At 50.8% G+C, this 52,244-nt stretch carries 45 protein-coding genes and 3 tRNA genes; 24 read left to right on the forward strand and 24 right to left on the reverse strand.

All coding sequences use genetic code 11. The features are described 5' to 3' along the window. Positions 1-73 precede the first annotated feature (73 nt). The 11 genes from JW984_07185 to mltG all read left to right on the forward strand — a co-directional run bounded on the left by JW984_07185 (position 74) and on the right by mltG (position 12,768). Positions 74-1,084, forward strand: a complete 1,011-nt coding sequence (locus JW984_07185; GenBank protein ID MBN1572962.1) for a MoxR family ATPase — start codon at positions 74-76, stop codon at positions 1,082-1,084. 175 nt (positions 1,085-1,259) lie between these two features. Continuing rightward, positions 1,260-2,264, forward strand: a complete 1,005-nt coding sequence (locus tag JW984_07190; GenBank protein MBN1572963.1) for a DUF58 domain-containing protein — start codon at positions 1,260-1,262, stop codon at positions 2,262-2,264. Between the two features lie 48 nt (positions 2,265-2,312). Continuing rightward, entirely contained in the window at positions 2,313-4,415 is a 2,103-nt protein-coding gene (locus tag JW984_07195) for a DUF3488 domain-containing protein (GenBank protein ID MBN1572964.1), read from the forward strand. A 178-nt stretch (positions 4,416-4,593) separates the two neighbouring features. Continuing rightward, positions 4,594-5,364 carry a glucose 1-dehydrogenase gene (locus JW984_07200; GenBank protein ID MBN1572965.1) on the forward strand — a complete coding sequence of 257 codons (771 nt, stop codon included), beginning with the start codon at positions 4,594-4,596 and terminating at the stop codon, positions 5,362-5,364. Positions 5,365-5,542: 178 nt separating this feature from the next. Further along, positions 5,543-6,253, forward strand: coding sequence for a creatininase family protein (locus JW984_07205; GenBank protein MBN1572966.1), 711 nt, complete (start codon positions 5,543-5,545; stop codon positions 6,251-6,253). A 299-nt stretch (positions 6,254-6,552) separates the two neighbouring features. Then, entirely contained in the window at positions 6,553-7,353 is an 801-nt protein-coding gene (locus tag JW984_07210; GenBank protein MBN1572967.1) for a basic amino acid ABC transporter substrate-binding protein, read from the forward strand. A gap of 1,167 nt (positions 7,354-8,520) precedes the next feature. Next, positions 8,521-9,288 (forward strand): amino acid ABC transporter permease, encoded by a 768-nt coding sequence (locus JW984_07215; GenBank protein ID MBN1572968.1) that lies wholly within the window; start codon positions 8,521-8,523, stop codon positions 9,286-9,288. A 76-nt stretch (positions 9,289-9,364) separates the two neighbouring features. After that, positions 9,365-10,087: an amino acid ABC transporter ATP-binding protein gene (locus JW984_07220; protein MBN1572969.1), complete on the forward strand. Its 723-nt coding sequence runs from the start codon at positions 9,365-9,367 to the stop codon at positions 10,085-10,087. A 51-nt stretch (positions 10,088-10,138) separates the two neighbouring features. Continuing rightward, complete coding sequence (locus JW984_07225) at positions 10,139-10,990, forward strand: transporter substrate-binding domain-containing protein (protein MBN1572970.1); 852 nt, start codon at positions 10,139-10,141, stop codon at positions 10,988-10,990. A 169-nt stretch (positions 10,991-11,159) separates the two neighbouring features. Beyond that, a complete protein-coding gene (gene ruvX, locus JW984_07230) occupies positions 11,160-11,561 on the forward strand; it encodes a Holliday junction resolvase RuvX (GenBank protein MBN1572971.1) in 402 nt (133 codons plus the stop codon). Between the two features lie 187 nt (positions 11,562-11,748). Further along, positions 11,749-12,768, forward strand: coding sequence for an endolytic transglycosylase MltG (gene mltG, locus JW984_07235; GenBank protein ID MBN1572972.1), 1,020 nt, complete (start codon positions 11,749-11,751; stop codon positions 12,766-12,768). Between the two features lie 31 nt (positions 12,769-12,799). Here the strand turns inward: mltG and JW984_07240 are convergent, their stop codons facing one another. The 3 genes from JW984_07240 to JW984_07250 form a co-directional block, all read right to left on the reverse strand. Then, positions 12,800-13,309: a hypothetical protein gene (locus tag JW984_07240; protein MBN1572973.1), complete on the reverse strand. Its 510-nt coding sequence runs from the start codon at positions 13,307-13,309 to the stop codon at positions 12,800-12,802. Between the two features lie 22 nt (positions 13,310-13,331). Next, positions 13,332-13,949 (reverse strand): zf-HC2 domain-containing protein, encoded by a 618-nt coding sequence (locus JW984_07245; GenBank protein ID MBN1572974.1) that lies wholly within the window; start codon positions 13,947-13,949, stop codon positions 13,332-13,334. A 407-nt stretch (positions 13,950-14,356) separates the two neighbouring features. Beyond that, positions 14,357-14,917: an RNA polymerase sigma factor gene (locus JW984_07250; protein MBN1572975.1), complete on the reverse strand. Its 561-nt coding sequence runs from the start codon at positions 14,915-14,917 to the stop codon at positions 14,357-14,359. A 219-nt stretch (positions 14,918-15,136) separates the two neighbouring features. Between JW984_07250 and serS the strand changes: the two genes are divergently transcribed. The 6 genes from serS (at position 15,137) to JW984_07280 (ending at position 20,082) form a co-directional block, all read left to right on the forward strand. Then, on the forward strand, positions 15,137-16,408 hold the full coding sequence (gene serS / locus JW984_07255) for a serine--tRNA ligase (GenBank protein ID MBN1572976.1): 1,272 nt from the start codon (positions 15,137-15,139) through the stop codon (positions 16,406-16,408). Between the two features lie 373 nt (positions 16,409-16,781). After that, positions 16,782-16,867 (forward strand) — tRNA-Ser (locus JW984_07260). Between the two features lie 106 nt (positions 16,868-16,973). Then, positions 16,974-17,067, forward strand: a tRNA-Ser gene (locus JW984_07265). A gap of 46 nt (positions 17,068-17,113) precedes the next feature. After that, on the forward strand, positions 17,114-18,394 hold the full coding sequence (locus JW984_07270; GenBank protein MBN1572977.1) for a tetratricopeptide repeat protein: 1,281 nt from the start codon (positions 17,114-17,116) through the stop codon (positions 18,392-18,394). Between the two features lie 21 nt (positions 18,395-18,415). Beyond that, on the forward strand, positions 18,416-19,387 hold the full coding sequence (locus JW984_07275; GenBank protein ID MBN1572978.1) for a response regulator: 972 nt from the start codon (positions 18,416-18,418) through the stop codon (positions 19,385-19,387). Between the two features lie 167 nt (positions 19,388-19,554). Next, positions 19,555-20,082: a QueT transporter family protein gene (locus JW984_07280; protein ID MBN1572979.1), complete on the forward strand. Its 528-nt coding sequence runs from the start codon at positions 19,555-19,557 to the stop codon at positions 20,080-20,082. A gap of 797 nt (positions 20,083-20,879) precedes the next feature. Here JW984_07280 and JW984_07285 read toward each other — a convergent pair. Next, positions 20,880-21,767: a phosphoribosylaminoimidazolesuccinocarboxamide synthase gene (locus JW984_07285; protein ID MBN1572980.1), complete on the reverse strand. Its 888-nt coding sequence runs from the start codon at positions 21,765-21,767 to the stop codon at positions 20,880-20,882. A gap of 314 nt (positions 21,768-22,081) precedes the next feature. On the opposite strand from JW984_07285, the gene JW984_07290 reads away from it, so the two are divergent. Beyond that, positions 22,082-22,741, forward strand: coding sequence for a lytic transglycosylase domain-containing protein (locus JW984_07290; protein MBN1572981.1), 660 nt, complete (start codon positions 22,082-22,084; stop codon positions 22,739-22,741). A gap of 96 nt (positions 22,742-22,837) precedes the next feature. Here the strand turns inward: JW984_07290 and JW984_07295 are convergent, their stop codons facing one another. The 3 genes from JW984_07295 to JW984_07305 are packed head-to-tail and all read right to left on the reverse strand — an operon-like array spanning position 22,838 to position 25,701. Beyond that, a complete protein-coding gene (locus JW984_07295; GenBank protein MBN1572982.1) occupies positions 22,838-23,875 on the reverse strand; it encodes an AIR synthase family protein in 1,038 nt (345 codons plus the stop codon). Between the two features lie 28 nt (positions 23,876-23,903). Continuing rightward, positions 23,904-24,563, reverse strand: coding sequence for an HAD family phosphatase (locus JW984_07300; GenBank protein MBN1572983.1), 660 nt, complete (start codon positions 24,561-24,563; stop codon positions 23,904-23,906). Then, positions 24,535-25,701 carry a DUF763 domain-containing protein gene (locus tag JW984_07305; protein MBN1572984.1) on the reverse strand — a complete coding sequence of 389 codons (1,167 nt, stop codon included), beginning with the start codon at positions 25,699-25,701 and terminating at the stop codon, positions 24,535-24,537. Before JW984_07305 ends, JW984_07300 begins: the two co-directional genes overlap by 29 nt. A 151-nt stretch (positions 25,702-25,852) precedes the next feature. Here JW984_07305 and hflX point away from each other — a divergent pair, with 151 nt between their 5' ends. The 4 genes from hflX (at position 25,853) to JW984_07325 (ending at position 29,753) form a co-directional block, all read left to right on the forward strand. Then, positions 25,853-27,562, forward strand: a complete 1,710-nt coding sequence (gene hflX / locus JW984_07310) for a GTPase HflX (GenBank protein ID MBN1572985.1) — start codon at positions 25,853-25,855, stop codon at positions 27,560-27,562. Beyond that, on the forward strand, positions 27,563-28,519 hold the full coding sequence (locus JW984_07315) for an ATP-binding cassette domain-containing protein (GenBank protein MBN1572986.1): 957 nt from the start codon (positions 27,563-27,565) through the stop codon (positions 28,517-28,519). Continuing rightward, a complete protein-coding gene (locus JW984_07320) occupies positions 28,516-29,322 on the forward strand; it encodes an ABC transporter permease (protein MBN1572987.1) in 807 nt (268 codons plus the stop codon). Before JW984_07315 ends, JW984_07320 begins: the two co-directional genes overlap by 4 nt. 155 nt (positions 29,323-29,477) lie before the next feature. Continuing rightward, the gene (locus tag JW984_07325) at positions 29,478-29,753 is read left to right on the forward strand and encodes a hypothetical protein (GenBank protein MBN1572988.1); all 276 of its coding nucleotides are present in this window, start codon (positions 29,478-29,480) and stop codon (positions 29,751-29,753) included. Here the strand turns inward: JW984_07325 and JW984_07330 are convergent. From JW984_07330 to JW984_07370, 9 genes are all read right to left on the reverse strand, one after another. Next, positions 29,733-31,241, reverse strand: coding sequence for an AsmA family protein (locus JW984_07330; protein MBN1572989.1), 1,509 nt, complete (start codon positions 31,239-31,241; stop codon positions 29,733-29,735). The two genes, JW984_07325 and JW984_07330, sit on opposite strands and share 21 nt — an antisense overlap. 236 nt (positions 31,242-31,477) lie before the next feature. Then, a complete protein-coding gene (locus JW984_07335) occupies positions 31,478-32,050 on the reverse strand; it encodes a flavodoxin family protein (protein MBN1572990.1) in 573 nt (190 codons plus the stop codon). 64 nt (positions 32,051-32,114) lie between these two features. After that, positions 32,115-33,219 (reverse strand): peptide chain release factor 2 gene (gene prfB, locus JW984_07340; GenBank protein MBN1572991.1). Its coding sequence is split into 2 segments (ribosomal slippage): positions 32,115-33,149 and positions 33,151-33,219, totalling 1,104 coding nucleotides; the frame shifts between segments, so codons are not numbered across the junction. Between the two features lie 45 nt (positions 33,220-33,264). Continuing rightward, the gene (gene lnt, locus JW984_07345) at positions 33,265-34,878 is read right to left on the reverse strand and encodes an apolipoprotein N-acyltransferase (protein ID MBN1572992.1); all 1,614 of its coding nucleotides are present in this window, start codon (positions 34,876-34,878) and stop codon (positions 33,265-33,267) included. 208 nt (positions 34,879-35,086) lie between these two features. Next, positions 35,087-35,494: an rRNA maturation RNase YbeY gene (ybeY, locus tag JW984_07350; protein ID MBN1572993.1), complete on the reverse strand. Its 408-nt coding sequence runs from the start codon at positions 35,492-35,494 to the stop codon at positions 35,087-35,089. Then, positions 35,454-37,934 carry an HDIG domain-containing protein gene (locus JW984_07355; protein MBN1572994.1) on the reverse strand — a complete coding sequence of 827 codons (2,481 nt, stop codon included), beginning with the start codon at positions 37,932-37,934 and terminating at the stop codon, positions 35,454-35,456. Before JW984_07355 ends, ybeY begins: the two co-directional genes overlap by 41 nt. Beyond that, on the reverse strand, positions 37,918-38,904 hold the full coding sequence (locus JW984_07360) for a PhoH family protein (protein ID MBN1572995.1): 987 nt from the start codon (positions 38,902-38,904) through the stop codon (positions 37,918-37,920). The genes JW984_07355 and JW984_07360 overlap by 17 nt, the downstream gene beginning before the upstream one ends. Further along, positions 38,901-40,049: a DUF4388 domain-containing protein gene (locus JW984_07365; GenBank protein ID MBN1572996.1), complete on the reverse strand. Its 1,149-nt coding sequence runs from the start codon at positions 40,047-40,049 to the stop codon at positions 38,901-38,903. Before JW984_07365 ends, JW984_07360 begins: the two co-directional genes overlap by 4 nt. Positions 40,050-40,066: 17 nt before the next feature. After that, positions 40,067-42,037, reverse strand: a complete 1,971-nt coding sequence (locus tag JW984_07370; protein MBN1572997.1) for a hypothetical protein — start codon at positions 42,035-42,037, stop codon at positions 40,067-40,069. A 137-nt stretch (positions 42,038-42,174) separates the two neighbouring features. Here JW984_07370 and mazG point away from each other — a divergent pair, with 137 nt between their 5' ends. Together mazG and JW984_07380 are read left to right on the forward strand one after the other, a co-directional pair. Then, positions 42,175-42,957, forward strand: a complete 783-nt coding sequence (gene mazG / locus JW984_07375; protein ID MBN1572998.1) for a nucleoside triphosphate pyrophosphohydrolase — start codon at positions 42,175-42,177, stop codon at positions 42,955-42,957. Positions 42,958-42,991: 34 nt separating this feature from the next. Beyond that, positions 42,992-43,318: a hypothetical protein gene (locus JW984_07380; GenBank protein ID MBN1572999.1), complete on the forward strand. Its 327-nt coding sequence runs from the start codon at positions 42,992-42,994 to the stop codon at positions 43,316-43,318. Positions 43,319-43,322: 4 nt separating this feature from the next. Here the strand turns inward: JW984_07380 and JW984_07385 are convergent, their stop codons facing one another. From JW984_07385 to JW984_07420, 8 genes are all read right to left on the reverse strand, one after another. Beyond that, the gene (locus JW984_07385) at positions 43,323-44,717 is read right to left on the reverse strand and encodes a pentapeptide repeat-containing protein (protein ID MBN1573000.1); all 1,395 of its coding nucleotides are present in this window, start codon (positions 44,715-44,717) and stop codon (positions 43,323-43,325) included. Between the two features lie 138 nt (positions 44,718-44,855). Beyond that, the gene (locus JW984_07390; protein MBN1573001.1) at positions 44,856-45,638 is read right to left on the reverse strand and encodes a GNAT family N-acetyltransferase; all 783 of its coding nucleotides are present in this window, start codon (positions 45,636-45,638) and stop codon (positions 44,856-44,858) included. A gap of 178 nt (positions 45,639-45,816) precedes the next feature. Further along, a tRNA-Glu gene (locus JW984_07395) sits at positions 45,817-45,891 on the reverse strand. Between the two features lie 183 nt (positions 45,892-46,074). Next, on the reverse strand, positions 46,075-47,025 hold the full coding sequence (locus tag JW984_07400; GenBank protein MBN1573002.1) for a hypothetical protein: 951 nt from the start codon (positions 47,023-47,025) through the stop codon (positions 46,075-46,077). A gap of 106 nt (positions 47,026-47,131) precedes the next feature. Beyond that, positions 47,132-48,079, reverse strand: a complete 948-nt coding sequence (locus JW984_07405) for a hypothetical protein (GenBank protein ID MBN1573003.1) — start codon at positions 48,077-48,079, stop codon at positions 47,132-47,134. A 480-nt stretch (positions 48,080-48,559) separates the two neighbouring features. Then, positions 48,560-49,510 (reverse strand): lysophospholipid acyltransferase family protein, encoded by a 951-nt coding sequence (locus JW984_07410; protein MBN1573004.1) that lies wholly within the window; start codon positions 49,508-49,510, stop codon positions 48,560-48,562. Further along, the gene (locus JW984_07415; protein ID MBN1573005.1) at positions 49,511-51,031 is read right to left on the reverse strand and encodes an AMP-binding protein; all 1,521 of its coding nucleotides are present in this window, start codon (positions 51,029-51,031) and stop codon (positions 49,511-49,513) included. 463 nt (positions 51,032-51,494) lie between these two features. After that, positions 51,495-52,016 (reverse strand): helix-turn-helix transcriptional regulator, encoded by a 522-nt coding sequence (locus JW984_07420; protein ID MBN1573006.1) that lies wholly within the window; start codon positions 52,014-52,016, stop codon positions 51,495-51,497. Positions 52,017-52,244: the final 228 nt, after the last annotated feature.

The following is a 52,244-nucleotide window of genomic DNA, read 5'->3' on the forward strand; positions in this document are numbered from 1 at the left end:
AAATTTTAAATGATTTTGTCGGTTTTTTTAGGCCGTCCTTGACTAAAGGCGGATTGGGTATTATAATAAAGCGATGGAATTGAAAATATCTGAAAAGGATAACGGCTTAGAGATAGAGGGACAGGGGGAACAGGGAGGGCACAAGGCGCCGGAGAGGCTGATTGACGAGCTGTCCCGAAACGTCGGGAGCGCCATAATAGGGAAGGCGGACGTCATAAGACATGCGCTGATAACGCTTCTCTCGGCCGGTCACCTCCTCATCGAGGACATCCCCGGGGTGGGAAAATCCACCCTCGCCCACGCCATAGCGAGGTCCGTGGGGGGGAGCTTCATGAGGATCCAGTTCACCTCCGACATGCTCCCCTCGGACATTATCGGCGTTTCGGTCTACAGGAAAGCGGGGGAGGACTTCGAGTTCATCCCGGGCCCCATCTTTCACAACTTCGTCCTCGCCGACGAGATAAACCGAACGTCCCCGAGGACACAGAGCGCGCTTCTGGAGGCTATGAGCGACGGGAGGGTTTCGGTGGAAAACCGCACCTACGACCTTGAGAGGCCGTTCATGATCCTCGCCACCCAGAACCCCCTCGAATATCACGGGACCTACCCCCTGCCGGAGTCTCAGCTCGACCGCTTTATGATGACCATCGAGATAGGGTATCCCGAAAACGATGAGGAAAAAAAGGTTGTTACAAGCCAAGGCATAGGGTCGAGGGTCGACGGCCTGAGGCCGGTCTTGACGACGGCCGAGCTGATGGCGCTTCAGTCCCTTGCCGACCGGGTTACAATAGAGGACACCCTTGTCGATTATCTGATGAGGCTTGTCAAAGCCACGAGGGGATCGAAGTATTTGAGGCTCGGGGTCTCGACGAGGGGCGCTATATTCCTTAAGAGGGCGGCCAAGGCCGCGGCGCTGATCCGGGGGAGGGGCTTCGTTGTCCCGGACGACATCAAGGAGATGGTGCTGCCGGTCTTTTCCCACAGAGTAGTCTTGAAATCGTCCTCCGTTGTCCCCCACGGGAGATCGAGGGAGGCGAGAAACGTCCTGATGGAGATCACCGAGTCGGTTCCCGTTCCACTCTGAGTCGACCGGTCGGTTAAGGTCTTGCGGTTGTCAAGGATGTCGGAGGGGGGCCCAGGAGCGATTTTATGATTCGGCTCTAAATCGCTCTCGTCGTTTTTCCGACTTTGTCAAATGTCCCGTAGATTGTCAGGCCGCATGGTTTTTGCCCTTCTACCCTTCTACTAATATATAAGAGATGTCTGACTTTACCCGCCGAACAAAAAAATGGCTGATTAGGTTCATCACACCGCCGCGAACCCTCAAGATCACGAAGGTGGGATGGTACTTTATCGCCCTTACCTTTGCGGTGGGGTTTGCCGCCGTAAACTCCGGAAACAACCTCCTCTACATCATCCTCGGCGCCATGCTCTCCTTTATCGTGGCGTCAGGCGTCATGTCCAACATTGCCCTCAGAGACCTCGTAATTACAAGGGAAATATCGGATCGGGCCTTTGCAAAGACCCCGACCCTCTACCGGTTCGGCGTGAAAAACAAGAAGAGGTTCTTCCCGTCGTACCTTATCCTGCTTAAGGACGAGGCGCCCTTTATGACAGGGGGTTTTCTCACGTATTTGGGGCCCAAGGGGGAGGAGTTTCCCGTGGTGGAGGCTCTATTTCCGAAGCGAGGCCCTTTTGCTCTCGGCAACGTGGCGGTCTCAACGAGCTTCCCATTTGGGCTCTTCACCAAGGGGATGAAGAGGAGCATAGATGAAGAGATCCTCGTCCTCCCGAGGATCAGGGAGGTTGATCCGGAGGGGTTCGATCTCAGGGGGTGGGAGGGCGAGGTGGTCGTAAGCAAGTCCGGTCACGGGGGGGAGCCCTGGGGGGTTACCGAGTATTTCCCGGGGGACAATCCGAGACATATCCACTGGAGGAGCACTGCGAAGAGAGGTGATATAATGAGAAAGGAGTTTGCCGAGGAGAGCGAGCGGAAGATCACGATAAGGCTCATCGTATCGGACAGTAACTCGGAGGACGAGATCGAGTACAAGATCGAGGCGGCCGCATCCGTGGCGGTCCGCTTTATCAGGGGTGACTACGCCGTCGGGCTGATTATCGGGAGCGAATTTCTAAAGCCGGCCAAGGGGATGGGACAGCTTGAAAAGATCCTCGAGGCGCTGGCCCTCTTCAGCCCTGGAAGGGTAACGGCCGCCCCGCCCGTGATCGACGAGGCGGATACTGGGGCGATAATCGATGTCTGACCTTTTTGACAGTCATTTCACGGCGAATCCTCTCTTTGGGTGGGCATAATGGAAGGTCTGAGAAGGACGTTCAAGATACTCACTTTCGCCGTTTGCACCTCCGGTTTCGCGGCGATGTTGTTCACCGGAGAGCTGGGGCTCCTTGAGCACGCGGCCATCTTCTCGTCGCTGATAGTCGGCTGGTTCTGGGGCGAGAGGCTCTCCAAGATTCCCAGGGCCGCGGGCGTGGCCACCGCCTCCATCATAGCTATCCTCTTCCTCTCGGTGATCGGCCTCTTCTTTTTTCACCGCTCCTTTGTAACCACGACAATAAGCTTTCTCATCTACGTCCAGGCGGTGAGGATCCTCTTTTTGAGCGAGATGAGGCACCACCTTCAGGTATATATGATAAGCCTCGCCTCCGTCCTTGCGGCGACGATCCTAACCTTTTCGCCCCTTTTCCTGCTCTCATTTCTGGTGTATCTCTTCCTGGCCACGGGCACGATGATCACATACAATTTTATCCAGAATATCGAATCGAACAATCGTTTGAGAAATAGAGAGGACGACTTTCCGGTTGACCTGAAGGGCTCGTCCCTCTTGACAATAGCGGCCGCTACCACATCATTCATACTCATTTTCTCGGCCTTTCTCTTTATCTTTTTCCCCCGTATCTCCGCCGGCTTCCTCCCTTCGGAGCTTGTCGAGCCGGTTCGCGTATCCGGCTTCTCGAAGAATGTGGAGCTGGGGGAGGTGGGAAGCCTGAAGGTCAGCTCGGCCGTCGTCATGAGGGTCGTTGTCGACAAGGGGGAGATGGAAAAGGCGGGTGTAAAAGACGTCTATCTTCGCGGCACCGCCTTTGACGTTTTCGACGGGAGATATTGGGAAAAAACGGACTACCGGAAAAACGTCATGAGAAGGATCGGCATGACCTTTATCAGCGGCGGAGAGGTCTCCGGGACGACAGTTAACCAGGAATTTTTCCTGGAGCCGACGGACGGCAGGGTCCTCTTTTCGATGACGGAGCCGGTCTCCTTCGAGGGGCCGTTTTTCAACCTCCTCGAAGACAGGTACGGCACGGTCGAGACGAGGAGGTTTTTCAACGACAAGTTGAGGTACAGGGTGAGGTCGGTGATTAATCCCGTCAGGGTAAAGGAGACCTATCTCACGCCCGGCGAGACAAAGGCCTATCTTCAGCTGCCGGGCAATATCGACGGGAGGATAAGGCCCCTAGTCGATGAGATTACGGAGGGGGCCGAAACCGACGAGATTGAGGCGGAGCGGATAAAAGATTATCTTCTCAATAATCTCTCGTACGATCTAGATCCTGGGGATGCGGGGGACGATCCCCTGGCCGCCTTCCTTTTCGTGAACAAGAAGGGCTACTGCGAGCACTTCGCAACGGCGATGGTGATGATGCTGAGGAGCGCCGGGATAAGGTCGAGGCTCGTCACCGGGTTTCTCGCCGGGGACTACAACGAGTACGGCTCTTTCTACACGGTGAGGGCGAGCGACGCCCACGCCTGGGTGGAGGCGTATTTTAAGGGGAAGGGGTGGGTAACTCTCGACCCGACCCCGCCGGCCGGGCTCGTTATGTTGAAGGAGGTGTCGGCGATAGGCAGGCTTTTCGAAAATCTCAAGATGAAGTGGAACATATATATCGTCAATTACGAGATGATCGACCAGATGGAGATGATCAAGGATGTAAGGGACATCTCGATAAAGGGGAGAAACAGCGTGTCCGACCTGAGAGAAAAGACGGGCGGCTGGATTTCGGGAATGAAAGAGGAGGGGAGGGCCTTTCTCCTCCCGATCATTGGTGTAGTAATTATCTTTATTGTAGCTATTATCGTCTATGTAGTAGTTTCTTTTGTGTTTTCCAAGGACAGCTTCTCGAAAAGAAAAGGGGAGGGGGCCGTCCGGGCGTATTTGGATGCGCTGAATCTCCTCTCCAAAAAGGGAGTGAGCAGAGATAGGTTAATGACTCCAGGGGAGTTCGGCGATCTGGTCAAAGAAAGGCTCCCGGACCTCGAAGACGATTTTTCATCCCTCAACGGGGCCTATCTGGCCGAACGCTTCGGGGACGTGGAACCCTACGGGGAGACCACCGAAGACGCCCTTCGCTCCCTTGCCAACATCAGGGAAAGGCTCAAGTGGAGCGGGGGAAAATAGCGGATACAAGGCCATTCAGGCTTTCCCGATTCTTTTCTCATTTTTCTCTCTTTTACGTTTTCACTTTTTTAATATTGCCAATGGATGAAAAAGGTGATAATACCCTTTTAAGTAAAGTCTATTTCTAAAATTATCGTTTTTTCTTTCGGGATCGTATTGATAAAGGAGGTTAAGAAAAATGGGAAAAGATACTTTTTCACTTAAGGGTAAAAACGTCCTCGTAACGGGGGGTAGCCGCGGGATCGGCATCTCGCTGGCGCTGGGGTTTGCGGATGCCGGGGCGGAAAATATCGCCATTTGTTCCAGGAAGGAGGACACGCTTCTCGATGCAAAGGGCAAAATAGAGGAGAGGGGGGCGAAGGTCATCGCCGTTCCCGCCCACCTGGGCAAGTTGGAGGATATAGACGGCCTGTTTGAAAAGATAAAGGGGGAGATGGGAACGCTCGATATTCTGGTAAACAACGTGGGGATGAATATCTTTACCCCCGCGGTCACCGATGCGGACGAGTCGCTCTGGGACAAGATAATCGACACCAACCTCAAGTCGGTCTTTCTGGTCAGCCAGAGGGGCGCCAGGATGATGAAGGATGCGGGGAAGGGGGGAAAGATCATCAATATCAGCACGGTCGCCGCGAGGAGGGCAACGCCGGGCCTCGGGATATATGGAGTGGCCAAGGCGGGGGTGGAGATGCTGACAAAGGTGCTGGCGCAGGAGCTGGCCCCCTTCAACATTCAGGTCAACGCCATCGCCCTCGCTATGATAAAGACGAAGTTCTCGGAGCCGCTCTGGTCGAATCCGGATATTTTAAAGCAGATTGCCGCCACAAATCCGATGGGGAGGATAGGCGACCCGGAAGAGGTTGTGGGGGCCGCTCTCTTTCTGGCGTCCGAGGCGTCGAGCTTCGTGACCGGGAGCGTAATACTCCTCGACGGGGGGACGACCGCTTAAGTTCCTTGGCCGATGGGTGGGAGAATTATATTTAAGAGAGTCGGCAGAGTTGGGGGGGGGGTTGCAGGAAAGAGATCGGCAGGAGTCAAGGGGGTTGGCAGGGATTAGAGGGATTGACAAGAATTGGGGGGATCGGCAGGAGGAGTTGTCCTTAAAGGGGTTGGAAAAGGAGCAATAAATGATAATCGAGCAGATGACCACGGTAGATTTTTCCAAGGGATTAAAAAAGACCAGAACGGTAATCGTCCCCATGGGTTCCATCGAGGAGCACGGCCCGCACCTCCCCATGAACACCGATATCCTCCACGCCTACGAGATCGCAAAGAAGGCGGCGGATAAGGTGCCGGTTTTTGTGGCGCCGCCCATCAACTTCGGTGTGTGCCGGAGCACGGCGGATTTCCCCGGCACGGTGGCGGTCAGGTCTACGACGCTCGTTGCTGTAGTCCTTGACGTGGTCGATTCCCTCTACAGGCACGGCATAAAAAATTTCATCCTCTACTCCGGACACGCGGGGATGAACCACGTTGCGGCAATCCTTGACGCCGCGGACCAGATAATGAACAAATACGACGATACGAGATTTTCGGTTATAACCGACCTGGAGCTGACCGACGCCGAGTTTTTCAAGCTTGTCGAGACTCCGGCGGACTCCCACGCCGGGGAGATCGAGACCTCCTTGATCATGAGTCTTGCCCCGGAGCTTGTGGGAGAGCCGGCCGAGCCCGATTTCCCGAAGTTCCCGAAGCCGTTTTTGGTAAGAGATACACAAGAGTACTGGAAGACGGGGGTCTGGGGCGATCCGAAGCGCGCCGGCAGGGAGAAGGGCGACAAGATGGTCGAGATACTCGTCAGGAATCTCGTGCGTTTGGTAGAGGAGATTGGCGGCTGATCTGATCATATATTTGCAATGAAGAAAGTTAAAGAATTTTGCCGGGAAGTTGTCATTTATATAAATTTATCTATTGACATAAGTGCTTTTTATTGGTATCATCCCCCAATCTGGTTGTGGGTGTGAGGATTTACTACGGGGTGGGGGATTTAGTGGGGGGAGATTAGTACGGAGGGGGAGGGGGGATTGACGGCTTTTTATGTGAATATTGTTTTAAATGGAGTTGTAATCCATTTGAATATATGGTAGAAGAAGGGGAAATAGTAAGTTTTGTCTACAAAACATGGAGGAGAATTTTTATGAACAAGAAACTTTTAGCGCTGTTTTTTGTTTTTGCACTGGCCATTGGCTCGATCATAATGGTGCAGGGATGCGCCCCGAAAGAAGAGGTAGCGGAAGGGACTGGAGAAGTGGTTAAGATTAAGGTAGCCACGGATGCCGCATATCCCCCGTTTGAGAATGTGGATCCGACATCGGAGGAGATAGTCGGATTTGACATCGATTTCATGAATGAAATCGCAAAGGCCGCCGGTTTCGAGGTGGAGTTTGTCAACGTCAACTGGGACGGTATTTTTATCGGCCTGGATGCGGACAAATACGATGCAGTTATTTCCGCTGTCAGCATTACCGACGAGAGGAAGGAGAAATACGACTTCTCCGATCCCTACTACGCCATCAGCCAGGCACTTATTCTCAACAAAGCGGATGCCGAGAGCATCAAGGTCCTTGACGACCTGGCCGGAAAGAAAATCGGTGCGCAGATCGGAACCACCGGCGCCATCTTTGTCGGCAAGAACGACAAGGTGGAGCTCGTGAATTACGACGATAACGCACTCGCCATCGAGGCTCTGGTCAGGGGAGACGTCGTAGCGGTTGTCTGCGATCATCCCGTCGCTTTCGACTACGCCCTGAAGAACGAGGCCTACAAAGAGAAGCTGGTAGTTGTCAACGCCGATCTGAACAAGGGCGATCTTGAGGACTACGGAATAGTCGTCAAGAAGGGCAACGCCAAGGTCCTCGATCTGATCAACAAGGGACTGGCGGAGGTCAAGAAGGGCGATACGATTTCCACTCTTGAGAAGAAGTGGGGTATCAAGTAAAAAATGCCCTATAATTTCGGCGGGGTTGAAAGGCCCCGCCGAACTTTTATGTAGAATCAAAAATCGCAAAAGAACGGCAAAATGACCACAATTAGTCTTCTTGAAATCTCTTTCTTCGTGTTCTGGCTCTGGACCCTGATGGATTTGATAAATCAGGAGGGAATGAAGGAGATAAGGAAGGCCAGACTTGTTATCTTTCACACATTTCTGGGATTCATCGGAATAGCATTCTACTTCTTCCTTTTGATCTCATCCTTTGCGTCAAAAGAGGTTTTCGGTCTGACGGGAACCGTCACAAATATAAACGGGCCCGCATTCAGGCTGATTACGGAGAGGCTTAGGCCCTCTCTTTTTATCGCATTCGTCATCATAATAATCTTCCCGGCCGTGGCGGCCCTTAATTTCAAATTCAAGGGGAATCTCAGGGCAAAACGCTTCCTTGCTATTATCAACATCTTTGAGTTACTATCCATCCTGACGAGTTTTATCTATATCCTTGTTATCGCTTCTTATATCGATAAGATCAACGGTACCATGCCGTTTCCATATCACGTTAACGATGTGGCGTATAGTCGTGCAAATGTGTTCGGCCTGGACTTCGGAATTACCACGCTCAGCTTTACGTTCAACTTCGTCCTCTACCTGTTTGCCATAACGATTATCATCTGGTTTATCTCTACGTTGTACTATATCTTTTTATTAAAGATACCGATAACCAGGAGAAAGGTGGTAATCCTCAATACCGATGAGATCAGAAAACTGACGTCGATGGCGAAAATATACAAAAACGCCCTCTATTTTCTGATCCCCATCGCCCTTATATTAATGAGAAATGTATGGGATTGGATGACCGGCTTTAGGATCAAAAAGTTCTTTATCTCGGTCGGAGACGGACTTTTAGACGGCGGCTCCAGTATAACGGAATCGGCCGTTAAAAACGGCGAATCAGCCGCGAATTTATGGTCACGGCTCTTCGAATGGATATCAGGAAAGATCCACATCCTGAAGGTCGGGCTTGGCTCGTTGATATCTGGTATCGGAGACAACTTTTTTGCAGGACATCCAGGCGACGTTTTCTCGGCGGGCTTTGTAATAGCTGTGATCCTGATTGTATTCGCATTAGTTGTGTGGCTCCTCCTTCGATACATAAACCTTGACCTTGAAGCGATGCAGGAGACGCACGAGGTCCAGATGGGCGGCCTCAGGCACTCCTTTTATATGAACTTCTTCGATGCGTGGAAGGTCTCCCTCTTCGCCGCCCTGACGACCATACTGCTTCTCGTCTACTTTTACAACAATCCCTATTTCAACGTTCTAAAATTTGTCAGATCCGGGATCGTCATCACCTTTGAGGTCACCGTGGCCGCGATGATCCTCTCTTTGATATTGGGTCTTCTGGCGGGGCTGGGCAAGCTTTCCAACAACGCCTTTATAAAAGGGATCGCCTCGGTTTACATCGAGGTCATAAGGGGCGTGCCGCTCCTCGTTCAGTTATTCTACATACACTTCGGCCTCGGGAGATTTTTTCAACTTCCACCCCTCGGATCGGCTATCTCCGCCATGGCCATATGTTACGGGGCCTACATGGGGGAGATCTTTAGGGCGGGAATACAGTCTATATCCCACGGGCAGGTCGAGGCGGCGAAGTCCCTCGGGATGACCAACTACCAGACCATGAGCAAGGTCATCCTACCCCAGGGATTCAAGGTGATTTTGCCGCCCATCGGAAACGAGTTCATCGCCCTTTTGAAGGATTCCTCCCTCGTATCGATCATAGCGGTTGCCGATATCCTCCGAAGGGCCAGGGAGTATGTGTCGATATACTTCATCCCCTTTGAGGCCTACACCCTTGTGGCCCTGGTCTATCTCGTGATAACTCTGGTGCTCTCAAAGGTTGTGTGGAACATGGAAAAGATAATGGCTACGGACGAGTAGTTATTTTTCAATAGAAATATTAAATGCTGGATTTGGGGCAAATATTAAATTTGGGGAGTTGGCGATGGCCGAACCCATCATTATAGCCAAAAATGTTTACAAAAATTTCGGTCACATCAGGGCGTTGGTGGATGTAAGCACAGACATCCAACCGGGGGAGGTGGTTGTCGTTTGCGGGCCGTCCGGGTCCGGGAAATCGACGTTCTTGAGGTGCTTGAACAGGCTCGAGGAGATAGACAAGGGGACGATAATTATCGATGGAGTCGACATAAGCCAGGCAAATGTCAAGATTCATCACGTCAGGGAAGAGATAGGGATGGTCTTCCAGCACTTCAACCTATTCCCGCACAAAACCGTGATGGAAAACATCACGCTGGCCCAGACAGTTGTCAGGAAGAGGACTCACGAAAACGCCGAGGAAATAGCGAAAAAACTCCTTGAAAAGGTCGGAATCAACGAGAAGGCGGACGTCTTCCCGTCCCAGCTCTCCGGCGGCCAGCAGCAGAGGGTGGCGATCGCAAGGGCCCTTGCCATGCAGCCGAAGATGATGCTCTTTGATGAGCCGACATCGGCGCTCGATCCCGAGATGATCGGCGAGGTCCTCGACGTCATGAAGACGCTCGCCAAGGAGGGGATGACAATGGTTGTGGTCTCCCACGAGATGGGCTTCGCCCGGGAGGTTTCTGACAGGATAATCTTCATGGACGAGGGACAGATCATCGAAGAGGGAACCCCCGACAATTTCTTTAAAAATCCAAAGAGCGACAGGACAAAGCTGTTCCTGAGCCAGATACTTTAATCCCTCCCGTTAAAAAAACGCCCATGAATCGCCAATAGATCGGATTAAAAAATGAAAAATCGCATAGTAAAATACATATTGCTGTTTTTATATCTTCTGCTCCTGTCTTCCTGCTCGGATGACAACGGGGGGTTAGTTGCGGTAACTCCAGAGACGATCGCCGAAAACTCGACGTTGAACACGATCTTGAAGAGGGGAAAGCTGATAGTGGGGATGGACATAGCCGATATACGGTATCAGCCGTTCGAGATGAAGGACGCAAACGGGAAGATCATAGGCTTTGATGCGGATCTTGCCCAGATGATGGCCGACGAGCTGAACGTCACCCTGGAGATCGTGGAGTCGAACTGGGACGGAATTATATCCGACCTCGTGAATAAGAAGTTCGACATCATCATATCAGGGATGTCCATCACCACCGAGCGCAACAAGGCCATTAACTTCTCCAGGCCGTACTACCTTTCGGGCAAATGCCTCCTCGTAAATATCGAGTACGCCGGCAGGGTCATGACCTATCACGACCTCAACCGCCCGGGGGTTGTAGTCACCACCACGTTCCACGACGACATGGTGTTGGACAGATACCTCCCGGACGCCACCATAGTACGCCATGAGAAGGCGGATGACGCAGCCCTTGAGGTTTCCGAGGGGAGGGCGCAGGCGTTTATCGTGGACAAGGCGCTTCTCGCGACCTTTGCGAAGAAGTATCCCGACACGACCTTTTCGATCGTAACGCCCTTCACGTACGAGCCTGTCGCCATGGGGACAAGAAAGGGCGACCCAGACCTGCTGAACTGGATAAACAACTTCATAGAGATCATCAGCGGGGACGGGAGGCTGGCACTCCTGGAACAGAAGTGGATGCTCGAATTCGTTCCGGCCGGAGACCTTGAGGATAAATAGAGCACTTTTTTTCACGCCTCAACAACATTTCTCTATTAAAATCGGATTTTGCTGTATAAAAATTTCACCCTATAAAATTTGGCAGGGATGTGATATTATAGGATGGATTGATATATCGGTTCGTACTTTTGCATTAAGAACGGAAATGGGTTTCATTTGAGGGGGTGTTTTGAGGATATTGGGACTCGATGTGGGAGAGAGGCGGATAGGAGTCGCCATAAGCGACCCGACGAATACGATAGCCCAGCCCCTGATCGTCATAGAGAGGGACGGCAAAGAGCTCGACCGCCTCTCCGTTATCGTCAGGGACAACGACGTTGGGGAGATCGTAATAGGCTACCCGAGGAACATGGACGGGAGCTCAGGGGCGACGGCGGAAAAGGTGAAGGAATTCGCGGAAGGGCTGTCCAAAATGATCGATGTCCCGTTTGTATTTGTCGACGAGAGGCTATCCACAGCGGAGGCGGAGAGGATGATGATCACGGCCGATCTGTCGCGCAAAAAAAGGAAAAAATCGATCGACAAGGTGGCGGCGGCGATAATCCTCGAGGGGAGACTTAGGAGGATATGACGGCATCTGGTTAAGGTGGGATTCCCTTTGTGTGCGGGTGGGGATGGCTGTTGGATACCAAAGAGGAGTAGGTTTTTAAAAGTCCCTTCTTCTCGGTTTTATATCATAATAGCTTTAAATATTTTGGTCTAATATGAGGCCGGGGTGTCTCGGCAATATTTATAAGGAGTTATAAGGAGACGGCGGATTGTTTAAAAAGATCTTAAAATGGTTCTTCTTGATGGTCCTTTTTCTGGTTGTCTTTGCAGGCGTCGCCGCAGGGGTGGCCTATAAGATGTTTCTGACGCCGACCGGCGGCGTAAAGGAGCCGGTCGTCATCGAGATAGAGAGGGGCGATACGCTGATGAAGACCGCAAAAAACCTCGAGGATCTGGACGCCATCAAGGACGGGCGGATATTCATCGCGGCCGCAAAGATAATCGGCGTCGAGCGCACCATCAGGACAGGCGAATACGAGATCACCCCGGAGATGTCGCCCAGAGACATCCTTTTTTTGATCCTCAAAGGGAGCGTCGTGGAGTATCATGTAACGGTTCCGGAGGGGTACAATATCTACCAGATCTCCGAACACCTCGAAAACTTGGGCTTCGTAGACGGATCGAAATTTCTCGATCTGTCGAGGGACAGGTACTTCATGGCAAAGCTCGGAATCGATGCGCCCGTAATCGAGGGCTACCTCTTTCCCGACACGTATAACCTCAACAAGGGGATGGACGAGAGGGATATCATTACGCTCATGGTCAGGCGGTACTTTTCTGTTTTTAACAAGGAGAAGGAAAGGTCGACAGCTGACAGCGGACTTAACGATTACGAGGTACTGATTCTGGCGTCGATCGTGGAGAAGGAGGCAAAGGCCGAAAACGAGCGCTCCCTCATATCGGCTGTCTTTGTCAATCGCTTGAAGAAAAAGATGAAGCTCGACAGCTGCGCCACCGTCATATACGGGATGTGGGACGATTTCGACGGCAACCTGACAAAGGAGCATTTGGAGAGGATGACGCCGTACAACACATATATTATCGCCGGGCTTCCCCCGACCCCGATCTGTAATCCGGGAAGGGCGGCCATAAGGGCCGCCCTTAATCCCTCGGATTGCAATTACCTGTTTTTCGTCTCGAAGAACGACGGCACCCACCATTTTTCCGAGACCCTCTCCGAGCATAACATGGCGGTTTACAAATACCAGAAGCTGAGGACCTACAGGTAGTTCGGGTCGGGGCCTGATGAATCGGGGTCTTCTATTTGTTCTTCGTGCGGTTGTCCCTCTTAACGCGGTCGGCGCCGTTTCCTGCAACTAACCCCCTCATCTGCCTGTTGAACCTCTCGTTGAATACGATGTAGCGGGCGAACTGTTCCGTGGTCAACATCCTCGATATCTCTTTTTCCTCCTGTTTGCGAAGGCTCGACATTTCGTCTTCGAGGCTGGTACGCTTGTTCAGGATCGATTTCAGCTCCGATTCGTTTACCGTCTCTTCCCTCAGGGCCTTCGAGAGGGCCCTGCTGTTTTCAATCCGTTCCTTGAAGAGGGCCATCCTCTTTTCCCTGTACTTCTTGTTGATGGCTGTAATTTGAGAAACCTCGGATTCGGTAAGCCCGACCTTGGAAACCAAAATCTCCTTCCTCAGCTCCTCCACCCTGGCTTCTACCCTGTCTCTCTTTATCTTTCTGTCTTCGATCTCTTGGGCGAATACGGCGAGCGCCGATAGTATTATCCCAAGCGAGATGATTACGGCTGTTAGTTTCTTCATTTTGTTCCTCCTGTTTCAATTGTTAGCTTAAAAACCTCTTTTTGAGTATCTGCAGGATCTCTTCAAATTCCTCCTCAGTGATGTAGTATCTCTCGGCCTCGATGTAGGCGTTGACGGTCTCCTCATCGATATAGTAATCGTCGAGGTAATCGTCGGTGTATGACGACGTGTAGTAAGGATCGTCTCCGGAGGCCTCGTAGGCCTCGGACACCTCGATTATCGGATCAATCTGATCAATCAGACCGTTTTCGTAGACCTCGACAATATTTACTCCTCCCGTTTCCGATGTGACGGGCGGCTTGACGGGATTGACAAGAACGAAAACCATCAATAAGATGACGGCGGCGACGGCCACCGCGGCCCAAACAGGGCTTAAGAGACGCCGCCTTTCGGCGATTTCACTCCCATTGCTTTTCTTGAATCTTTCCATGACCCGGGACGGAAACCGCTCGAAGTAGTATTCGGGCGGGAGTTTTGCCCCGGAGCTTGAAATATCATCGAAGACTTCCCTTAAACTCTTAAGCTCCCCGGAGCACTCGGGACAGGCTTCAATATGTTTTTCGACCGACTTCGCCTCGATTTCGGAGAGCTCTCCCAAAAGGTAGTCGGGGATTATCTTTTTCACAGTGCTGCATTTCACTTTTTTACCTCCGTAAGCGGCGGCCTTATTTTGATGATCTTATAAAGCCTTGATTTTACAATGTTTTTGAGATGCTCATTCCTTTATGATCGAGGCGCCTTTAAAGTCCGCTCTCCCTTTTTCCCATTTGACCCGAGTACACATGAAGTTTGGCTTCACGTTGATATTCTTATAATCGAGGCGCCTTCAAGCTTTACTCTCACCTGCTGTAATTTAATTCGGGTGTTCTATATTGAGCAATCTAACGTTGCCCCGCGTTGATATTTCCGAATTCATCCAGCAATTATTCCCTTTTCACGCTATTTCCATGTCGTTTAACAGAAATCCTTATATACTAAAATCTTTATAACGCGAACCCCCCGGCTTATAACCTGATTCCTGCAACGCCCATTCCCCCTTCTTGTCGTTTAACGCTTTATCGTCTTGACCCTGTCGTCGTTCGCCCTTGCGACCATCTCCGCCACCCTCTTTATCCCGTAGTGGAAGTTCGTCTTTGCGCTGCCGACGCTGATGTTCATCGCCCGGGAGATCTCCTTGAAAGACAGCCCCTCGATCAGTCTCAGCGTGACGGCCAGGCGCTGTTTCAACGGGAGGAGATTAAGCGCGCTTGACGCCTCGCGTCCTTCTTCCCAGATGATGTAGTCTGTGAGGGCGTCCCTCCCGCCGTCGGGAAGTTGGCCGATATTGTCGGAGTTGACGGCGCCGTTTTTCTTCCTCAGGTGATCTTTCGCCTGATTTATGGTGATCCTTGTGATCCACGTCTTAAAGGTCGAATCGCCCCTGAACTTGCTTAAAGCCCGGTACGCCTTGATGAAGCTCACCTGGGCCACGTCATCGGCGTCGAAGTGGTCCTTGACCACAGCGAGAGCCGTTGCGTATACGTGCCGCATATTGCCTCTCACAAGCGTTTCAAATGCCCCGTCGTCTCCGGCAATTGCCAGACGGACGAGTTCTCTTTCAGATTCCATTAAACACCCTGTTTGAAAATTAGACGTTTATGTCGTTGAAAAGTTAAAAATCTTTTTCAGGCAGGTTATAATATCACGATTCAAAATATGACGCATGGGTAATGCAGTTATTTTAACAAAATTATTGACTATTTGAATATGAAGTGATAATATCAGTGGACATGTTTGGGACCCTGTTTGATTCCCGTTTGATTAATTACAAGTTGATGTTTTAGAAAATTGCTTGATCCAAAATTCCTCAGAGAAAATACAGATCTTGTTATCGAGAGAATCTCCCTCAGGGGCGAGGAGATTGACGTCTCCGGGTTCAAGGAGTTGGACGAAAAACGAAGGACGCTCTTGGTCAAGGTGGAGACCCTGAAGCACGAAAGAAATTCCGTGTCGGACGAGATAGCCAAAATAAAGAAGGAGAAGGGGGACGCCGGGGAGTTCATACATAAGATGAAGGGCGTCTCGAACGAGATAAAGGCGCTGGACGAAGAGCTGAACAGTATTGACGAAGAGCTTAAAAAGGCCCTTGCTCTCATACCGAATATCCCCCATGAGTCGGTCCCCGTCGGGACTTCCGACGAGGATAACGTGGAGGTGAGGAAATGGGGCACGCCTCCCAAGTTCGAGTTTACGCCCCTCGACCATGCGGACATCGGAGAGAGGCTTGGGATAATAGATTTTACCGGAGGGGCAAAGCTCGCCGGGGCGAGGTTCACGCTGTCGAAGGGGCAGGCGGCGCAGCTCGAAAGGGCGCTGATAAGCTTCATGCTCGATATCCACACGAGGGAGCACGGCTACACGGAGATGCTGCCGCCCTTTATGGTAAACACAAAGACGATGACGGGAACGGGCCAGCTCCCCAAGTTCGTCGACGACCTCTTCAAGGTAGAGGACACCGACTACTGGCTTATCCCTACGGCGGAGGTCCCCCTGACCAACGTCTTTCAGGATGAGATCATTGACGGCGACGAGCTTCCGATCTACATGACGGCTTACACGCCCTGCTTCAGGAAAGAGGCGGGCTCCTACGGCAAGGACACGAGGGGATTGATAAGACAGCACCAGTTCAGCAAGGTGGAGCTGGTAAAGTTCACTAAGCCCGAGGATTCCTACGACGAGCTCGAGAAGCTACTTGCAAACGCGGAGGAGATACTGAAGAGGCTGAACATCCACTACCGGGTGGTGAACCTCTGCACCGGCGATATAGGCTTCTCCTCATCGAAGACCTACGACATAGAGGTGTGGCTTCCGGGGCAGAATGAATACAGGGAAATATCCTCCTGCAGCAACTGCGAGGACTTCCAGGCGAGGAGGGCGAACATCAGGTTCAGGGAGAAGGGCAAGAAGGGAACGGCGTATGTGCACACCCTGAACGGCTCCGGCCTGGCCGTGGGAAGGACGCTGATAGCGATCCTCGAAAACTACCAGAGACCGGACGGGAAGGTGGAGGTTCCGGGCGCCTTAAGGCCCTACATGGGTGGGCTCGAGCTGATTGGTTAACATAGGGGGATTGGGGGGGGGTGAGAGAATTATTTGTAAAAAGGGGGGAGGCGGATTACACCTACTGGGTTGATATGCGGTGCGGGGTTGCAGGGGGAAAGTGGATTGGATATAGTTGATTGATGTGCGGGGTGGGGTAGGAGATAGAGTTATATTAAATGTAGTGGGTCAATATGCGGTGCGGGGTGGGCAAACTCGTTTGGGGGAAGGGGGGGGTGGAAAAATATCATGGGAGTGAGATGATGATTGGGGCAGGGGGGTAGGGGAAAAGTTGTATTAAATGTAGTGGGTTGATATACGGCGCGGGGTGGGGGGAGGTCGATAAACATTTTAGGTAGTGAATTTAGGATTAGAATAAAGTCATTATAATTACGGAGGGATGGCCGAGTGGTTTAAGGCGGCGGTCTTGAAAACCGTTGAACGAAAGTTCCGTGGGTTCAAATCCTACTCCCTCCGCCATTTAACCGTCGGGGTCGATGGAAGGGTTGGATAAGAAGAACGTCGTGCTAAAATTTAAGGTTCTGCTCTGTAGCAAATAGTTATTTTCACAGACAAAATCGGATCCGGAGAGATGGCCGAGCTGGCTGAAGGCGCTCGCCTGCTAAGCGAGTGTAGGGGGTAAACCCCTACCGAGGGTTCGAATCCCTCTCTCTCCGCCATAACCCCCCGGGGTCGATTGTAATCTTAATTGGATATTTACTTAAAATGAAAAGAATAACGCCGACAGCGGCCTTAACGGCATTACTCTTCATATTTCTCCTGGGCGCCTTCTCCTGCAGGAAGAGCGTCATGGGCGACGCCAAGACCTATTTCCTGAGCGGCGAGAGATACTACAAGCAGATGATGTATGAAGAGGCGATGGTCGAATACAAAAAGGCTATCGAGGAAAAACCCTCTTTTGCGCCGGCTCATCTCGGGATGGGAAAGTGCCTCTATTCCCTAGGGAGATTCGATGAGGCGATAAAGGAATACAAAAAAGCGATGGACCTCGACCCGAAGAACGGAGAGATAATGGCCGAGGTGGCGCTGGTCTATATAGAGAGGGGACTTGATGAGGAAGGGTTGATGATGCTCGAGAAGGCCAGAGATCTGGATCCCGACAACGTCAAGGTCTATATGTATATGGGCGCATACCACATAAAGGAGAAGGAATACGCAAAGGCCATAGAGGATTTCCTTGCCGCGGCGAGAAAGGACAAGAAGTCGGTCGAACCACTCATTCGCCTGAGCCTCCTTTACAGTCAGGCTGAAAATCCCTCTTATATAAACGGTAACCTCGCTGAAAAGTACGCCTTGAAGGCGATGGAGCTGTCTCCGGAAAACCCCATGGTGCTCGACGCCCTTGCCGCCGCCCATTTCGCCAAGGGGGAATACGACCTTGCCTTAGCAAAGGAGAAGGAGGCGCTAAAACTCTCCCCTGAGAATACGCTCTTGAAGGAGCATCTGGCAAAATACGAATTGACCGTAAAGGGCACAGCCGAGGAGCACAACATCGAGGGGGCGAGGCTCTTGGAAGAGGGAAACTATTCCGCCGCCGCCGAGGAGTTCAAGATGGCCGTGACCTTGGACCCCACTTTTTCGGACGGGTACTACAATCTCGGCAAGGTGTATTCTCAGCTGGGGAACTACCCCGAGGCCGAAGCGAATTACCAGAAGGCGATCGAGCTTTCGCCCGACGACGCCCGTTACCATTATAATCTCGCTATCGTTTACTCAAGGACCAACGAGCTGGAGAAGAGCGAACAGGAATATCTTTATGCGCTGAATATCGATCCATATTACGACAAGGCCTACAACAACCTCGGGGTGCTGTACGTGAAAATGGAGAAATACGAGGAGGCTCTAACTCAATTCAAAAAAGCGTTTGACATCAAGCCGAAGAGTAACTATAAAGTTAATATAGATATGGTCAAAAAAAAGCTGGGAAGTGATGTGGAGACACCGGAATCTCCCGCACCTATGGACAGTGACATTGAACAATTTTAACGGAAGAGACGAGGTATTGTCATGGAAGACTTAGAGGGAAAAGTCCCGCAGATCGAGGGAAATTTTACGGCGCTTTCTCTGGTGAGTCTCATCCAGGGTATCTCCAATAACAGAAAGATGTTGATAACCCTTTACTCCAACGACGGCAGTGATGGAACGCTTTTCTTCGATAACTCGAATATTGTCGGCGCTTTCGTCGGGGATGTCCTGACAGGGAAAAAGGCGTTTTTTAGAATGATAGAATGGGAAGACGCCCGATTTCAGGCATACGATATTGAAGATATCAAAAAAGACCGTTATAATATAAACCTTGATGTTTCACACCTTCTCTTGGAGGGGCTTCGTCAGAAGGATGAGAAAAACAAGCTCAAAGAGAGCGTCCTTCCGATATACAAGATAAAAAAGGCGGAGGGATCGTTTGAGTTGATAGATAAGGAGAAGGAGCTTTGGAACCTCATTCCGCCCGAGGGGATTTTCATCAACACATTGGTCAACAGGACGTCCATGACCGATTGGGAGGCGTACGCCTCTCTTTCCGACATGATGAGAAAGAAGGCCCTCCTCTTCATGAAGATCAAGACGATGGTGATAGATGACAGCGAGTTTATGACCAAGATATTGGAAGATATCTTGAAAAAGATTTACAAGGATATGATGCTCGTGAAGACCTTCCATACGGGGGCGGAGGCGATAAAGGTTATCAACAACCCTGACAAGAAAAACCACCCCGATGTAATCTTCACCGACATAATGATGGAGCAAACGAGCGGAATGGAGGTTATAAAAGCAGCCCGGAGTCAGGATCCGCCGATAGGCATCATCGCCGTAACATCCCTTCAGAGGGAGATAAAAGATATATTGGATGCGGGGGCAAACTACCTCCACAAGAACTGGATTACAAAAGACAACGTCGGCGAGATCATCGAGGATTTGCTCGAGCGGACGATCTGCGGAGAGCTCTCGGTCATCGGCGGCGAGTCGGTCGAGATCTGAATAAGGTAAAGATTTTAAGCCCTAAAAAATATTAGGCATGCATAATAAATTTGGGCGTCCTGAAGGCCTTGCAGGACATCCGTGTCGATGAATCCGGCAAATCTCTTAAAATATCCCATCTTATACTACAGCCGATGACAGTGAAAAAATCCACTCATGTTTCAGATTTGTCCGAAAATCGAGTGGAAAACGCCAATCCGACGGGGGGGCCAAGACGCTCCATACACCCAATAACCGAGATAGCCGTAATCAGCGCCCTCTACGTGGCACTGACCGTTTACGTGTACCCGATAAGCTACGGCCCGATACAGTTTAGGATAAGCGAGGCCGTGGTCATACTCGTTGCAACCAGTCCGTACCTTATAGTCTTCGTCCCGATAGGGTGTTTCATAGCGAACCTCCTCTCACCCTATGCCGGTTTTTGGGACCTGATCTTTATGCCATTGGTGAGCACCGTCGGGGCGATACCGATGGCGGTTTTCGGGAGGAGATACCTTCTCTTCACATCGTGGTTCTATGCGGTCGTTACGGCGGCGGGGGTGGGCTTGATGCTCTCGGTCATTCTCGAAAAGGGGTATATCGTCCTTACCGTGCCCGTCCTCGTAAGCCAGATGATAATCATGACCATCGCCTTTTTCATGCTCAAGGGATATTCCCGTTATCAGAAGCACAGGGAAGGGGGAGCGGTTAAATAGCCGCGCGAAATGCCGGTTCGCCGTTTCTGTAAGGCTCCTGTCCCCACTGGTCTGATGATGATAGGTGAGAAATCGGCGGCGGAGGCCAGTTCGTTCTCTCCGCAGAACATCCATTCACGGCAAAACGGCGTAGACCGGCAAGGTAAAGGATGATGCCGATTCGCTGCTTAAGCAGTCCTTCCAGAAAGGGCGGAGCGTAAGAAGTAGTAAGGCATCTATAGCGGAAGCTCGATCGTTATTCCTGCTGAACCTTAACTTCGGATATAGAGGCGGTGGCTGGTGAACCATTTGCGTCCGAAATTTAAGAAGGCTTTTTATTCACGAAAAAGCAGTGATGGCTGATAAGACATTTACAGTTTGGGTTTGTTCACTGTTTTAGTACCGGCAGGACGGGCGATGCCGCTGAAGCATCAGCGAATGCCAAACCGTTATTTAAGCAAATCTTGATTAAGGGCGGAGCGTAAGAAGTAGTAAAGCATCTATGGCTGGGACGTCTTCGTCATTTCACCAGACCCTCCGTTTCCATAAAAGCTAAAAAGACCGATAAGGGGGCCGCGCCGAATACCTTAATCCAAGGAGGTCTCTCCTCCTCGATTGTCTCTATATTAAATAGTGCTCTCTCGATTGTCGCTCCCTCTCGATCTCTGCTGTCTTAATTGCCGTTCCCTCAATTGGCCCCCATCATCATCACCTTATCAAAAGCGTCGTCACCTCACCAGAATCGCCCCTTCATCAGCATCGCCCCGTTACTAACATTGACCCGTCACAGGCATCGCCCCACCAACATTATCGCCCCATCATATGTCGCTATTGATCTTACGGATCACCTCGAGTATCTTGCGGTACTTGTCCCTCGTTCCCAAAACTATATCATCGGGGAGCTTGGGAGCCGGCGGCGTCTTGTCCCAGTCGGTCGTCTCGAGGAAGTCCCTCACGAACTGCTTGTCGAAGCTGGGTGGAGACTCTCCCACTCTGTAGGAGTCCATCGGCCAGTAGCGGGAAGAGTCGGGCGTCAGCGCCTCGTCTATAAGGATTATCTCTCCGTTAATCAGGCCGAACTCAAACTTGGTGTCCGCCAGGATTATCCCCTCCCTCTCCATCTTGTCGTGGGCAAAGCTGTATATTGAAAGGCTCAGCTCCTCTATCTTGGAAAAGAGGTCCATGCCGATCATGTCTCTCGCCTCATCCTTCGTGATGTTCTCGTCGTGTCCCACCTCCGCCTTGGTCGACGGGGTGAAGATCGGCTCCGGGAGCCTCTGGGCGAGCTTGAGACCCTTCGGTAGCTTCGTCCCTGAGATCATCCCGGTATTTGTGTAGTCCTTGTAGCCGGAGCCGGCGAGGTACCCCCTCGTAATGCACTCCATGTCGATCCGATCCGCCTTTTTGACGTAGACGCTCCTCCCCTTGAAATTCTCCTGGGAGTTGAAGGGGGCTGGGAATTTTTTGATGTCCGTTTCTATTATATGGTTCTCGACGAAGTCGAGCATAGAAAACCAGACGTTTGATATCTCGGTCAGGATTATCCCCTTTTCCGGAATCCCGTCCGTGAAGACTACGTCGAAGGCGGAGAGGCGGTCGGTGGCCACGATAATCAGCTCGTCCCCGAGATCGAATATCTCCCTGACCTTCCCGGAGTAGTCCGGCTTTCGGCCCCCTATCTCAACCTTGGTAATTGTCTTTTTCATAATGTAGAAGATTTTACCAAAGAATTGGATTTTGTCAAAGGATTTATAGATATGAAAAATCTTTAGCCGAACTGTCGTGAAAACTATTTATGAACAAAAGAAAGTGCAAACATTTAAGCTTAATGTGCAATAATTGTAATGCAATAAATGATAATATGTTACAATAAAGTACAAATTGTATGTAAATTATACATTAAATTGCTATAATTCCCTTGACAAACGGCCGATTCGTTGTTATACTATATAAAATTTACAATATGATCTTTCTGAAGTTGAGTTTACTTATGCAAATCGTCAAGAATTTGAAGGGAAAAGTGAGGTGGCTTAAGATCCCATTCTCGGGATTTAAGCGAGGGGCGCTTAAAATGTGCCTTGCCATATTGGCAATAACAGCCTTGGCCCTGCCGGGGCTTTTTTTTAGGCCTGAAAATCCACCAGTCGGACTCGGTGAGATATCGTACAAGATTTTGATCGACCGGAAAAGCGGGGAGGAGATCGACAACTTTGACATCCTCGAATATATACGCTCCTTCGAGACCGGATTGACCGAGGAGGAGGAAAGGGAGCTCGCCTCTCTTATATATTTCGAGTCGATGAAGTACGGCTACGATCCTGAGTTCATCCTCGCCATCATTCAGATAGAGAGCGCCTTCAATCCGACGGCGATCTCCGTTGTGGGGGCGAGGGGGCTCATGCAGATCATGCCGGCGACTGGAAGGGAGATAGCCAGCGAGGTAGATATCGAGTGGGAGGGGACAAAGACCCTCTACGACCCGGAGAAAAACATCAGCATGGGGATGTACTACCTCTTCAAGATGCTCCTGAAATATCGGGATTTGAGGCTCGCACTGGTGGCCTACAACGCCGGCCCCGGTTACGTGGACGGGATGTTGAAGAGGGGAAGAAGGCTCCCCGACAAGTATGTCGACAAGGTCATGGGGGCCTACGAGAAGATAAAGCTTCAGGGACTGTAGTATCTCCAGGAATTGCCGGGCCGGTTGTCTTCGCGGAACACGCCAATGCCCTGGTTTTTCGTGCGGGTGGATTAAGCGCCACCTGATGGGAAATCCTTATCCAAATATCTTTAATATCTCGTCCCTCTCGATGTAGGGGAGGGAGGCGCGGGACAGGCCCGCCGATCCCTTCTCTATGATGTAGACCCTCTCCGCCGAAGGCTTCTCGACGCCGCCGATCACGCTCAAGGGGATACCCTTTTCCCCAAAGGCCGCCTCGAGCCTCTCCCTGTATTCGGGGGCTGCGGTGAAGAGGAGAGCCCCCGAGGAGATCGTGCCGATCGGGTTTATGTCGAAGATTTTGCAGAGTGCCTCCCCCTCGGGGTAGACGGGGATACTGTCCTTTTTCACCGATATGGTCACGTTCGCCGCGATCGCCAGCTCGTTGAGCCCCGCGGCGAGTCCCCCCTCAGTCGGGTCGTGCATAGATGTTATCGGAGCCGCTTCTGCGGCTATCCGGGTGTCCTCGACGACGCTTATCCCGGGCCTCATTAAGAAATTCTTCGCGTCGGCGATTACCTTCGGATCTACCCCCTCCTTCAAGAGCAGCTCTTCCTTCTCCGCGGCGATTATCGCCGTTCCCTCTATCGGTATTCCCTTTGTGAGAAATAAGAGATCCCCGGGCTTCGCGCCTCCGGTGGTTATTAGGAATGCTGGTTCGACCTCACCCATCATGACGCCGCTGATTACGGGGCGGGTGACGGAGTCGGTCACCTCCGTGTGCCCTCCGATGAGGGATATACCAAGGGGCCTCATAGCCTCCTTCACCTGATCGAAGATCCCCCTCACAGAATTTTCGTCGGTCTCCCCCTCCGGCAGGAGGAGGGTCACGAGGAACCACTTCGGGACGGCCCCATGTACGGCTATGTCGTTGGCGTTGACGTTTATGGAGTAGTGGCCGATGTTTTCCGCCGTAAAGGTGATGGGGTCGGTAGTGACGACGAGGCATCTATCGCCCATGTCTATCACCGCCGCGTCCTCGCCGACCCTGGGGCCGAGCCTGACCCTCGGGTCGTCCGAAGAAAATCCCTTCAGTATGGAATCCAGAAGGTCGTATTTGAGCTTACCGCTCGGCAATGATTCGTCTTTCTTCATAAAAAACCGGTGACCTCTCAAAAAACTCTCAATTTATCTCATCCATTAATCTCGTTGCGTCGGCGAGGATTAACTCGGCGCCCGCATCGAGGAGCTCCTCCTCGGTCGAGTGCCCCGTCAGGACGCCCACGGGGATCATGTTTACCCTGATCGCCGACTTGATGTCGATGGGGTGGTCCCCCACCATGAGGCAGCGGGTATCGGCCACACGGAGGGCGTTAAGGGCCTCGATAAGGTGCTGGGGGTCCGGCTTTATCCGCTTCACGCTGTCCCTGGGCAAAAAGAGATCCACCTCCCTTTTAACCTCCGGATAGACCGAGAGGACCGCTTCGGCGCAGTTCCTCGTCACTATGCCTACCTTTATTCCCATTTCCTTAAGCCATAAGATAAGCTCCCTGGTGCCGGGAAAGAGGGAGGCCTCCCTTGCCGAGACGAGCTCCTCGGCCACGACGATCTTAATCGCCGTCTCGTAAAATCTCTTTCCGGCCTCTCCCCCCAGAATGGAGGTGATCTCCTCTATCACCTCTATAAGATAGGTCTCCTTGAGCTTTGAGGCGTCCATCCCGTACTCCCCCGTCAGCTCGTAGACCTTGGTGTATATCGAGGGGAAGTCGATCTTCATCTCCGCCAGCGTTCCGTCGAAGTCGAATATGACTCCCTCAATCCCTTTCAGCTTTGTCCTCTTCACTCTTAAAATTCCTGTGACATCGTTCTTTAAAAGCGTTCTCTAAAAGCGTTCTGTAAAAACGATCCAGCCTTTTCAGTGCATCCATCTTTTCGGTCCTGCCGACCTTCGCCAACTTTGCCGCCCGTCTCAGCGTCTCGATGGATCTGTCGTAGTTCTCCCTGTCGACCGGGTAGGGGTGACCGTCCTTGCCGCCGTGGGCGAAGCTGAATCGGGCGGGATCGGTGAATGACGCCTCGGCTCCGTAGATCACCTCCGCGATCAGCGTAAGGGCCCGGAGCGCCTTCGGCCCCACCCCCTGGGATACCAGCAGCGCCTCGAAGTCCTTGGGCCTTCTCTCGTATGTGGAGAGGAATATCTTGTAGAGCCTCTTCGGATCGATGTCGTCGGCTGTAACCGCGTGGCGCCGGGGAAGCGTAAAGTCGTTGTCTTTTGCCTTACCCTTTATCTTTGTAAGTTCCTTCACGATCGTCTCGGGGCGTTCGACAGCGAGCCTTGCCGCCACCTCCCTTGCGTTTTTCGCCCTGCCGTCGGTCAGGTTTGTGATAATCCCCTCCCTCCTGTCGCAGCATATCGCGGCCTGCGGGTCGGAGACCATGTCGTCAACCGCCTCCCCGAGCCAGTGGTAACGGCGTGCCGTTCTGCACTTCTCGTTCATCCCCTGCTGAACCACGGCCCAGCTCCCGTCCCCCGTGAAGATGAAATTATGGAGGTAGATCTGGTAGCCGTCCATGACGGCGTTGTTGTCGACCTTGGCCGAGAACCGGGAGAGGTATACGAGGTCTTCGGGATCGACTGATATATCCGCGCCGCGGCTTGCTATCTCATCGGGCGTCTTTCTCGACCTAGCCCCTTTCCCGCCGGCGACGTAGAGGTCGAGCTCCCTCTCGATGCCGGAGATTCCACCCTTTACCGCGGCGGTCACCGTTGTGGTGACGCCGCTGGAGTGCCAGTCAAACCCGAGGAGACAGCCGAAGGACTGGAACCAGAAGGGGTCGGACATCCTCCTTAAGACCTCCTTCGAGCCGAAATCGGACACGATGATAATGATAATCTCCCTCGCCAGGCGGATCATTCGATCCATCAGCCACCTGGGCGCCCTGCCGCCGTGGAGGGGGAGGATTGCCGTCCCTCTCTTCATAATTTTAGCGCAAAATTGTTTGTTTATTTCTGATTGTAAGTAACTAGATAATATGTAAATTCTTTAAACGGAGATTCTGTTAGCATTAAATTCACCATCTTATCTACCGATGTCGCAAAAGCCTTGAAAATTTTTAGATAGAGCGTATACTATATCAGGGGGGAGAAAATCGCAAGGGGAAAGAGGCAACCCAACGAAACTTTACGGTAATATCACGGGCCTAAAGGCCAATCAGGTTAGACGACTGGAGAACCTCTACAAGAGGCGGGTGCCGCCGAATGTGGTTGTATCGCCGGAGCTCGCCAGGGCGATGACGGAGCTCTCCCTTGAGACGGGAAGGCAGGTCTGCATCCTGATAGACAGAAGGGGCAACATCGAGTTCGTTATCGTCGGGGACGCCCAGATGGTCGTGATCCCCGACCTATCGAGGCACAGGGCGGGTGGGACGAGGCTTCGGGGGCTCCGCTCCGTACACACCCACCTGAAGGGGGAGGGGCTTACCAGAGACGACCTGGTCGACCTGGCGCTTCTGAGATTTGACCTCATAGGCGCCGTCGAGGTCAAGGATCATGGACTCCCGGGAGACATATTTATCGCCCACCTCATCCCCGAGAACAGCACGGGGGAGGTCTGGGAGAAGCTACCCCCGGAGAGCATTCACAATCTGAATCTCGATTTCACCGAGCTGATAGCGTCCCTTGAGAACGAGTTTATAAGGAGCTTCAGGGCCAAGGAGGTCAAGGCGGGGGAGGGGGCGATCCTCGTCATGTGCCACGACGGCAGGAACGACGACCCGGACGACTGCATGGCGGAGCTTATCGAGCTTTGCAAGAGCTCAGGGCTCTCCGTCCTCGATACCATCATACAGAAAAGAAACGCGCCCGATCCGAAGTGGGTTTTAGGGAAGGGGAGGCTCTCCGACCTCGTCATAAGGGCGATGCAGCTGGGGGCCGACCTCGTCGTCTTCGACGGGGAGCTGAAGCCCGCTCAGATAAGGACGATCACCGACTACACGGAGCTCAAGGTAATAGACCGCACCCAGGTGATACTCGACATCTTCGCAAAGCGGGCTAAGAGCCGGCAGGGGAAGATTCAGGTGGAGCTTGCCCAGCTCAACTACATGCTCCCTAGGCTCATAGAGAAAAACACGGCGATGAGCAGGCTCACCGGCGGGATCGGGGGGAGGGGGCCGGGGGAGACGAAGCTCGAGATCAACCGGCGCCGGGCAAGGGACAGGATAAACAGGCTGGAGAAGGAGCTTGAGGGGATAGGAAGGGACAGAGGTCAGCAGAGGTCTAAGCGGGTCAAGAAGGAGCTTCCCGTCATCTCGATAATCGGCTACACGAACGCCGGCAAGTCCACGCTGCTGAACACCCTTACCAAGAGCAACGTCGATGCGAGGAACATGCTCTTCGCCACCCTCGACCCTTCGAGCAGGAGGCTTAGATTCCCACGGGATATAGAGGTGATTATCACCGACACGGTGGGGTTTATAAGGGAGCTGCCCAAAGAGCTTCTGGCGGCGTTTTCCGCCACCCTGGACGAGCTCAAGGTCGCCGACCTTCTCCTTCACGTGGTGGACTCCTCCGACTCCCACTACATTGCCAGGATCGAGGCGGTGGACGCTATCCTGACCGAGCTTGGGCTCGATGACATCCCCAAGCTCGTTGTCTTCAACAAGATGGACCTTGTCGATCCCGACACCCTTTTAAGCCGCACGAGGGGATATAACGCCGTTACAGCCTCCGCGGTCGATTCATCGACCCTTCTGCCATTAATTGGAAGGATGGAGGGGGAGATGGTAAGGATTATGAAGGGCGGGCGGCGGACCAATATGGACGTCTCTCACGAGGCACATTAGATGATAGAGGTAGACAGGTTAGTAAAGAAATTCGATGAAGTGACCGCCGTAGACGACATATCGTTTGAGGTCAAGGAGGGGGAGTCGTTCGGCTTTTTGGGGCCGAACGGCGCCGGAAAGACCACCACCATAAGGATACTCACCACGCTTATCCTGCCGACGAGCGGAAGGGGAAGGGTTAACGGATACGATATTGCAAAGGAGTCGGACAGGGTCAGGGAGAGCATAGGGATCATCTTTCAGGAGCCGAGCCTGGACGAGCGCCTAACCGCCTACGACAACCTATACTTTCACGCCGCCCTCTACCGGGTGCCGAAGAGGGAAATAAGGCCGAGGATAGAAAAGGCGCTGACGATGGTGGAGCTTAGGAAATTCAAGGACAAGGTTGTAAATACCTTCTCGGGCGGAATGAAGCGCCGCCTCGAGATCGCGAGGGGATTCCTTCACATGCCGAGGGTCCTATTTTTGGACGAGCCGACCCTGGGTCTCGATCCCCAGACGAGGAGGGTGATCTGGGAATATATCCGAAAGCTCAAGGACGACTTCGGTGTGACCCTATTTCTCACGACCCACTACATGGAGGAGGCTGAAGAGTCGGACAGGGTCGGGATCATCCACAAGGGAAAGATAGTCGCGGTCGATTCCCCGGAGAACATGAAAAAGAGTATCGGAAGGGACACGATCGTCCTTTCCAACAGCGACGGCAACGAGAGGGCCGTAAGGGCCCTCGGGTTCGATGTCGTGAGAGCCGGCGACAAGCTCATGATAGGCGTCGACAGCTCCGAGGATGCGCTGAGAAAGATTCTCAATGGAGGGGTATCCCTGGAAAACCTTATGATAAAGAGGCCCACCCTGGAGGATGTCTTCATCGAGATTACCGGAACGGCGATCGCAGACGAGCCGGGAAACTCGATGAGTCTTATCAAGCGGGCGGTGAGAATGAGGAGGATGAAATGAGCGGCCAAGGGAGGATGATGGAAAGGGAGAAAACGGGGGAGGACTGGGGGATTCTCGGGAAATTCCTCTACGGTACGTACATCATCTGGCTGAGGGACATGAAGAGGTTGCTCCGGGACAAGCACCAGTTTTACGGCTCGTTAGCCAGGCCGATCCTATGGCTCTTGATCCTCGGGATGGGGCTGAGGCCTGTCTTCACGGTGACCAGCGGCGTGGACTACATCCAGTACATCTTCCCAGGGATCGTGGTGATGTCCCTTATCTTCTCCGGGATGTGGGCGGGAATATCGGTGATCTGGGACAGGGAGTTCGGTTTCTTGAAGGAGATACTGGTCGCCCCCATCCCCAGAACTTCCATCGTCGCCGGCAAGGTGATGGGGGGCGCGGCCCAGGCCCTTCTCCAGGGATCCATAACTCTTATATTCGCTCCGATAATCGGCCTCAGGTTTGCGCTCATGGACATTTTTTTGATGATCGCCGTAATGCTGATAATCTCGATAGCGCTGGCCTCCCTGGGGATAGTCATCGCCAGCAGGATGCACTCCTACGAGGGATTCGGGACAGTGTCAAATTTCGTCATAATGCCGCTGTTCTTTCTCTCCGGGGCGATATACCCCGTGGAGACCCTGCCCGGGTGGCTTAAGGTTATGGTGAGCCTCAACCCGGTGACGTACGGGGTCGATCTTATGCGGGGCGTCGTCCTGGGGATGAGGAGCTTCCCCCTCGTTGACGATATTACGTACATCGTGGGATTCGGCGTCGCCATGGGGGGGTTGGCGGTGATCCTCTTCAGGAGGCACTGACAGGAATCGCGGGAATCGATATAAGTAGGGACGGTGCAGGGGGTGAAGTGGACTAATGGGATTGAGGTTCCCAATCCTTTTTTTGTTTCACCTTTGGAGAGCCTTAAATAGAAGTCTCAGTCTCAAATTAACCGATTGAACCGGGAGTAACTTTCGTGAGTCTATTTGAAATCTTCATGCTCGTATGCTTCGGCGCGGCGTGGCCGTTTTCTATATACAAATCATACAAATCGAGGTCGAATCTGGGGAAGAGCGTCTTTTTCCTCTTCGTGGTGTTTGCCGGCTACATGTTCGGGACCGTCCACAAGATGCTCTACAACTTCGACCCGGTGATCTACCTCTACATGCTGAATGCGACGATGGTCCTCGCCGATATCGCCCTGTACTTCAGAAACGACTATCTAAGACGTCTATTTAAAGATATTCTCTAATATCGACTTGCCCAGTTCTTTGAGGGCCTTCGAGCCGCCTTCACTTCCCAGTCCAAAAAGCCCTTCGTACTCGATCTTGAACTTCACGTTGTCCAAGGTTCCGGTGACGGTAAAGGGGATCTTGTCGAGCTTTCCCCCCATCCCGATTGAGGAGGTGAGCTTCTCAAAGCTGGAGGTCCTCACGACCTCTTCGCTGGGGTAGATGTTTCCCGAAAAGTCGAGCACGCCGTTAAACCCGAGATAACCCTGGGTCATGGAGTTGTACGATGGCCCTTCGGTCTTGAAGTCATTGGTAAAGAGCTTTCCCGAATCTATGGTATAGCTTCCGCCCATGTAGCTGAAATCGCCCGTGTCCAGCTCCGCCGGGAGCGTGGCGGGCGGGATTTTAAGCGACTTTGCCAACTCCTTCCGGATACTGAAATCGGGCACCGTCCCGTCGGTCACAGAGACGTTGCCCTTCCCTTTAAGGTCGCTGGTAAAGGCCTTCCCCCCTTTTATGGGAAAGGCGAAGTTCCCGTCTAACTTGAGCGTCCCAACGATAAGGTTTTCCTCGTCGGAAATGCTGTTCAAAAGCTCGTGGAACCTGATCCCGCTCGCCCTGATCGAGAGCTCCCCTGATGGACTTTCGGAGGCGTATCTGAAAATCCCCTCTGCGCCGACAATCCCGCCGTAGATCGAAAAGACGAACTCCTTGATAACCGCCTCTCCCCCCCCGACCGAACAGGTAAAATCGACCTTGGATACTCTGGTCTTGTTAAAGGATGCGTTTTCGATTTCTCCCACGATCTTTCCTTCGATCTCTTTAGATTCGAGAGAATTTTTATCTCCCGTAAATACTGTCGGGAGGTTTATCGATGAGACATCGAGGTCAACTCCCGAAAGCTCAACAATCTTTACGGGTTGATGGGTCTTCGCCCCGGACCTTTCGGAGGAGTAGACAAACCGTCCCCCTACGATCTCTATCGACCGTATGGATACACTCCTTATCTTGAAGAGGCTTTTCACACTGTCCCCGGGAGAGGGCGCCGGAGCGATCTCATTGTCGCCGGTCGATGGCGAAAAATCTTTCTCCCCTTCCGGCGCGCCCCGGTCTCGGTCAACCGCGTTTGACTCGGCGATGTTGAGAGTACCGTCCCTGTACTTTACGATGTTGAATTCCGGCCCCTTCAGGACGACCTTTTTTATCCCGAGCTCCCCCTTGAGCAGGCGGATGAGGGATATCCTTGCCGTGATCGAAGATGTGGAGAGTATGTTTTTGTCTTTGATTTTAGGGTCTTTGACCGAGACGTCCTTTGCCTTCAGCCCGACGCCGCCGATTAGGGACAGTGAGAGCTTTCCGATCTCGACCTCTTTTCCTGTCTTCTCCTTTATCTTGCTTATGATCTCGGGGCGGTATCCGTCCATGTCGACAAAAAATGTGACAATGGCCGGAATGACAACGAAGACGAGAACTACAAAAATTACTGCAAGGATAGCAACGATTTTCAATGCTCTCGCCTTTGGTTTTGAGATTTTCATTTTTTTGACTATACAAAAAGTTTGGATACAAAAAACGGGTCGAATAAAAGGGGCGTCTTCTTAAAAGATATTGCTCCTCTCATGCTCCCTTATGCCAATCGGTATCCATACAATATCTTCAATATTTTTAATACTTTATCCCATTTTTCCCTTGACTCTCGACATTGCGCAATATACAGCGGGTGACCCCGACACAATCGAGAGCGTCAGCCCAGCTTCTTCAAAAGCCACGCCATATTCCGGCCGAGATTCTTCATGATCTCCACCCCCTCGGCGTCGCCTTTCACGTCACCCTTTTCAAGGCCGAAACCCATGTTCCAGTAGGACGATCCGGGGACGATCATCTGGGAGATGAGGAAGAAGTGGTTTATGGAGTCGAAGGTGGGAAGGGAGCCCGCCCTCCTTGCGGCCACCACCGCGGCCCCCACCTTCCGTTTGAACATATCGTCGTTCCCCTTGGCGACGTATCCCGCGCGGTCGATCAAAGACTTGATATTTGACGTATAGTTCGAAAAATAAACAGGGGAGCCGATAATGATCCCGTCAGCATTGAGCATTGCATCGATATAGCCGTTCATCTCGTCTTTTGTCATCGAGCAATGCTTGTCCTTGTTGGTTTTACATTTGCGGCAGGCCTGACAATCGATCAGGTTTTTGCCGGCAAGACTGATCAGCTCGGTCTCTATCCCCTTGGCTTTCAGCTCATTCAATACGAGGTCGATCAAGACAGCGGTATTTCCGTCTTTCCTTGGGCTTCCGTTGAAGGCGACTACTTTCATCTCTTTATCTATTCTCCTTTAACCGAGATTGGTATCGGTGCATGATGGCGGTGACGTCCTTAAGTTAATTGCTGGATAGCAGATATGTCTCGATAAACTTGTCTATCTCCCCATCGAGGACCGCGTCGACGTTTCCGACCTCGATCCCCGTCCGGTGATCCTTGACGAGCCTGTAAGGCTGCATGGTGTAGGTCCTGATCTGACTCCCCCAGGAAATATCCTTCTTCTGGCTGTGGAGCTCTTCCTGCTTCTTTCTCTCCTCCTCGAGCCTGTTCTCGTAGAGGCGCGACTTCAATATCTTAAGGGCTATCGCCTTGTTTCTGTGCTGGGACTTTTCGTTGCTGCAGGTGACAACGATGTTTGTGGGGAGATGGGTAATTCTGACGGCGCTGTCGGTCTTGTTGACATGCTGTCCCCCCGCCCCGGAGGCCCTGAAGGTGTCGATCCTCAGGTCGCTCTCGTTTATCTCGATGTCGATGTCGTCATCCACCTGGGGGCTCACGAAGACCGAGGCGAAGGAAGTGTGCCTTCTCTTTCCTGTGTCGAAGGGAGATATGCGAATCAGCCTGTGTACGCCCACCTCCGCCTTTAAGAGACCGTAGGCGTAATCGCCCTCTACGAGAAAGGTTATGTTTTTTATTCCGGCCTCGTCCCCCGGAAGGAGGTCGACGACCTCCAGCTCAAAGTCCCTCGACTCGATCCACCTGCTGTACATCCGAAAGAGCATTTCGGCCCAGTCTTGCGCCTCCGTTCCGCCGGCGCCGGAGTTTATCTGGACTATGGCGGAGTTCCTGTCGTTTTCGCCCGAAAGCATCCGCCTTGTCTCCATCTTGTCGATCTCTCTTTCGAGATTATCGAGCTTCTTTAAGATCTCGTCCGCGGCATCCTTTTCGCCGTCGTCCAGCATCTCGGTTAGGATCGTCAGCTCCTCGAAGTCCTTCTCCAGGCCGGATATCCAGCTCAGCTGATCCTCGACGGCGGTTTTTTCCCGCCCGATCTTTTTGGCCCTCTCCGTGTCGTTCCAGAAGTCGGGCGAGGACATGATCTCTTCAAGCTCGCCGAGACGCCTTTTCAGTGCCTCCGGCTCAAAGAAACCCCCGTAATGTATAAAAACGCTCCTCAAAATCCCTGAGGCTGTCGGTGAAATCCGAAGATAGATCGACTATCATCTCCTCTCCTCCTCAAATAGTGTGAAAATGGATTATACTTTTAGTTTACTTTTTCTTTCTTTTCTTATTCAGCGATCCTCTGATTATACCAGAAATGCCGACCAGAAGGGGGAAAATAAAGGCGAGGGTTACGAGCTGGGCGAAGATGTCGCCGAACCTCGTGTAAAAGGTCAGCCGGTTTCCTATCTTCACCTTATCGGTCACGGCCGTTCTCTTGAAGATGGGAGTCTGGCTTTTTACCCTGCCTATGGTGTCGACAAAGGCTGACACCCCGGTGTTGGCGCACCGGACAAGCGGGATCCTTGTCTCTATCGCCCTGATTCGGGACATCGAAAAATGCTGGTAGGGGGCGCTGGTCTTCCCGAACCAGGCGTCGTTGGTAATGTTGATGAAGAGGACGGCGCCGTCTTTTGCATAATCTCTGGTCATGTAGGGAAAGATCGCCTCGTAACAGACGAGAGATCCCAAGCCGCCGAAGCCGGTCTCAAGGGGCTCTCTCTTCTCACCGGGGAGATAATCCCCAACGCCCTCGACTATCTTGTCAACGAAGAAGAAGAGCCGCTTTAAGGGCACGTATTCCGCAAAGGGGACGAGGTGGGTCTTGTCGTACTTGCCGACCAGTGAGCCTTCGGGATTCAGGAGATAGGCGCTGTTCTGGTATCTGTATTGTTCGCCGATGATCTTGTAGTCGACGGTACCGAAGAATAGGTACGCCTCTGTAATCATCGCCAGCCCCTCCACCCTGGGGCGAAAGTATGGGTGGTCTTTGAAGAAGAAGGGGGTTGCCGTCTCCGACCAGACGATCAGGTCGGGATTTGATTTTTCGGTGGAGAGCGTCAATTCCTCGTAAATCGATACGGTCTCGTCCTGGTAGGCCGGGTTCCACTTTATGTCCTGGCGGATATTTCCTTGGATCAGGGAGACTGTTATCCCCGGTGCAGAAGATGCCCTTTTCGTCTCCCTGTTTATGGCGTAAAGGCCGTAGGCGATGAGGATTGCGACGAGGGAAGCCGAAACGGCGACCTCGGCCCAAGGAAATTTCTTCCTTGCCCCCACTATCTTCAAGAAGACGAGGTATACGGCGGCGTTGACAATAGCTATCGTGAAGGTTACGCCGAAGACGCCGGTGATATCCAAGACCTGTACGACGGGAAGAAAGGGAATCTGGGAGTGGCCGATGAAACACCAGGGGAATCCCGTGAAGAGTGTACCCCTGAGATACTCCAGGGCGGTTAAGGCTATAGGCACCGATACGATTTCGGAGGTGCCGAATCTCTCCCTCGTCCAAGAGACGAAGGCTGAAAAGACGCCGGCGTATATGGAGACGTAAAGCACCAGGAGTACTGTGATGAGAATTCCAAGGTATATCGGGACTCCGCCGTATCTGGAGGCGGGAAGGGCGGTCCAATAGAATACGCCGAGATTTGCGAACAGGCCGAAGACAAATCCCAATATCGAGGCCCTGTACGGCGAGTAGTCCTTTACGGCGAAGAGGAGGGGCACAAGGCAAATCCAGGCCAGAATCGAGATCGAGGGGGCGGGCAGAGACAGGAAAAAGAGGCAGCCCCCGAATCCGGCGAGGATAACGTCTTTTATCCACTTCGGCCTGTCTTCCATCTTTCCTTCAATTTTTACGCTTTTCTTAGCTTTCGGTTTCAAAATGAGCTTCTCCCTGACTCTAAATATAAAAACTGTTTTTTTGCGGGGTGAAACGATTACATAGCCGCTCGGCATGTTTTCAGCGAAGACAATATTTAGGCCTGCCCCCGATGTTTTGTCAAAGCTTTTTTGGCCGTTTAGACACCATCATTCCCTTTATGACATGAACCTGTCGTGTTGAATAACAACAGGGGTTAAAATGACCGTTTTATATATCGTGGATACCTATCAAGGAGAGGAGCCTTGCCTCCTCCTTCAACATGAGCAATTCGTCTTCCGTCGACGCCCCCTCCCTTGGGTCGTGGACGTACCCCAGAAGGTGCAAAAGGCCGTGGACTGTGAGGATGATGATCTCCTCCGTGAGGCCCACCCCCCTTGTCTTCGCCTGACGTTCCGCCGTGTCTACGCTTACCACAATGTCTCCAAGGATATAAGGGGGGAGATCCTTTGTGCCTTCAGTTTGCGGCTCACCCTGCCCGAACGACAAGACGTTTGTAGCCCCTTTCCTGTTGAGATATCGCTCGTTTAAGGAAGATATTGTCTCGTCGTCCGTCAGGAGAATCGAAAGCTCGGCTTTATCTCTTCCCGTTTCTTCGAGGAGGGTTTGCACCTTCAACTCTATTGCTTTTGTCTCCACCTTTTTTTGGTGCCTCTCGCTTTTTATTAGGACCGTCAAACTTCTCGCCCTCCATTTCCGCTTCTTCCCTTTCCCGGTCGATGACCGGCTCGGGATAATCGATCCTCTGGTGAAAGATGCCGTTTAGCACCTGAATAAAGCTCCGGCCGATGGCGTCGAGGTCTTTTAGGGTAAGCTCGCACTGGTCGAGCTGGCCGTCGAGGAAGAGCCTCTCTATTATCGACTGGACCATAGCCGAGACCCTTGCAGGCTTCGGATCGGTAAGCACCTTTGATGCGGCCTCGACGTTGTCGGCAAGGAGCACCAGCCCGGCCTCTCGGGTCTGCGGCTTCGGCCCAGGGTATCTGAAGCTCTTTTCGTCCACAGGATTGCCTTTCCCATCGTCCGACTCCACGGCTCTTTGATAAAAGTAGTTTATCAGGTGTGTTCCGTGGTGCTGCTGTATTACGTTGATGATCTCGTCTCCCAGCTTGTACTTTCTGGCGAGATCCACGCCGTCCTTCACGTGAGAGATCAAGATTAGACTGGACATATGAGGAGACAGCCTGTCGTGGGGATTGTTGTCAATAGTCGTGTTTTCGATGAAGTAGTTCGGCTTTTTTATCTTTCCAATGTCGTGGTAATATGCGCTAACCCTGGCGAGGAGGGGATTGGCATGGATCGCAGTTGCACCCGCCTCCGCGAGGTTTCCTACAATGATGCTGTGATGGTAGGTCCCCGGGGAGCGAATGACCATGTCCTTCAACAGGGGATGGTCGAGGTTGGAGAGCTCCACGAGCTTGATGTCCGTGGTGTATCCGAAGAGGAGCTCCACAAGGGGGGTAAACCCGAGGACAAGGACAGATGCGATTATAGCCCCGAAAAATCCGAAAAGACTGAAGGCCAGGGCGGAGAAGACGGTTCCAGGATTGGTGCTGATGCTGGAGAGCACATCGGTGTAAAGGAGCTTAATCTTGCTTACGTTGAGCAAAAAGATCAGCAGGATGTTGACAAGCCCTACGACAAAACCCGCATATACGAGGGTGGAGCGCTGTTTTGTCTTCGCCACCAAGTGGGCCCCGAGCAGCGAACCGATAAAGAGATACGACATGAATAGGACATCATCGCCCAATATTATGCCGGAGAATATGCTCGATATGATCGCATATATTATCGCCGACTCGGAGTTCAGGACTATCCTTACCAGCATGGCCCCGGCGATTACGGGGATGGCGAATTTGTATGCAGATTGCGGAATGCTTTCGTATCTGTCGCCAAGGGCGTCGGCCATGAACAATCCGAATTTTGTAATTATCAGAAATACCAGAATGGTAATGCAGTAGAATATCAAGTCTTTGTTTGACGACTTGAATTTGCTGATATTTTTCGATGCGAAGATGAAGGATACGTAGATCAGAATCGAGATGAGCGTGAGAATTCCAAGAAAAACAAGAAATAGGTTGTAATCCTTTTGGGATTCGGCGATTCCGTTTAAGATCGTCAGATGATTCTTGTCTATTCGGTATCCGTCCTCGATTATCATCTGCCCCTTTTCGATCTTGATCGTTATTGGCTTTACGTTTTTCGCCGCAAGCTCTTTTCGCCTGTCTGTCTCGGTGAGATTATATGTAACGTTCGGCTTGATCAGGAGCTTTGATATCTCCATGGCTGGCTTGACGACCCTTATGGAGATGTCCGGAGACAATGACTTGGCCCTGCTGTCTATGACGCCTCTCGCCGTCTCTATGTCGATTACCTTGTCGAGGTTCAGGAGGAGCGTCTCGTTCTTGGTCTGGCTGTTGATGAGGATGACCCCTTTTCGTCTCACCTCCGCAGATATGGTGTCGTACGATCCGGCTATATAGAGGCCCGAAAGGCTTTCGAGGAGCAGCTTCATACTGTTTTCAATCTGTTGTTTAAAATTCTGCTTTTTCAGCTCCTCGAAGGTGGTGTCCGGGAGCTTCACGTCGAGGAGGTCAAAAAACGCCCCGCGATTTTCGTCATAGATGAGATTTCTCTCCTTTTCGTTTGTTCCCTTGGCCGATACCTCCCGCATCAGGTCAAAGGCCGATTCTATCCTGTCGAAGAGGGAGACAAGCGCGGTTCCATCGAGGTCAAATACTGATGGGATTGCGTTGACCGCCTCCGTACGCGCTCTCTCCGTGGTCTCCTTGTCCACAATAATGTAATCCTTCGAGGCCTTGATGTCTTTGGGGGCGTAGTCGCCCACCTTGTATTCTATTGTCGGGAACCGGGTCTCGGGCGCCATAATCAGGGCCAGTATGATGACGAAGGCGACAAACAACAGGATACGCTGGATTCTTGGATTCCTGTAGGTCTCGAGGTCTATGACATAGGCCAAGGGCCTCATGAATCTGACGGAGTTTAGTCCCTTCATCAAATCCCAGTAGGCGCCGCTTATTTTATCTAATATTTTCATTTGATTCCAAGTCTTTGTCGAGCTTTTCGTAGGCCTTTATTATCTCCCTCACAAGCCGATGACGGACTACGTCTTTCTCGTTGAAGTAACAAAAGTCGATCCCTTCGATGTCGCTTAATATCTTTTTTGCCTCCACGAGTCCCGAGATCTTTCCGGGGGGGAGGTCTATCTGGGTGATGTCACCCGTTATGACGGTCTTGGAGTTGAATCCGAGCCTTGTCAGAAACATCTTCATCTGCTCGCTGGTTGTGTTCTGGGCCTCGTCAAGCACTATGAACGAGTCATTCAAGGTTCTTCCCCTCATGAAGGCGAGGGGGGCGACCTCGATAATCCCCTTGTGAACGAGGCGCTGGGCCTGTTCGAAGTCCATCATGTCGTGCAGGGCATCGTAGAGGGGTCTCAGGTAGGGATTAATTTTTTCGTAGATGTCCCCGGGGAGAAAGCCCAGCTTCTCTCCGGCCTCCACCGCGGGTCTCGTAAGTATTACCCTGTTGACTTTTCCCCTTGTTATAAGATCCATCGCCATTGCCATGGCGAGGTACGTTTTGCCCGTTCCGGCGGGGCCGATTCCAAAGACAATATCAAACTGCCTTATGGAATCGATATACTTCTTTTGAGCAAGGCTCTTGGGCGTTATGCTCCTCTTTTTCGATGAGATATAGACCGTGTCGAGAAATATCTCCTTGAGGTTGACCTTTCTGTTTGCCTTGAGAATCCTCAGCGCAAAGTCGATGTCGGGCGAGTAGACCGGATACCCCTTCTTTAAAAGATCGTAAAGCTGAATGAGAAGATTCTCACTGATTTCCACCTCATCCTTATCCCCGGTTATGGTAACCGTTGCGCCCCGTGCCGATATCTTTGTGCCGGTGTCTTCTTCGATGATTGTAAGGTGGGAGTTGTGCTCGCCGAAGAGGCTGCGGACAAGATTGTTGTCTTCAAAATCAATTTTTGTGGTACTGTCCAAGCTTATTCTCTAATATTTAGCTTATATTTTTTCCCAAGTGGCTGGTATTCAAATCTCTCGGCGACATCATCCCTTGTGTTGTTCAGATAACCGCTTCCCTTCAGCTCATTCAGATCATCGGGATAACGTCCATGTATCAAGTAGAAGGCAGAGAGGGCGGATTTTACGTTGGCCGTTTCCATTGACCGCTGTGAATTTTCAAAGTCGATCTTGCTTGCATTCGAGATGGTGAAGTTTGATACTATTCTCGGGTAAGAGACCGCAAGTATCAAAAAAAGGGAAAACACGATTCCTCCGAAAACAACATAGAAAGATAGATTGGTGGTTTCTTTCTCGGAGGGTGTTGTTACCTTCTCCTCCTCAATTTCAAAAGCGATGTCTATCAGGGTCTTGTCCATCAGCGACGCCAGGGCCTTGGTCGTCTCAAATTCTCCGAACCTGCTGACGTTGATAAGGTCCCTGACGGTCATGGTTTCGTTCACGAGGTCAAAGACCTTCCTCTCTTCCGCCGACATGACCATTTTACCCTTTAAAGGCTTATCGTCCTCGTAGAAAAGGTCATCATTCGAGTCTTCGGAGTCCGTCGTCTTCCAGAATTTTATTTCTTCCTCGGCCCCCGGCATCTTTTCAAAGACGAGGTTATAGGAATAAATCTTTTCCTTTATCTCCGGCCACTCGTCGGTCATCCTAAGGCTGTCCATTAGAAAATGCTCGGTGTTGATCAGCTCAAAGGCCCTTTTGTCGTAGTTTATAAGGCGCTGCTGGAAATTGTACGTCCCGCTCTTCAGGTTCAAAAGCTTGAAGATTGTCTCGTGGGTTTGAAGCTTAAGGACATGTCGCAGATCGTTAATGGTTATAATACCCGATTCGATGAGAATGTCCCCTAATTTCTTTAACGTCTCCTTCTGGATCTCAAGGGCGTTTCTCAGCTGTGACTTGCTCACCATTTTTGCCGTTAGAAGCATCTCGCCGAGAAATTCGTCGATGTGCTTCCGTTTTGAATTTGCCGATATTATCATTCCGCTGTCAAAAAGGACCTCGATTTCCGTCCCCTTATCGATAATATTCAAAACGCCGCTCTTCTGCTGTTGGTATAAAAGCTGGAGGATGTCCACAACCGAGAAGTCCTTTATGTCACCATGGAGTGCCACTTTATAAAGCTCCTTGTCTAAATAGTGGAGATTTCGGACTTAAAGAAATCACGCTGTGCAATAATATATACGATGACTAAAAAGAACAAATAGACATATAGATTGTGTATCAGAGGAAATCCGAGTGATGATGCGGGATAGACGATTGTCCCGTTTATGGTAAAAATCTGAACGAGCAAAAATATGTAAAGCGTAAAAAAGATGAATCCCTTTGCGGTCTTGCCTCGATAGATGTTTCCAAATCCCGGAATTAAAATATTTACAATCCTGATAATATAACTGCGGCGGGTGGTGACTCTGTCAACGGTCATCCTGAGTCTGGTCTTGGTTTTCGGGTCCACACCCTCGCGCCTGATGAAGAGGGAAAAGCACCTGTTACAGGCGTCTCTCTTTTCCATGTGGCTGTGGGATTTCAAGAAGAAGGGTTTCCCGCAGAATTTGCATGCCTTGGAAAATATGTATCTCTTATTAAGTGTGCCTATTACAAACAGGATAACGGCGGCCAGGATTCCAACCACGGGGGCGCTCCTCAGGGTAGTACCTTTCATCATGTTCTTCCACAGTTTGTTTGCCAAATCCTTGTTGTCCGTGGAGTTTATCACCCGTTCCCAGAGGACCGAATCGGATATGTCTTCGTCCATGACGACCCTGTTGATCAGGGCCAGATAATCCGGCTCTATCGCACTTATGTCTATCTCGATTTCGGCAAATTTAGATATGCGATCATGAGAAAGCTCCAGGGCCTTCTCGTGGTACTTGTCCGCCTCGTCCTGATCGAACTTTATCATGTAGTACTTGAATAGATTGTAATTGGGCGCTACAAGGTTCGGGTTGTTTGATGTCGACTTCTTATACAGCTCGAACGCTCCCTCGTAATCTTTTTGTATGAATTTTATGTTGCCGAGATTGTTCAGGGCCTCGGCATAATTTTCGTCTATGTCCAAGGTTTCATTGTAGTAGTAGAGGGCGTCGCTCAGGTATCCGGTCTTCTTGTTCAGGAGCCCGAGGGTAAAGAGGGCGTACTTGTCCTCGAAGTTCTCTTCCACCCAGCTTTTGAGCTTCCTTTCGGCATCCCAGGTATACATGTCGTTTTTTATCTGGACTATCTCATCGGTGGCTTTTATGTGGGTGGAGAGCATCATCGTTGCGGTGTATTCGAGGGCCACGGGGGCGATAAGCAGAAAAATGTAAAAGACAACGGCGATCTTCTTTTCGGTGCCCGTATAATAAACGAAAAAGAATAAGTTTAAAAAGAAGAGGATCCATATAAAGCCGAGGTCAAGGGTGGAAATAAAGATCAGAAAAAGGAGGATCAACACGGAAAAAAGCATGGGATGTATCTCCCATCCCGATTTTTCCTTGAGGTCGTTTGACAACAGCGGTATATACTTTGCCGCGAGGGTGACGGCAAACAGCATAAACAGTATAAGGATGAAAAACTCCAGACCGATAAGGAGATTGCCAAGAAGCGCCGTATATGTGGCAATGTCGGATACGGCGTCCTGGACGCCCTTTACATAGTGATCTGTGATCTCAAACAACTTGTTTAACGGATTGTGTCTCCAGAGAAACGAGGCCTTGTAGAAGTGTATCCTCGCAATATCCGGAGAGAGTCTGATGGACTCGTCGATCAATCTCAGGGCCGTTTTTAAATCAGCCTCGTTTTCCATCATCCTGGACAGCGTGAGGAGGGAGTAGGAGTAGTACGAGACGTTTTTGTCGCCGTAGTTCAGCTTGGTGTTGTACAGCTCGTCGAGAAAGTAAAAGGCGTCTATCTTGCTCCCCTCTGCCAGCGATGTGAGGAAGCGAAACCAATTCTGATCGTAGCCCTTGAACTCGTCCCTGATGAAAAAGAACGAGGGTGTGCCCAGGATGTCCAGGTCGCTGATCGTGGTTTTGCTTTCATCGGCGGCTAAAGAGGGGGTCAAGACGAAGATAAAAATAAAAAGAAAAATCGCCGATTTTGCCAATGGTCTAAAAAAGCCCACTGTCCTCTCCAAAAAAAATATATTTCATATTTGTATTAATCTATCATTAATTTTGTTGGAAATCAAGTCATTATTTTTTACCTTGCCTTTTTCGATTATCTGTCCTATCTTAGTTGAGTTAGATTTCAGGGAGACAGATGAATTTCTACGGACTGGTTGACCTGATGGCGAGGCTCAGGTCTCCCGAAGGGTGCGCCTGGGACAGGGCGCAGAAGATCGAAGACCTGAGGCCCTATATAATGGAGGAGGCGATGGAGCTCGTCTCCGCCATCGATTCGGGAGACGAGAAAAAGATCAGGGAGGAGCTGGGAGACCTCCTCTTCGAGATAATCTTCGTGACGAAAATCGAGGAGGAAAAAGGGTATTTCAAAATCGATGACGTGATCTCCGCCATAGCCGAGAAGATGATCGAGCGACACCCCCACGTCTTCGGAGATGGCTTTGCTGACGGAAAAGCCCCCACGAAGGAGGAGGTAAACAAGAGGTGGGAAGAAATCAAGGCCGAGAAGAGGGGAGGGGGGTCGGTCCTCGACGGCGTCTCCGAGGAGCTTCCCGCACTATTGATCGCCGAAAAATACGGCAGGAGGGCGAGCGACGTCGGCTTTGATTGGGAGGATGTGCCGGGCGTTATCGAGAAGATCGAGGAGGAGATAGCCGAGCTCAAGGGGGCGAAGGCCGAGGGCAGCCAACCCGAGGTCGAGGAGGAAATGGGCGACCTCCTGTTTTCGGTCGTAAACCTCTGCCGGTTCCTCGGTGTCAACGCCGAGCTCGCCCTGAGGGGCGCAAACAAAAAGTTTTCCAAGCGCTTCAGGGAGGTCGAAAGCATCCTGAATACGAGGGGAGTTCCGGTCAGTGCGATGAAGGATATGTCAATCGACCAGCTGGAGGAGCTCTGGCGGGAGGCGAAGGATAAAGAGTAGATGTTCAAATTACGGATAAATCCGGGAGATTGAAATGAAAAGAAAATATATGTCGGCGTTGCTCTCCGGCCTACTCTACCCGGGGGCGGGCCAGATTGCAAATAAAGAATATCTAAAGGGGGGCTTTATCATCTTTTTGTGCACGGCCCTCTTTGCCGCATTTATGTGTATCTTGATTATGGGCTACGTCTCGGCGTTCAGCGACAAGGAGATGTTTTACGGGACGGCGTTTGATTTTTTGTTGGAAGGATTGAAAAGAAGCGGGCAGCCGCTGCTTCTCTCCATCCTGGGGCTGGTCGTTGTTTGGGTCTATGCAATAGCCGATGCCCTGATCTTCGGAAGCGACGCGGACGAGGCTTGAGGGCTCAGTCCTTCGTCCGCCTGAACTTGCGGTTCATGGCGAGGAGGAAGAGGGTAATAAAGAGAAGGCCGCAAACGTTTTCCAACAGTATAACAAAATTCGTTATATTGCTCAGGGGGACTAAACCAGTGTCGAAGCTAACACTTAAATATTTTCCGAGTGCAAGGTTGCTCAGGCTGAAATAGAAAGTATTGACAATATCCTCCCAGTTTAAATTCTTAATAAAATCTATTATATTGAAAAAGTTACATTCAAGAGGGCGGCTTGGATCCTTATATTTTAAACCTGACAGTAGATATAGAGGAATAAAAAGGAAAGGAGTCAATAGTATCCAAAGAAACGCCATTATCGGCTGTTCGCCATAAAGAGAAATGTATTTGTAGAAAAATAACATTAATCTGGTTATAATACTCTCTCTTGTCCCCTTTTTTCTCATCTCCATTGCGCCCACGAAGAAGTCTCCCGCCTCGTGATACCTGCCGGTTTTTTCGTAGTTTAAGCGAAGTTGATTATAAATATTTTGTACTTCATAGTGTTCGTTTTCCTTGTCTTTATAAAAAATCCCCGTCTTTTTTAATAATCTCTTGAAGAAACCCGTTTGAAAAGATTCGTCAAAGAGCATGTTTCTTCTTGTAAATCCTCTGGACTTTCTCCAGAAAACTTCTTTAAAATTTATCTTTTCGACATTTGCTCTGTTAAATCTCACGTTTTTAAGATTAACACCATCAAAAGTAAGATTTGCTTTTTCTCCAAATTTATAAAAATTACTAAAAATTGCTTTAGATTTATCTTCAAAGATTTTTTTTGTGAAAAATACATTGACTTCTTTGGAAAGTATTATCTCACCGAAATAAGCTTCTCTAAAGAATTTTGCATCATAGAAATCTACCCATCTAGAAAAAGTCGCTCCTCCAAAGTAAGCATTTTTAATAAATATTGTTCCCCAGAAGTTAGCACCATCTGAAAATGTCGCATCATTAAAATTCACATTATCATAAAAAACCGTTCCCAAGAAAATAGCAACTCCATTGAATATTACATCCCTGAAATCAGTCTTACCAAAGAAACTTGAACGCATTAGATCGGCGTCTCCCATAAATTCAGCTTTCCAGAAATTAGCATTTTTAAAATCGAAACCTCCGATTTCTACTCTCAAATTTTCAAAGTCCAGACTCTTTGGAAATATAAAACCTATGAATTCATGATCACCCGATTCACATTTTTTTTTAAATTCTTTATAAAATTTGTTTACTTTTTTATTATCTTGCCTGCTGTGGAATATGCAATATTTTTTCCCGTTATCATCAGGTTTTTTTATTGAATTATGGGGACATTTATACTTTACAAATCCCTTTTCTTTTGAATGCCAATACTCCTTTTTATACTCGCACTTCGCCATTTCTAAAACCGCCCTAAATTATTATTTAGATATATACGAAGTATATCCAATGCGGATGGAGGAATCAACAACTTTTTTAGTTGGGATAAAAGGATTTTGCCCCGCCCGTTCGCAATGGACGGCCCCGGGCAAGACCGCCTACAGCTTTTTAAGCCTCTTTTTGATCAGCTTCACGATCTTGTCGTAGGAGGGGGGCGGGCCGGTGTTGACCGACTTCCCGTCTATGAAGAGGCCGTCGGCGATCCCCCACTCGTTAAGTACATCCCGGTTGGAGGTGTCGAACTCCTTGAAGACGACCCTGTCGCCTAACTCCTCTGCGGCCCGCTTAGCCCGCTCGTAGGTCGTGTTCTGGCCAGTGCACCAGCCGTTCACGAACGACGTCACCGTGACGACGCCGGGCGCCGTCGGCGGCTTCTTTTTCCTCTTTATCCATCTTGGGGGAGAGGCGTCCCTTTCAAACGATTTCCACAGGAGGACGGCCATCCCGTCCCTGTCGGCCTTTGAATATCCATGCTTCTTGAACCAGGAGGCCTTCATCCAGACCGGAATCGCCAGGCCCCACGCCGCCATCCCCTTGGCGCCGAGTTCTTTTGCGTCCGCCTCCGCCGCCTCGATCAGCGCCCTCCCCATACCCTTCCCCTGGATGTTTCCCGGTCCCTGCTTGTGGCCGTGCACCCATATGCAGTTTATGAAGTAGAGGCCGCTCCCCTCGATGAAGGATTCCTCTATCGGCAGGTACTGTATCATCCCGCCGACATTGCCGCCGTCGTCCACCGCCAGCTTCACGCGGAGGCCGCGCCCCCGCGTCTTGTCGAACCACTCCTCCTTTTTAGGAACGCCCTCGATTATCTCGTCCGACCATTCCTCGAGGCAGCAGAGGTACAACCGCTTGTGCTCATCGTTAAGGTCGATAACCTTCATCTCCGAGTCCTCCCGCTATTGAGTATCTATCCTTATACTTCCGTTAAGTTCAAATTGTCAAGGGGATTATTGTTTTGTCATAGGAGGGTTTTCTTGAAGGAGGTCAGGAATGGATTTCAATATGGACCAAAAAAAGGGCCGGCAACATTATTTTATTTTGCCGGCCCGGCTTGGGCTTTGGTAGTCCCAACGGGGATCGAACCCGTGTCTCCGGCGTGAGAGGCCGGTATCCTAACCGCTAGACGATGGGACCGCGCTTTTTGGCGAGCTTTTTGGATATGTAATCAATTAATCTACTACAGATTCTATGTTCTTGTCAACGAAAAATATTAAGAAGGGTTGGATTTATTTCATGGCCCGCGGGAACCTTGAGTGTAAAAGTCAGAGATACTCGTGTGATGAAATCTCGAAAGAAAGGGGTACGAAGGCGCGGCCGTTAATCCTCTCCTAAAGCCGGATCGTCCTCGTATTTATAGGCCCGCTTCCACCTCCTGTGGACCCACCACCACTCTTTCGGGTTCGCAAGGATTATCTCCTCCAGCTCCTCGTTTATCCTCTTCAGAATGTTGTAGACGTCTTTCTCTTCATCAGATGTCAAATTGATCTTGAGCGGCTTTTTGACGACTATCGTGTGATCCATCCAGCCGTTTCGCCTCATATACATGGGAAGTACTGCGGCGCCTGTTTCGGCGATAAGCTCGGCGGGCCCGGGGGGCATCGTGGCCTTTACGCCGAAGAACTCGACGCCGACGGCCCTCCCCCGTGTGTCCTGATCGAGGGCCACCCAGAGTATCTCCCCCTTTTCGAGCGTCGATTTGGATCTTGCCGCCGCCTCGTTTCTCGGCTTTACCGGAATAACCTTCAGCTTGATCTTTTCCTGGAGCCTCCGAACGTAGTTTTTGACCCTCTCGTCCTTCGGCTCCTTGTACAGGAAGGATATCGGATAACCCCTCAGGGAGAGGGAGCAGAGGAGGAGCATGAAATTGCCCACGTGGCTCCCTACGGCAAGGACGCCCCTCCCGCCTTCGAGGGCCTCCTTGAGATATTCTTCCCCCTCGATCGGTATCTCCTCGGCCACTTCAAAAGGGGGTCTCAGGTAATATCCGAACTCCAAAAACATCCTGACAATGTGTTTGATGCTCGACCTCGCTATCGCCTTGAGCTCCTTTCGGGTGAGTTTATCCCCGTAGACGAGCCTCAGGTTTCTCATCGCTTGAAATCTCAGGGAAAGGCCGAGCATCCAGATGATAAGGCCCGTGGCCTCGGTCAAAAAGATGACCAAAAAAGCCGGCATCTTGAAGAAGAGGTAAAAGACGCAGATTGAGATATAAGATAAAATATACTTAAATGGATTGAAGGCTTTCTTTTTTCTTTCTTCGTTCTGCATGGCTTTTGGGCTCAATATCTACTGGTTATTGTAGTCTACTATTTATCGTAAGCTATTAGCTATCGTAAGCGAAAAAACAGCTCAACTTTGAACGGGACAGGGGCTGTTACTGGTATTTATACGAATTCTTCCACCTGTTGTGAATCCACCACCACTCCGTCGGATTATCGAGGATCATCTCTTCGATTATTTGATTCACTACCTTTAGACCGGAGTAGGTGTCCTCATCCATATTTCCGGTGGTCTCAAGGGTGAACGGCTTTTTTATGGTTATTTTGTGTTTGAGCCAGCCGAGACGCTTTATGGTCATGGGAAGAATCATAGCATTGCTCCAGAGGGCCAAAACCGCCGGCCCCTTGGCGGTCGAGGCCTTTACGCCGAAGAACTCCACGCCGATACTACCCTCCCTCACGTTCTGGTCGGCGGCAATCCACAATATTTCCTTCTTTTTTAAGACCCTGAGGCTAAACTTTGTGGCCCTGCTTCTCGGTTTTACCGGAATCGGGTTCAGGTTTAGATTCCTCATAAGCTTCCAGAAATGGCCGGCAAAGCCCTTGTCCATCGGCTCCTTGTAGACGAACGATATTGGATATCCCTTGATTGTAAGGGCTGTAAGCATCAGAAGAAAATTCCCGGTGTGGCTTCCGAGGGCCACCACCCCCTTGCCGTTCTCCAGGGCCTTTTCTATGTACTCTTCCCCCTCGATATCGATGTCTTCTACAATTTTCAGATAATTTTTCATGATAGGCGGGCATTCAAGGAAGGTCCTGATGAGATTTTTCATGCTCTCCTTTGCGATCGCCTTTATCTCCTTTTCGGTCAGGGAGCTTCCGTAGACGAGCTTCAGGTTATTGAGGGCAACCCTTCTTAAACTGGTCCCGAACAGCCAGATAAGAAGGCCGAAGAGATCCGCCCCTTTCCTTATTACCGGCTCCGGGAGTCCAATCATGATCCAAAACAGGGGCTTTGCGGGCCAGGAGTAGATTCTTCTGGTGAAGGCCTTGATTTTCCTCTTCAGGTGGTATGTCCTTTTAGACCTCTTCTTTCTTGACATCTCTCTTCACTTGACTCCGTTTTTCTATTCAGAAACCGAAAATGGAAACAGGGGCGTAAAAAAATGCAAATTCTCAATTGCCTCAATAGAGTCAATTTATGATTTATATATCTGCAGTTTACAGATTTTCGGATAATTTTTAAAGGGGAAAGTGGTGATTTGATAAAAAAATAATGGGATAGGTCTATAATATCCTGTATCTAAAATATTTTATAAGATCAGGGCAATCCGCGTATTCAATATAGGCCCACCCCTGCCGGAATGGCATCTAATGAAAATCCTAAAAGACCGCCGACTTTTTTTTAGTTCATTTCATTTCAGGTCTTTATTTAATCGAGAGTCTCTCCCGGCATAAGACCACAATCCCGTTGTTATAGTATTATAGGCTAAAACATTTTTTGCAAACGGGTACGTTCGACCTGTTTATATTGTACCTATTTCCCCATCGTCCGGGTCTGCGGCAAAACAATTTTTTAGTTACTACGACATCTCCTTCGTTTCCTCGTCGCTGTATCTGTATGCCCGCTTCCACCTCCTGTGCACCCACCACCACTCTTCGGGATTTTCGGTTATCTCCTCTTCGAGCACCCCGTTCATCCGCTTCAAGTTTTTGTAGATATCCATATCCTTGTCGCCGGAATTTACGAGCTTTACCGGCTCCTTGACGATCAGGGTATGTTTCAGCCAACCCTCCCTTTTCGCGTAGATCGGGAGTACCGTTGACTCCGTCCTCTGGGCCAGGATAGCCGGCCCCCTGGATGTGCCGACCTTTACGCCGAAGAACTCGACCCCGATGTCTCCGAACTTCGTGTCCTGATCGAGGGCGAGCCACAACATCTCTCTGTCTCTCAATGCCCTGAGGGACCGCTTTGTGGCCTCGCTTCTCGGCTTGACGGGTATGGGTTTGAGCCCGAGGTTTTTGTTCAGCTCCCTGACGAAATCCCTGAAATTCTCGTCTTTGGACTCTTTTAAAATATAGTGAAGGGGATATCCCTTCTGAGCGAGGGACAAAATCAATAGGAGGAAGTTGCCCACGTGACTTCCGAGGATCAGGATGCCCTTATCTCCTTTCAGCGCCTCTTTGAGATGATGCTCTCCCTCGATCGGCGTATCTTTTGTTGTATAACTGGGTCTTATGATAATCGTGAGCTCCGACATCATCCTTACGATGTTTTTCATGCTCTCCTTTGCGATTATCTTTATCTTATCATCGGAGAGGGTGTTCTTGTAGGCAATTCGGAGGTTTTTTATCGCCATCCTTTTTAAGGGGAACGCAAAGTTGGCAAAACCCCAGGCTATTATCTCGGATAACACGCGAATCCACGACTCCGGAACCTTGAGCAACAGCGCAAAGATCGGTCTCACCGGCAGGGCCGCTATCTTATTGAAATAGGATTTGACAATCCTCCTCGGCTTTCTCTTTCTGGTCATTTATGCAAAGGACTCGGTTAGGGTTTTTTTATCAACCTTCCCGGGTCCCACAAGGGGAAGGGCGTCGATGAATTTGACCATCTTTGGAACCTTATAGTCCGCTATCCTCTCCCGGCAGTGTTTCATGACCTCCTTATCGGTCAAGTCGATTCCCGGCCTCTTTACTACGACCGCCGCCAGTACCTCGCCCCGCTTTTCGTCCTGTATCCCCAGAACCGATGCCTCCATTATATTCTCGTGGCCTAGGAGGATGTTTTCCACCTCCGCCGGAAATACGTTAAGCCCCCCTGTTATTACTATTTCGCTGGAGCGGCCGAGGTGATAGACGAAGCCGTCTTCATCGATCCTTCCGAGGTCGCCCGTATGGAACCAGCCGTCCTTGATGCATTTCGCCGTCTCTTCCGGCTGCTTGTAGTAGCCCTTCATCACCTGGGGTCCGGATACCACGATCTCGCCCAGCTCGCCCTGCTTGACCTCGTTTCCGTCTTCGTCGACGAATTTCATCTTTACGCCGCCCACGACCTTGCCGATGGAGCCCATCTTTTCATCGGCGTATTTAAGGGGAAGGAGGGTCAACAGCGGAGACGTCTCGGTCAGGCCGTATCCCTGGATAACCTTGAGGTGCGGTATCCTCCGACGGTACTCCTCCATCAGCTTCTTAGGCACGCTCATCCCCATCATCGACACGTATTTCAGCGATGAAAGGTCGTAGCTCTCCAGCTTGGGATCGGCGAGCATCATCTGCATTATCGGAGGCACGCTGTTGAAAAGCTCGACCTTCTCTCTCTCCACAGTCTTCCATACTGTATCCGGGCGCCAGCTTTCAAAGATGACGAGGCTGTTTCCGAATATGAGCTGGTTGTTGACGAGGATCGGGCCCGTTATGTGGCTCATCGGGAGGATAACCGCCATTACGGTGTTCTCGGTGTTGTACTCGGGGATTATCTCGTGCAGAGTGTTCGGGAAGAGGTCCAGATGTCTGTACTGGAGGATGACCCCCCTGGGCCTCCCGGTGCTTCCGGAGGTGTAGAGATAAAGGGCCTCGTCCTCCTCGGATGTCTCCGCGTCCGGCTCCTTTGGATCGCCGCCGGACAAGAACTTCTCGTAATCAATGTCCGGAGCCTTCTCCCCGTCGCCGATGAGCACAATCTTTTCAACCGAGGGATAATTATCCCCCGCAGCTTTTATGGCTTTCAGCATGTCCACCGTAGTGAAGATCATTTTAGCATCGGAGTCGATGATAATACTCTTGAGCTCATCGCCCGATGTGCGAAAATCTATGGGGACACAGATTACGCCTATCGAGGTTGCGGCAAGGTATATTTCAACAAATTCCGGTATGTTCGGGAGGTAGACGAATACCTTGTCGCCCTTTTTTATTCCCGATGCGGTGATTTGCGATGACAGCTTAAAGGCCCTATCCTTGAGCTGTTTGAAGGTGATTCTCCTGTCACCGTAAATAAGGGCCGTTTTGTCGGGGAGCCTGCCTGCCATCTTATTTAATTGTTTCTTGACGTTCATAGCTTATCCTCTAAAACTTTTTCTATTAAAAATTTATTATAAGCCGGATAAGCCATAAGTATAACCTAAAAAGTTGGAAAATTCCATAAAAATTTTCTATTTTTCGATTTTTCAGTAACATTTTTGGTTTTTTTTGTATTCACGGTGGAACGTTTAGGGAATTAGATGGGTCTTATGCCTAATTACAAAAAGAGAACGATCAAAGGCAACGGAGAATGGACTTTTTAAAACCTTCCCTACAAGAGATGCCGACTGCGGCATTAATCGATTTTTTGAAAAAACTCGCCCCCTTGGGAAACTGGAATCCGGATGGGTATGAAAAGCCCTCGGATTGGATAAAACTAAGCCTTTGAATCGGCCTTGATTAAGGCGCTATTGTTATGATGGAAGAGATACATGTCCACGTTCTATTATGCGGGTTCCCTTTTAAGCCCATTCGTAAGGCCACCTGCGGGGAGCTGAATTATTTGCCCTTTAGGGATTCGATCAAGTCCTTTAAGAACTCCAGCTCGGTCTGGGCGAGTCTCCTGTTGTGAGAGTAGATTACCTCTTCGCTGCTCTTGGGATCTTTGCCCCTGGCCTCCTTCTCGGAGCGTTTGAGGATGTAGATGAGCTTTCTCAATTCCTTGGATCTGTTGGATAGGTGTTCGATGGCTTCGTCGGGTTCGAGAAGGTCAATGAAATAAAGGGAGATGTCGATATTCAAAAGCGGCCTCTTGTTGTTGTTCATATTGTCAATGAGGAGATTTTTCAGCTCAAATTCCCCCTTTTTTGTCAGAGAGTAGAGGTTCTTTTGGGGCCTCTTGGAGTCTGAGACGGATTTATGGATCACACAACCATCCTCTTCCAGTTTATTCAGCGTGTAGTAGATTGAGGTGTTGTCAACGTTAATGAGATTGGTAAGTTCCTTTTCGATAACCTTGCGAAGCTTGTATCCGTGGTTGTCTCCCCGCATAAGGAGTCCCATAAGCACGATTCTAAGCATTCTTCTTTCCAATAAAAGGTTAAAAAAAGTACCTTGGAGTTAACTTGACATCTTTTTTATCTCCCTTTAATGGGGCCGCAACCTGTTTATGTGTCTGTTATTGTGCATATCTTCTTGCGGATTGGGGAGATGGAAATAAAAATATTTGGGAATTATAAACGATTTTCCACCAAATTAGTTAGATAAGAAACTACAATTTCGAATATATCATCATTATAACGGTTATTA

Origin of the sequence: Candidatus Zymogenus saltonus, from assembly GCA_016929395.1 — a bacterium.
In the GTDB taxonomy this organism is placed as follows: Bacteria; Desulfobacterota; Zymogenia; order Zymogenales; family Zymogenaceae; genus Zymogenus; species Zymogenus saltonus.

Coding starts and splice junctions, on each gene's coding strand:
- JW984_07185 (MBN1572962.1), top strand. CDS start 74: ATGGAATTGAAAATATCTGAAAAGGATAACGGCTTAGAGATAGAGGGA.
- JW984_07190 (MBN1572963.1), top strand. CDS start 1,260: ATGTCTGACTTTACCCGCCGAACAAAAAAATGGCTGATTAGGTTCATC.
- JW984_07195 (MBN1572964.1), top strand. CDS start 2,313: ATGGAAGGTCTGAGAAGGACGTTCAAGATACTCACTTTCGCCGTTTGC.
- JW984_07200 (MBN1572965.1), top strand. CDS start 4,594: ATGGGAAAAGATACTTTTTCACTTAAGGGTAAAAACGTCCTCGTAACG.
- JW984_07205 (MBN1572966.1), top strand. CDS start 5,543: ATGATAATCGAGCAGATGACCACGGTAGATTTTTCCAAGGGATTAAAA.
- JW984_07210 (MBN1572967.1), top strand. CDS start 6,553: ATGAACAAGAAACTTTTAGCGCTGTTTTTTGTTTTTGCACTGGCCATT.
- JW984_07215 (MBN1572968.1), top strand. CDS start 8,521: ATGCAGGAGACGCACGAGGTCCAGATGGGCGGCCTCAGGCACTCCTTT.
- JW984_07225 (MBN1572970.1), top strand. CDS start 10,139: ATGAAAAATCGCATAGTAAAATACATATTGCTGTTTTTATATCTTCTG.
- JW984_07240 (MBN1572973.1), bottom strand. CDS start 13,309: ATGAAGAAACTAACAGCCGTAATCATCTCGCTTGGGATAATACTATCG.
- JW984_07250 (MBN1572975.1), bottom strand. CDS start 14,917: ATGGAATCTGAAAGAGAACTCGTCCGTCTGGCAATTGCCGGAGACGAC.
- JW984_07270 (MBN1572977.1), top strand. CDS start 17,114: ATGAAAAGAATAACGCCGACAGCGGCCTTAACGGCATTACTCTTCATA.
- JW984_07275 (MBN1572978.1), top strand. CDS start 18,416: ATGGAAGACTTAGAGGGAAAAGTCCCGCAGATCGAGGGAAATTTTACG.
- JW984_07285 (MBN1572980.1), bottom strand. CDS start 21,767: ATGAAAAAGACAATTACCAAGGTTGAGATAGGGGGCCGAAAGCCGGAC.
- JW984_07295 (MBN1572982.1), bottom strand. CDS start 23,875: ATGAAGAAAGACGAATCATTGCCGAGCGGTAAGCTCAAATACGACCTT.
- JW984_07305 (MBN1572984.1), bottom strand. CDS start 25,701: ATGAAGAGAGGGACGGCAATCCTCCCCCTCCACGGCGGCAGGGCGCCC.
- JW984_07315 (MBN1572986.1), top strand. CDS start 27,563: ATGATAGAGGTAGACAGGTTAGTAAAGAAATTCGATGAAGTGACCGCC.
- JW984_07320 (MBN1572987.1), top strand. CDS start 28,516: ATGAGCGGCCAAGGGAGGATGATGGAAAGGGAGAAAACGGGGGAGGAC.
- JW984_07335 (MBN1572990.1), bottom strand. CDS start 32,050: ATGAAAGTAGTCGCCTTCAACGGAAGCCCAAGGAAAGACGGAAATACC.
- JW984_07355 (MBN1572994.1), bottom strand. CDS start 37,934: ATGAAAATATTAGATAAAATAAGCGGCGCCTACTGGGATTTGATGAAG.
- mazG (MBN1572998.1), top strand. CDS start 42,175: ATGAATTTCTACGGACTGGTTGACCTGATGGCGAGGCTCAGGTCTCCC.
- JW984_07380 (MBN1572999.1), top strand. CDS start 42,992: ATGAAAAGAAAATATATGTCGGCGTTGCTCTCCGGCCTACTCTACCCG.
- JW984_07385 (MBN1573000.1), bottom strand. CDS start 44,717: ATGGCGAAGTGCGAGTATAAAAAGGAGTATTGGCATTCAAAAGAAAAG.
- JW984_07390 (MBN1573001.1), bottom strand. CDS start 45,638: ATGAAGGTTATCGACCTTAACGATGAGCACAAGCGGTTGTACCTCTGC.
- JW984_07400 (MBN1573002.1), bottom strand. CDS start 47,025: ATGCAGAACGAAGAAAGAAAAAAGAAAGCCTTCAATCCATTTAAGTAT.
- JW984_07405 (MBN1573003.1), bottom strand. CDS start 48,079: ATGTCAAGAAAGAAGAGGTCTAAAAGGACATACCACCTGAAGAGGAAA.
- JW984_07410 (MBN1573004.1), bottom strand. CDS start 49,510: ATGACCAGAAAGAGAAAGCCGAGGAGGATTGTCAAATCCTATTTCAAT.
- JW984_07415 (MBN1573005.1), bottom strand. CDS start 51,031: ATGAACGTCAAGAAACAATTAAATAAGATGGCAGGCAGGCTCCCCGAC.
- JW984_07420 (MBN1573006.1), bottom strand. CDS start 52,016: ATGCTTAGAATCGTGCTTATGGGACTCCTTATGCGGGGAGACAACCAC.